The 57,671-nt window shown below is 70.6% G+C and carries 40 protein-coding genes (1 of these 40 running past the window's edge); 12 read left to right on the top strand and 28 right to left on the bottom strand.

Annotated features, from left to right (window positions below; translation table 11 throughout):
• The 6 genes from M2283_RS40080 to M2283_RS40055 all read right to left on the bottom strand — a co-directional run.
• Positions 1-716, bottom strand: the 5' portion of a protein-coding gene (locus M2283_RS40080; RefSeq protein ID WP_280881474.1) for an aldo/keto reductase. 292 nt of this gene lie to the left of the window's left edge; 716 of the gene's 1,008 nt are visible here — the first part of the coding sequence; it begins with the start codon at positions 714-716; its stop codon lies off the left edge, out of view.
• Positions 713-1,468, bottom strand: a complete 756-nt coding sequence (locus M2283_RS40075; RefSeq protein WP_280881473.1) for an SDR family NAD(P)-dependent oxidoreductase — start codon at positions 1,466-1,468, stop codon at positions 713-715. The genes M2283_RS40080 and M2283_RS40075 overlap by 4 nt, the downstream gene beginning before the upstream one ends.
• Positions 1,465-2,814 (bottom strand): L-fuconate dehydratase, encoded by a 1,350-nt coding sequence (locus M2283_RS40070; RefSeq protein ID WP_280881472.1) that lies wholly within the window; start codon positions 2,812-2,814, stop codon positions 1,465-1,467. Before M2283_RS40070 ends, M2283_RS40075 begins: the two co-directional genes overlap by 4 nt.
• Before the next feature lie 104 nt (positions 2,815-2,918).
• Positions 2,919-3,944 carry an ABC transporter permease gene (locus tag M2283_RS40065; RefSeq protein WP_280881470.1) on the bottom strand — a complete coding sequence of 342 codons (1,026 nt, stop codon included), beginning with the start codon at positions 3,942-3,944 and terminating at the stop codon, positions 2,919-2,921.
• Complete coding sequence (locus tag M2283_RS40060) at positions 3,937-5,448, bottom strand: sugar ABC transporter ATP-binding protein (RefSeq protein ID WP_280881469.1); 1,512 nt, start codon at positions 5,446-5,448, stop codon at positions 3,937-3,939. Before M2283_RS40060 ends, M2283_RS40065 begins: the two co-directional genes overlap by 8 nt.
• Positions 5,445-6,518, bottom strand: coding sequence for a sugar ABC transporter substrate-binding protein (locus tag M2283_RS40055; protein ID WP_280881468.1), 1,074 nt, complete (start codon positions 6,516-6,518; stop codon positions 5,445-5,447). The genes M2283_RS40060 and M2283_RS40055 overlap by 4 nt, the downstream gene beginning before the upstream one ends.
• A 164-nt stretch (positions 6,519-6,682) precedes the next feature.
• Here M2283_RS40055 and M2283_RS40050 point away from each other — a divergent pair, with 164 nt between their 5' ends.
• Positions 6,683-7,390, top strand: coding sequence for a FadR/GntR family transcriptional regulator (locus tag M2283_RS40050; RefSeq protein WP_280881467.1), 708 nt, complete (start codon positions 6,683-6,685; stop codon positions 7,388-7,390).
• Positions 7,391-7,446: 56 nt separating this feature from the next.
• Here the strand turns inward: M2283_RS40050 and M2283_RS40045 are convergent, their stop codons facing one another.
• The 6 genes from M2283_RS40045 to M2283_RS40020 are packed head-to-tail and all read right to left on the bottom strand — an operon-like array spanning position 7,447 to position 16,986.
• The gene (locus M2283_RS40045; protein ID WP_280881466.1) at positions 7,447-10,467 is read right to left on the bottom strand and encodes an alpha-mannosidase; all 3,021 of its coding nucleotides are present in this window, start codon (positions 10,465-10,467) and stop codon (positions 7,447-7,449) included.
• Positions 10,468-10,515: 48 nt separating this feature from the next.
• Positions 10,516-12,528 carry an endo-beta-N-acetylglucosaminidase gene (locus M2283_RS40040; RefSeq protein ID WP_280881465.1) on the bottom strand — a complete coding sequence of 671 codons (2,013 nt, stop codon included), beginning with the start codon at positions 12,526-12,528 and terminating at the stop codon, positions 10,516-10,518.
• Entirely contained in the window at positions 12,525-13,811 is a 1,287-nt protein-coding gene (locus M2283_RS40035; RefSeq protein ID WP_280881464.1) for a glycoside hydrolase 5 family protein, read from the bottom strand. Before M2283_RS40035 ends, M2283_RS40040 begins: the two co-directional genes overlap by 4 nt.
• A 27-nt stretch (positions 13,812-13,838) precedes the next feature.
• Positions 13,839-14,744 (bottom strand): carbohydrate ABC transporter permease, encoded by a 906-nt coding sequence (locus M2283_RS40030; RefSeq protein ID WP_280881462.1) that lies wholly within the window; start codon positions 14,742-14,744, stop codon positions 13,839-13,841.
• A complete protein-coding gene (locus M2283_RS40025) occupies positions 14,741-15,688 on the bottom strand; it encodes a carbohydrate ABC transporter permease (protein WP_280881461.1) in 948 nt (315 codons plus the stop codon). The genes M2283_RS40030 and M2283_RS40025 overlap by 4 nt, the downstream gene beginning before the upstream one ends.
• 5 nt (positions 15,689-15,693) lie before the next feature.
• The gene (locus M2283_RS40020; protein ID WP_280881460.1) at positions 15,694-16,986 is read right to left on the bottom strand and encodes an ABC transporter substrate-binding protein; all 1,293 of its coding nucleotides are present in this window, start codon (positions 16,984-16,986) and stop codon (positions 15,694-15,696) included.
• A 239-nt stretch (positions 16,987-17,225) separates the two neighbouring features.
• Between M2283_RS40020 and M2283_RS40015 the strand changes: the two genes are divergently transcribed.
• Complete coding sequence (locus M2283_RS40015; RefSeq protein WP_280881575.1) at positions 17,226-18,281, top strand: LacI family DNA-binding transcriptional regulator; 1,056 nt, start codon at positions 17,226-17,228, stop codon at positions 18,279-18,281.
• A gap of 18 nt (positions 18,282-18,299) precedes the next feature.
• On the opposite strand, the gene M2283_RS40010 is transcribed toward M2283_RS40015, so the two are convergent.
• On the bottom strand, positions 18,300-21,395 hold the full coding sequence (locus M2283_RS40010) for an AfsR/SARP family transcriptional regulator (protein ID WP_280881459.1): 3,096 nt from the start codon (positions 21,393-21,395) through the stop codon (positions 18,300-18,302).
• Between the two features lie 535 nt (positions 21,396-21,930).
• Here M2283_RS40010 and M2283_RS40005 point away from each other — a divergent pair.
• Positions 21,931-23,076 carry a class I SAM-dependent methyltransferase gene (locus M2283_RS40005; RefSeq protein WP_280881458.1) on the top strand — a complete coding sequence of 382 codons (1,146 nt, stop codon included), beginning with the start codon at positions 21,931-21,933 and terminating at the stop codon, positions 23,074-23,076.
• Positions 23,077-23,097: 21 nt separating this feature from the next.
• On the opposite strand, the gene M2283_RS40000 is transcribed toward M2283_RS40005, so the two are convergent.
• Positions 23,098-24,174, bottom strand: a complete 1,077-nt coding sequence (locus M2283_RS40000; protein ID WP_280881457.1) for an aldo/keto reductase — start codon at positions 24,172-24,174, stop codon at positions 23,098-23,100.
• Between the two features lie 237 nt (positions 24,175-24,411).
• Between M2283_RS40000 and M2283_RS39995 the strand changes: the two genes are divergently transcribed.
• Positions 24,412-25,215 (top strand): SAM-dependent methyltransferase, encoded by an 804-nt coding sequence (locus M2283_RS39995; RefSeq protein WP_280881456.1) that lies wholly within the window; start codon positions 24,412-24,414, stop codon positions 25,213-25,215.
• Between the two features lie 96 nt (positions 25,216-25,311).
• Here the strand turns inward: M2283_RS39995 and M2283_RS39990 are convergent, their stop codons facing one another.
• On the bottom strand, positions 25,312-25,860 hold the full coding sequence (locus tag M2283_RS39990; RefSeq protein WP_280881455.1) for an ATP-binding protein: 549 nt from the start codon (positions 25,858-25,860) through the stop codon (positions 25,312-25,314).
• A gap of 221 nt (positions 25,861-26,081) precedes the next feature.
• On the opposite strand from M2283_RS39990, the gene M2283_RS39985 reads away from it, so the two are divergent.
• Both M2283_RS39985 and M2283_RS39980 read left to right on the top strand, forming a co-directional pair.
• Positions 26,082-26,324, top strand: coding sequence for a DUF397 domain-containing protein (locus M2283_RS39985; protein WP_280881454.1), 243 nt, complete (start codon positions 26,082-26,084; stop codon positions 26,322-26,324).
• Positions 26,325-26,524: 200 nt separating this feature from the next.
• Positions 26,525-27,430, top strand: coding sequence for a helix-turn-helix domain-containing protein (locus M2283_RS39980; RefSeq protein WP_280881453.1), 906 nt, complete (start codon positions 26,525-26,527; stop codon positions 27,428-27,430).
• Positions 27,431-27,448: 18 nt separating this feature from the next.
• Here M2283_RS39980 and M2283_RS39975 read toward each other — a convergent pair whose 3' ends face one another.
• Genes M2283_RS39975 through M2283_RS39965 form a run of 3 tightly spaced genes read right to left on the bottom strand, consistent with a single transcriptional unit; the run spans position 27,449 to position 33,207 of the window.
• Complete coding sequence (locus tag M2283_RS39975) at positions 27,449-28,984, bottom strand: alpha-L-fucosidase (protein WP_280881452.1); 1,536 nt, start codon at positions 28,982-28,984, stop codon at positions 27,449-27,451.
• Positions 28,985-29,003: 19 nt separating this feature from the next.
• Complete coding sequence (locus M2283_RS39970; RefSeq protein WP_280881451.1) at positions 29,004-30,860, bottom strand: beta-N-acetylhexosaminidase; 1,857 nt, start codon at positions 30,858-30,860, stop codon at positions 29,004-29,006.
• Complete coding sequence (locus M2283_RS39965) at positions 30,853-33,207, bottom strand: alpha-L-fucosidase (protein ID WP_280881450.1); 2,355 nt, start codon at positions 33,205-33,207, stop codon at positions 30,853-30,855. Before M2283_RS39965 ends, M2283_RS39970 begins: the two co-directional genes overlap by 8 nt.
• A 295-nt stretch (positions 33,208-33,502) precedes the next feature.
• Here M2283_RS39965 and M2283_RS39960 point away from each other — a divergent pair, with 295 nt between their 5' ends.
• Both M2283_RS39960 and M2283_RS39955 read left to right on the top strand, forming a co-directional pair.
• The gene (locus M2283_RS39960) at positions 33,503-34,846 is read left to right on the top strand and encodes an amidase (RefSeq protein WP_280881449.1); all 1,344 of its coding nucleotides are present in this window, start codon (positions 33,503-33,505) and stop codon (positions 34,844-34,846) included.
• Between the two features lie 93 nt (positions 34,847-34,939).
• Positions 34,940-35,578 carry a LysE family translocator gene (locus M2283_RS39955; protein ID WP_280881448.1) on the top strand — a complete coding sequence of 213 codons (639 nt, stop codon included), beginning with the start codon at positions 34,940-34,942 and terminating at the stop codon, positions 35,576-35,578.
• Between the two features lie 37 nt (positions 35,579-35,615).
• Here the strand turns inward: M2283_RS39955 and M2283_RS39950 are convergent, their stop codons facing one another.
• Positions 35,616-36,098 (bottom strand): GNAT family N-acetyltransferase, encoded by a 483-nt coding sequence (locus M2283_RS39950; RefSeq protein WP_280881447.1) that lies wholly within the window; start codon positions 36,096-36,098, stop codon positions 35,616-35,618.
• A gap of 87 nt (positions 36,099-36,185) precedes the next feature.
• A complete protein-coding gene (locus M2283_RS39945) occupies positions 36,186-36,359 on the bottom strand; it encodes a hypothetical protein (RefSeq protein WP_280881446.1) in 174 nt (57 codons plus the stop codon).
• Positions 36,360-36,822: 463 nt separating this feature from the next.
• On the opposite strand from M2283_RS39945, the gene M2283_RS39940 reads away from it, so the two are divergent.
• Together M2283_RS39940 and M2283_RS39935 are read left to right on the top strand one after the other, a co-directional pair.
• Positions 36,823-37,272 (top strand): hypothetical protein, encoded by a 450-nt coding sequence (locus M2283_RS39940; RefSeq protein ID WP_280881445.1) that lies wholly within the window; start codon positions 36,823-36,825, stop codon positions 37,270-37,272.
• Positions 37,273-37,297: 25 nt separating this feature from the next.
• Positions 37,298-38,089, top strand: coding sequence for an SDR family oxidoreductase (locus M2283_RS39935; RefSeq protein ID WP_280881444.1), 792 nt, complete (start codon positions 37,298-37,300; stop codon positions 38,087-38,089).
• 198 nt (positions 38,090-38,287) lie between these two features.
• Here the strand turns inward: M2283_RS39935 and M2283_RS39930 are convergent, their stop codons facing one another.
• The 7 genes from M2283_RS39930 to glgA all read right to left on the bottom strand — a co-directional run bounded on the left by M2283_RS39930 (position 38,288) and on the right by glgA (position 52,963).
• Positions 38,288-39,781, bottom strand: a complete 1,494-nt coding sequence (locus tag M2283_RS39930) for an SDR family NAD(P)-dependent oxidoreductase (protein ID WP_280881443.1) — start codon at positions 39,779-39,781, stop codon at positions 38,288-38,290.
• A 103-nt stretch (positions 39,782-39,884) separates the two neighbouring features.
• The gene (locus M2283_RS39925) at positions 39,885-41,240 is read right to left on the bottom strand and encodes a wax ester/triacylglycerol synthase family O-acyltransferase (protein WP_280881442.1); all 1,356 of its coding nucleotides are present in this window, start codon (positions 41,238-41,240) and stop codon (positions 39,885-39,887) included.
• A 144-nt stretch (positions 41,241-41,384) separates the two neighbouring features.
• Entirely contained in the window at positions 41,385-43,700 is a 2,316-nt protein-coding gene (locus tag M2283_RS39920; protein ID WP_280881441.1) for a GH92 family glycosyl hydrolase, read from the bottom strand.
• 29 nt (positions 43,701-43,729) lie between these two features.
• Complete coding sequence (locus M2283_RS39915; protein WP_280881440.1) at positions 43,730-46,339, bottom strand: PA14 domain-containing protein; 2,610 nt, start codon at positions 46,337-46,339, stop codon at positions 43,730-43,732.
• A gap of 100 nt (positions 46,340-46,439) precedes the next feature.
• Positions 46,440-50,483: a tetratricopeptide repeat protein gene (locus M2283_RS39910; protein WP_280881439.1), complete on the bottom strand. Its 4,044-nt coding sequence runs from the start codon at positions 50,481-50,483 to the stop codon at positions 46,440-46,442.
• A gap of 26 nt (positions 50,484-50,509) precedes the next feature.
• Complete coding sequence (gene glgC / locus M2283_RS39905) at positions 50,510-51,730, bottom strand: glucose-1-phosphate adenylyltransferase (protein WP_280881438.1); 1,221 nt, start codon at positions 51,728-51,730, stop codon at positions 50,510-50,512.
• 81 nt (positions 51,731-51,811) lie between these two features.
• Positions 51,812-52,963 carry a glycogen synthase gene (glgA, locus tag M2283_RS39900; protein ID WP_280881437.1) on the bottom strand — a complete coding sequence of 384 codons (1,152 nt, stop codon included), beginning with the start codon at positions 52,961-52,963 and terminating at the stop codon, positions 51,812-51,814.
• A 508-nt stretch (positions 52,964-53,471) separates the two neighbouring features.
• Between glgA and M2283_RS39895 the strand changes: the two genes are divergently transcribed.
• Positions 53,472-54,647, top strand: coding sequence for a DMT family transporter (locus M2283_RS39895; RefSeq protein ID WP_280881436.1), 1,176 nt, complete (start codon positions 53,472-53,474; stop codon positions 54,645-54,647).
• Here M2283_RS39895 and M2283_RS39890 read toward each other — a convergent pair.
• Positions 54,637-55,833 (bottom strand): transglycosylase family protein, encoded by a 1,197-nt coding sequence (locus M2283_RS39890; RefSeq protein ID WP_280881435.1) that lies wholly within the window; start codon positions 55,831-55,833, stop codon positions 54,637-54,639. The two genes, M2283_RS39895 and M2283_RS39890, sit on opposite strands and share 11 nt — an antisense overlap.
• Positions 55,834-56,119: 286 nt before the next feature.
• Here M2283_RS39890 and gndA point away from each other — a divergent pair, with 286 nt between their 5' ends.
• The gene (gene gndA, locus M2283_RS39885) at positions 56,120-57,559 is read left to right on the top strand and encodes an NADP-dependent phosphogluconate dehydrogenase (RefSeq protein WP_280881434.1); all 1,440 of its coding nucleotides are present in this window, start codon (positions 56,120-56,122) and stop codon (positions 57,557-57,559) included.
• The last annotated feature ends 112 nt before the right edge of the window (positions 57,560-57,671 follow it).

Below are 57,671 nucleotides of genomic sequence, written 5' to 3'. Positions count from 1 at the left end.
TCGTACGTCGCTCCGGGCTTCGGGTCCGCCAGCAGGCCGGAGTTGAAGGCGCCGCCGATGACGACGGACGTGCCGCGTTCCTGGGCCGCCGGGAGGAGTTCGGCGAGGGCCGAGTGGTCCAGGAGGGTGTAGCGGCCCGCGCTCAGGACGACGTCGACGTCCGTGTCGCGGACGAAGCGGGTGAGCATCGGGGTCTGGTTCATGCCGACGCCGATGGCCCGGACCACGCCCTCAGAACGGAGCTTCTCCAGGGCCGGATAGCCCTCGCGGAAGGCCTCTTCGGCGTGGTCGTCGGGGTCGTGGAGGTAGACGACGTCCACGTGGTCGAGGCCGAGCCGTTCGAGACTGGCCTCCAGGGTGCGGCGTACGCCGTCGGCGCTGAAGTCCCAGACGCGCTGGTGGGTGGCGGGGACGGCGAAGCCGTTGGCGAGGTCGTCGCCGGTCGCTTCCGGCGTCGGCTCCAGTCGGCGGCCGACCTTGGTGGAGATCGTGTACTCGGTCCGCGGGTGCTCGCGCAGGGCCGCGCCCAGGCGGCGTTCGGACAGGCCGATGCCGTAGTGCGGGGCCGTGTCGAAGTAGCGGATGCCCTGCTGCCAGGCGGTGGCCACGGCGTCGTGGGCCTGTTCCTCTCCGAGTTCGCTGTAGAGGTTGCCGAGCGGGGCGGCGCCCATGGCGAGAGGGCTGACCGGGACGCCGCTGCGGCCGAGGGTGCTCACTGGCCCGCCGGGCGCAGCCGCAGGCCCTGCATGCCGCCGTCCACCGCGAGCGAGGTGCCGGTGGTGGCGCCGGAGAGGGGACTGGCGAAGTAGGCGATGGCGCCCGCGACTTCGGCCGCCGAGACGAGCCGGCCGCTGGGCTGGCGGGCTTCCAGCGCGGCGCGTTCGGCGGCCGGGTCGGTGGCCGAGTCCAGCAGTCGGCCGACCCAAGGGGTGTCCGCCGTACCGGGGTTGACGCAGTTGACGCGGATGCCCTCGCGGAGGTGGTCGGCGGCCATGGCGAGCGTGAGGGAGTACACGGCGCCCTTGGTCGCGCTGTACAGGGCGCGCATGGGCAGGCCCGCCGTGGCCGCGATCGAGCAGGTGTTGACGATGGCCGCGTGCTGCGACTCCCGCAGGTGCGGCAGCGCGGCGCGGGCCACGCGGACCATGCCGACGACGTTCACGTCGAGAACGCGGTGCCACTCGGCGTCGTCGTTGTCCTCGACGGTGCCCTGCGCGCCGACACCGGCGTTGTTGATCACCACGTCGAGGCCGCCGAGTTCGGCGGCCGCGGCCGCCACCGCTTCCCGGACCGAGGTGTCGTCGGTGACGTCGGCCCGGAAGCCCAGCAGTGGCTTCTCCACCGTGGAGGGGTCGAGGTCGAGGACGGCGACCTGGGCGCCACGTGCGGCCAATAGGTCGGCCGTCGCCCTGCCGATACCGGAGGCGCCTCCTGTGACCAGGGCCTTCAGTCCCTCGAAGTCGGTCATGCCGCCCGTCCCTTCTTCTCGTCCAGGTCGGCGGCCCAGAAGATGCCGCCGGGAAAGGTGTACCGCGCGATGGACTCCGGCCGCATGGCGGCGGAGAAGCCCGGCGCGGTGGGTGCCGTGTAGTGACCTTCGCGGATCACCACCGGGTCGAGGAAGTGTTCGTGCAGATGATCGACGTACTCGATGACCCGGTCCTGGACGGTGCCGGACACCGACACATAGTCGAACATCGAGAGGTGCTGGACGAGTTCGCACAGGCCGACGCCGCCCGCGTGCGGGCAGACCGGGACGCCGAACTTGGCCGCGAGCAGCAGGATCGCGAGGTTCTCGTTGACGCCGCCGACGCGGGCCGCGTCGATCTGGACGATGTCGAGGGCGCCGGCCTGGAGGAGCTGTTTGAAGACGATCCGGTTCTGGACGTGTTCGCCGGTGGCGACCTTGACGGGGGCGACGGCGGCGCGGATGGCCGCGTGGCCGAGGACGTCGTCGGGGCTGGTGGGCTCCTCGACCCAGTACGGGTCGAACTCGGCGAGGGCCTTGGTCCAGCGGATCGCCTCGGCCACGTCCCAGCGCTGGTTGGCGTCGATCGCCATGCGGATGTCGGGGCCGACGACCGCGCGGGCGACCCGGCAGCGGCGTATGTCGTCCTCCAGGTCGGCGCCGACCTTCAGCTTGATCTGGCGGAAGCCGTCGGCGACCGCCTCGGCGGCGAGCCGGGTGAGCTTCTCGTCCTCGTAGCCGAGCCAGCCCGGTGAGGTGGTGTAGGCGGGGAAGCCGCGGGCGAGCAGGTCGGCGGTGCGTTCGGCCGCGCCGGCCCGGCCCCGGCGCAGGATCTCCAGGGCCTCCTCGGGGGTGAGCGCGTCGGTGAGGTAGCGGAAGTCGATCTGGCCGACCAGCCATTCGGGTTCGGCGTCGGCGAGCAGGCGCCACAGTGGCTTGTCGGCGCGCTTGGCCGCGAGGTCCCACACGGCGTTGACGACCGCGCCGATCGCCATGTGCATCACGCCCTTCTCGGGCCCCAGCCACCGCAGTTGGCTGTCTCCGATCAGGTCCCGGTACAGCGCCCCCGGGTCGTCGCACACCTCGTCCACGGACCGGCCGACCACATGGTGGCGCAGTGCGTGGATCGCGGCGACCTGGACCTCGTTGCCCCGCCCGATGGTGAAGGTGAAACCGTGCCCCTCCGGCCCCTGTACGCCGTCCGCCGCGTCCGTGCGCAGCACGACGTACGCGGCCGAGTAGTCGGGGTCCGGATTCATCGCGTCGGAGCCGTCGAGCTCGCGCGAGGTCGGGAACCGGATGTCGTAGGTGTCGACCGCGGTGATGCGGACGGGCGTCGGGGACACGTAGGGCCTTTCGGTCGGTGGCGGGGGGCGAGGCGCGGACAGGGCCTGTCTTTCGGATTCCGCTCGGCTCCTTTCGGATTCCGCTCGGCGTCGCGGCCCTGGTCCTAGTCCTGGGCGCGCCCCGTCGTCAGGCGGGCGATCATGAGGGCGACCAGGATGATTCCGCCGTAGATGGCGTCGATCCAGAAGGACGGCACCTGGGCCAGGGTGAGCATGTTCTTCACCACACCCAGCAGGAGTACGCCGGTGAGGGCGCCGAACATCGTGCCCCGGCCGCCGTCCAAGCTGATGCCGCCGATGACGGCCGCCGCGAACACGGTGAAGATCATGTTCTGGCCCTGGTTGGCGCCGATCGCGCCGACGTAGCCGGTGTACATGAGGCCGCCGAGGGAGGCGAGGACACCGGCGACGACGTACACGCCGAGCCGTACCCGGTCGACGCGGATGCCGGCGGCGCGGGCCGCCTCCAGGTTGCCGCCGATCGCGTACAACGAGCGGCCCAGGCGGTGGTACTTGAGGAAGAACCCGGCGATGGCGAAGGCGATGGCTGCGACCCAGACCGACAGGGGGATGCGCAGGAAGGTGCTGGTGGCCAGCGAGAAGAACGAGTCCGGCATGCCGAAGAGCGTCTTGCCCTTGGTGGCGCCGACCAGCAGTCCGCGCAGGATGATCAGCATGGCGAGGGTGACGATGAACGCGTTGAGCTTCACCTTCACCACGAGGATGCCGTTGAAGGCGCCGATCACCGCGCCCACCAGGGGGATCGCCAACAGGGCGAGTCCGGCGGGTAGTTCGGTGCCCCAGCCGGCCTGTGCGGCGGGCAGCACCAGGAGCGCCGCGACCGCCGGCGCGATGCCGACGACCGACTCCAGGGACAGGTCGAACTTGCCGGTGATGAGCACCAGCGACTCGGCGAGCACCACCATCGCGAGCGCCGCGGACGAGGCCAGGATGGAGATCAGGTTGGCCTCGGTGAAGAAGGAGTCGTTGAGCAGCGCGCCGAGCAGCAGGAGCAGCAACAGTGCGGGGACGAGGGCGAGTTCACGGGCCCGGCGCAGCAGCACCGCCCTCGCCGACCGGGTGTCGGGTATGCTCACCGGCTTCACCGGCGGAGCCTTGGTGTCAGCCATGGTCCACTCCTTCGATGGAGGCGATCAGCTCGTGGTCGCGCCAGCCCGCCGAGTACTCGGCGACGACGCGGCCGTGGAAGAGGACGAGGACGCGGTCGCAGCGCCGCAGGTCGTCGAGTTCGTCGGAGACGACGAGCACGGCGGTGCCGTCCTCGCGGGCGCTGTCCACGCGGGCGAGCAGCGACTCCTTGGACTTCACGTCCACGCCCGCCGTGGGGTTGATGAGGACCAGCAGCCGTGGCTCCGAGGCGAGGGCGCGGGCCATGACGACCTTCTGCGCGTTGCCGCCCGACAGGTCGGAGACGGGTTGTTCGGGGCCCTCGGCGTGGATGTCGAGGCGGTCGATCAGCTCGGTGGCGAAGGCGCGTTTGCGATCGGTGCCGACGAGGCCGAACCGGCCGAGCCGTTCGAGGACGGTCATGGTGGCGTTGTCGCCGATGGTCATGCCGACCACCAGGCCCTGCTCGTGCCGGTCGCGGGGCACACAGCCGACGCCGGCCCGCAGCGCGGACTGCACATCGCCGAACGGGAGGGGCTTGCCGTCGAGTCGAGCGGTGCCCCCCGTCGGCGAGTACAGCCCGGCGAGCGACTCGGCGAGTTCGATCTTGCCGCTGCCGCTGGATCCGGCGAGCCCGACGACCTCGCCGCGGCGGACGGTCAGGTCGACGTCCTGGTAGGCGTCCGCGGTGAGCCCGCGGGCGTCGAGAAGGATCGGCGCGCTGTCGTCGACGATCTTCTCCTGTACGGCCTGTTCGGCGATCGTCTCCAGGCTCTCCCCCGCCATCGCCTCCACCAGGGCCGCCCTCGGCAGGTCCGCGACGGGGGCCGTGGTGATCCAGCGGGCGTCGCGCAGCACCGTGACGGTCTGGCAGACCTCGTACACCTCTTGCAGGTGGTGCGAGATGAACAGGAAGGTGACGCCCGAGTCCTGGAGTCCGCGCATGCGGCCGAAGAGCCGCTCGATCTCGCGGTTGTCGAGCTGGGCGGTGGGTTCGTCGAGGACGATGAAGCGGGCGCCGAAGCTCAACGCCCGGGCGATCTCCACCATTTGGCGATCCTCGACCTTGAGGTCGGCGGTGCGCGCCTCCGGGTCGACGTGCACGTCCCAGGTGTCGAGGAGTTCGGTGGCCTCGGTGCGCAGCCGGCGCCAGCTGATGAAACCGCGGCTCAGCGGCTGGCGGTTGATGAAGAGGTTCTCCGCCACGGTCAACTCGGGTACGACCGTGGGGTGTTGGTAGACGCAGGCCACCTTGCGGCGCCAGGCGTCGCGGTCGGCGAGCGCGGGCGCGGGCTCGCCGTCGAAGCGGACCGTACCCTCGTCGGCCGCCTGGAGTCCGGTGAGGACCTGGACCAGGGTCGACTTGCCGGCGCCGTTGCGGCCGACGAGGGCGTGGGACTCGCCGGCCAGCACGGTGAGCCGGCCATCCGCGAGGGCGGTGGTGGGGCCGTAGCGCTTGACGACGCCGACGGCCTCCACCAGAGGCGTGATCACGGCCGTGCTCATTTGACCGTGTTCCCCCACAGCTTGGGGTCGTCCACGTTGTCCTTCGTCACCAGCGGCGCCGGCAGCTGGTCCTCCAGGATGCCGCTGGGCAGCTTGACGATGGTCGAGTCGTGGTCGGTGGGCCCGGGCTTGAAGGTCTTCCCGTCCATCGCGGCCTTGATGTAGTACATGCCGTACTTGGCGTAGGCGTCGGCGGGCTGCGAGACCGTCGCGTCTATCTGGCCCTTGCGGATGGCGTCGAACTCCTGCGGGATGCCGTCGTTGGAGACGATGGCGATGTGGCCCGCCGTACCGGCCGTCTTCAACAGCCCCTTGGACTTGAGGGTCTGCAGGGTGGGCGCCAGGTAGACGCCGCCGGCCTGCATGTAGATGCCCTTGATGTCGGGGTTGGCGTTGAGGAGGGTGTCCAGCTTGGAGGCCGCGGTGTCGGACTCCCACTTGGCCGGGATCTCCAGGACCTTGAGCTTGGGGTACTTCTTCTTCGCGCAGTCCCGGAAGGCCTCGGAGCGGTCCCGGCCGTTGACCGAGGCCAGGTCGCCCATGATCTGCACGACCTTGCCGCTGGTGATGTGCTGGCCCAGGTACTCGCAGGCCTTCTCGCCGTACGCCACGTTGTTGGCGCGCACGACCATCGCGACCTTGCCCTTGTCGGGCGCCACGTCGACCGCGACCACGGGCACGCCCTTGCGGTCGGCCTGGTCGAGTCCGGCCTCGATCGCGGCGCTGTCCAGCGGGGCCACGACCAGGCCCTTCACGCCTTGGTTGAGCTGGTTGTTGATGTCGGTGATCTGCTGGGCCGGGTCACTGTTGGAGTTGACCGTCTTCAGCGCGTCGACACCCTCGGACTTGGCCATCTTCGGCACGTAGTCGTTGTACGACTGCCAGAACGGCGAGGTCAGCAGGGGCAGGATCACCCCGACCTTGCCGTCGCCACCGCCTCCCGCGCTGCCGGAGCCGCCGGTGTCCTTGGTGCTGCCGCACGCGGCGAGCACGAGCGACACGCTCGCCGCCGCGGCCACCGCACCGACCAATCGAAACCTGCTGCGCTTCCCCACTGTCCTGCCGGGCATCTGGCGGCTCCTCGTTGAGCTTGTTCAAGCAGATGACGGCATACTTATCAGACCACTCCCTCGAAAGAACACCCTCCAGCGGCAGATTTTCCTTGATTCAGGCCATAGTGGTCCTACCACCTTGCCGGTTAGACTTCGGCGCACCCGGTGACTGGAGGAACGGCGTGGACGAGACGGCTCCGCAGAAGGGCACCGTGACCCAGCGCGCCATCGAGCAGATCAAGGGCATGATCGGCGAGGGCCGCCTGGAGCCCGGCCAGCGACTGCCCACCGAGCGCGACCTCGCGGTCCAACTCGGCATCTCCCGCAGCTCGATGCGCGAGGCGATCCGCGCGCTGACGGTGCTGGGCGTGCTGGAGGCCCGGCACGGCTCGGGGATCTACGTCACCCAGTTGGAGGCCGGCGATCTCCTGGAGACCTTCGGCGTGGTCGCCGATCTGTCCCGGGGCCCGCAGCTGGTGGAGCTCCTTGAGGTGCGGCGTGTCCTGGAGTCGACGGCGACCGCGCTGGCGGCGGCCCGGATCACGCCGGACCAGCTCGCCGAGGTCGAGAAGCACCTCACCGCGATGAACGCCACCGACGATCCCGAGGTGATCCTCGCCCACGACCTCGCCTTCCACCGCGAGATCGCGACGGCGGCCGGCAACGACACCATGGCCGCCATCCTGGAGGGCCTGTCCTCACGGACCTTCCGGGCCCGGGTCTGGCGCGGCTACCAGGAGGAGGGCGCCTTCGAGCGCACCCGACGGGAGCACGCGGCGATCCACCGGGCACTGGTGGCGCACGACCCGGAGGCGGCACGGGCGGCGGCTGCCGCGCATGTCGGCGAGGTGGAGCAGTGGCTGCGGACGCAGCTAAGTGACCAGGCGTAGGACGGGGAGCGGGCGGGCCCTTCGGTGCCCGCCCGCTCCCCGTCAGACCTGATGCGTCAGGCCCGGCTGAACCTCAGCGTCACCAGCTCGAACGGCCGCAGCCGCAGAGCGACCTGATTGCCCGTCACCTCGGGCGCGGGCGCCTCCGCCTCGGCGAGCGGTCGCTCCAGCAGGTCCGTCGCCGTCACTCCGGCGACCTCGAACCCGGCCGTGAGCGTCGCTCGCGCCCGCCCGCCGTGCGCCTCGTGGAAGCGCACGACCACGTCACCGCTCCCGTCGTCGGCCAGCTTGACCGCCGTCACCACGACCGCGTCCCGGTCGACGGTGACCAGCGGCGCGACCTCGCCGGCGCCCTCAAGCCGCCGCTCCGGCACATTGATCCGCCAGCCCTCGCGCACCGCGTCCCCGATGCCCGCGCCCGGCACCAGCGCGTGCCGGAAGCGGTGGACGCCCTGGTCGGTCTCGGGGTCCGGGAAGCGCGGGGCACGGAGCAGGGAGACCCGGACAGTGGTGGTCGTACCGCGGTCGCCGTCCGTCCGCACGGTCCGGGTCACATCGTGTCCGTACGTCGAGTCGTTGACGACGGCCACGCCCCAGCCCGGCTCCTCCAGGTGGACGAAACGGTGGTTGCAGGCCTCGAACTTGGCCGCTTCCCAGCTGGTGTTGGTGTGGGTGGGCCGGTGGAAGTGCCCGAACTGGGTTTCCGACGCGTACCGTCCGGCGTGCACGTCCAGCGGGAAAGCCAGCTTGAGGAACTTCTCCGTCTCGTGCCAGTCCACCTCCGTGTCCACCAGCAGCCGCCGCTCCCCCGGCGCCAGGGACAGCACCTGGGTGACGCGGGAGGCTCCGAAGGTACGGGTGATCCGCACCCCGTTCCCCTCCGGCACGACCTCGTCCGCGTCGGTGAGGTCCGTGACGGTGTTGCGGTAGAACTCGTCCACGTCCCAGGCGTCCCACATGTTCGGGAAGTCCGCGTGGAGTTGGAGGAGGTTGGCCGCCCGGCCCGGCGCGACGGACTCGCGGTCCGCCTCGATGTCGTAGGCCGATACGACCAGGCCCTGGGCGTCGATTGCGATCCGCAGCAGGCCGTTGTCCAGGACGTGTCCGCCGCCCTCGCGCGCGGTGACCGTCGTCTCGCCGTCGGCGGCCGTCTCGCCCGCGCCGCCGGCCGGGATGCCGGCGCGGGTGTGCGGGGCCGCGTTGAAGACGAGGGACGTCGTGCCCTCGCCGGCCAGGGCGCGCTGGGCGGCGTCGATGATGCCGGTCAGCTCCTCGGCGAGCCGCGCGTACGTCCGCCTGGCCTCGCGGTGGACCCACGCGATCGAGGAACCCGGCAGGATGTCGTGGAACTGGTGCAGCAGGACCGTCTTCCAGATGCGGTCCAACTCCTCGTACGGATAAGGGAATCCGGTCCGTACGGCCGCCGTCGCCGCCCACAGTTCGGCCTCGCGCAGGAGGTGTTCGCTGCGGCGGTTGCCCTGCTTGGTCTGTGCCTGGCTGGTGAGGGTGGCGCGGTGGAGTTCGAGGTAGAGCTCGCCGACCCAGACCGGCGGCTCGGGGTACTCGGCCTCGGCCTTCTCGAAGAACTCCCGCGGGGTCTCCCAGACGACGGTCGCCGAACCCTCCAGGTCCCGCAGCCGGGCCGCCTTCGCGACCATCTCGCGGGTGCTACCACCGCCGCCGTCACCCCAGCCGGTGGGGGCTAGGGAGTGCCGGGCGACGCCCTTGTCCTTGAAGTTGGTCGCCGCGTGGGCGATCTCGCTGCCCTTCATCGAGCAGTTGTAGGTGTCGACGGGCGGGAAGTGCGTGAAGATCCGGGTGCCGTCGATGCCCTCCCAACGGAAGGTGTGGTGCGGGAACTTGTTCGTCTGCGACCACGAGATCTTCTGCGTCAGCAGCCACTTGGAGCCCGCCGCCTTGATGATCTGCGGCAGGCCCGCGGCGAAGCCGAAGGTGTCGGGGAGCCAGGCCTCGTCGTTCTCGACGCCGAACTCGTCGATGAAGAACCGCTTGCCGTGCACGAACTGACGGGCCATCGCCTCCGAGCCCGGCATGTTGGTGTCCGACTCGACCCACATACCGCCGGCCGGCACGAACCGCCCGTCCGCCACGGCCTTCTTCACCTTCGCCCACACCTCGGGCCGGTGCTCCTTCACCCACGCCCACTGCTGCGCCTGCGACATGGCGAAGACGAACTCGGGCTCGTCCTCAAGCAGGGCGGTCATGTTCGAGGTCGTACGGGCCACCTTGCGGACCGTCTCGCGCAGCGGCCACAGCCACGCGGAGTCGATGTGCGCGTGGCCGACGGCGCTGATGCGGTGGGCGGAGGGGACGGCGGGGGCGGCGAGGACGCCGGTGAGGCATGAACGGGCCCGCTCCGCCGACCCGTTGACGTCCTGGAGGTCGATGGCGTCGAGGGCCCGCTCCAGTGCGCGCAGGATGTCCCAGCGGCGGGCCGAGTCCACCGGCAGCTCGGCCATCAGCTCGCCGAGCACCTCCAGGTCGAGCACGAGCTGCCACACGGTCTCGTCGAAGACCGCGAGGTCCATGCGGGTGAGCGTGTACTGCGGTTCGCTGCCGGCCGTGTCCTTGTCGCCCAACTGCGTGGGCAGGAAGGGGTGGTAGTCGAGGATGACGGGGTTGGAGGCGGCCTCGACGTGCAGGCGGACCTCCTCGCCGCCTTCGACGGGCGCGCCGACGCGCACCCACTGGTTGCGGGGGTTGAGGCCCTTCACCGGGGTGCCGTCGGGCCGGTAGACCAGGCCCTCACACTGGAAGCCGGGCATGTTCTCGTCGAAGCCGAGGTCCAGGATCGCCTCGACGGTCTTGCCGGCCCACGCCTGCGGGACCGTCCCGGAGACGCGGAACCAACTGGTCCCCCAAGGAGCACCCCACCGGGCACCCACCTCGATCGGCTCGGGCTCGGCCGCGAGCCCTTCGTCGACCGGCACGGGCTCGCCGGGCGCGTTCCACACCGCCACTTCCAGCGGTACGGACTCCGGATGGACGGCGGGGCGGACGCGCTCGTCGAGGACGCGCTTGAGGCGGGCTTCGACCAGGCTGCGGTCGTCATGCATGCGGGGTGCTCCAAGACTGGGTGGACGGTTACCGGTTGTGGGTGACGGCTACCAGGTGTGAGTCACCGTGACGGGAGCCGACGAGGTGTACAGCTCCCCCACGGCACGCAACTCGAACCGTGCTGCCTGCTCACCCTGCTCGGCCTTGAGCCCGGTGACGAAGTACGCCCGCTGGCCGGTGCCGCCGAGGAAGCGAGGGGTGCCGTCGGGCAGGAGACGGTGGAGTTCGTAGTGGCGTACGGCGCCCGGGGCGGCGCTCCAGCCGAAGCGCAGGTCGCCACCGGTGGCCGCGGTGATGCCGAAGTCGGACGGGGTGGCGGGGGTGTCGGGGGTGTCGGGTGCGTCATGGACGGCGAGACCACCGAGCCGCCACCGCGCGGTCTCGCCGGAGCCGGTGAGCCGAACGCCTATCGCATGGACCGTCCCGGAGAGCCCTGTGAGCGGAACGGTTACGGTCTGCCACCCGTTGCCCGAGTTCACAGGCAGATACGTGTACGGCGGTGTCGCCCCCGGTGAACTCGCCTCCTCGGTCGCCACCGCCAGCTCGACGTTCACATCCCCCGCGTCGACCTTGTACGTCAGCTCGACAACCGTGTTCACACTGATCGGCAGCTGTGTCGCGTACACCTCCAAGACCGTCGGCGCGTCCAGCACACCGGCGACGAGGACACTGCTCCCGCCGCGCCACGCATCCGCGAAGTCGAAGGTCGCTGCGGGCCGTTGACCGGACGTGTGCACCGCCCAGCGCCTCGACGGAAGCAGGTCCTGCACCCCGAGGTGGTTCCACGCCGCGTCCGACGTGACCGCCCCGCCGTCGTACCACCGCAGCCCGTGCCCGGTGTTGAACACGCTCGCGAACGGCAGCGAGCCGACCGTCGACCGGTCCGCCACCGACACGGCCGGCGCCCGCCAGGGGTCGGTGGTGTCCGGCCGCGAGGGATCGAGGGACCGCCCGGTCCAGAACCGGTCGTCGGCGGCATGGAAGTCGCCCGGAGTCCGGCTCGCGGGGAGGTGGTTGCGGGTCCACTCGGGCCGGTAGAGGCCGATCGACGTGACGTGCGCCTTGGTGCTCGGCACGATCGCGTCCCAACTCACCGACGAGTTGGAGCCGTTGGACTCGACGTCCACACCCGCCCACAGCTCGTACCGGCTGCGTCCCAGATCCACGGCCTTCTGCCCCGACGAGGCGAGGGTGCTCGTGCTCCACCGGAAGTCGACGAACATGTCGTCCGCGGCCTGGAAGAACGCCTGGTTCTGCGTGTTGAGGGCGCCCTGCCAGCTCACCGTGCCGTTGACGGTCATCGAGTCGTACCAGGTCACCCGCTGCCCCCGGGCCACGGCGAGTGCCTTCAACTCCTTGACGAAGCCCAGCATGTCGGCGCCGAGGGCGGTGTTGCCGCCACTGGTCTCGGCGTTCACGAACCACCCGTCGAAGCCGTACGCGGCGGCGACGGCCACGAGTTGGGCGGCGAGCGGATAATGCCCGGCGGAGTCCTTCTGCACCAGGTCGCGGGTCCACTGGAGTTGGCCGCCGTACGCGGTGGGCGGCAGGAAGATGTTGCCGAGCACGGGCACCCCGTGCCGGTGGGCCGCGTCCACGATCGGCGCGTTCGGCGCCAGGATCAGCCCCTCCCCCGAAGAACCGCCCCAGAACACCAGCTCGTCCATGTACGCCCAGTGCGTGAGCGCGTAGTAGTCGGCGGTCGCCGCACCCTGGGAGGGGTTACTGGCCGTCGGTCCGAAGGAGACCAGCGACTGGACGCGGGCCTGCCCGGAGCGGGCGGTGGCGTTCGCCTGGGTGGGGGTGAAGCGGGTCGCGAGCGGCACGGAAGCGGCGTTGAAGGCGAGGTCCGCGTCACCGGCGGCCGTCCAGCTCTTCAGGCTGCGCCAGGTGATGCCGCTGCCGGGGGTGCCCGACGGGAACGAGTCGGGGTACCAGTACGAGGCGTACGGCGGGGTCGCGGCGGCGTCGGCCTTCGGGATCGCCGCGAAGGCGGGCGCCGACGGCAGCAGGGCGGCCGCCGCGCCGGCCATCAGGACGGTGCGTCTGGTGGGGTTCACGAGCTGGTGTCTCCTGGTGGGGTGGGGAGTACCTGTTCGGGACTGACGACTTCGGTGATGCCACGCGCGGCGAGATGATCCTTGTCGTCCGCGCGCGTGTCCAGGACGGTCGTGGGCCGGACGCCGTCGGCGGTCAGCCGGAAGAAGGCGTCGTAGACCGGTCCGCCGGGCGCGCAGAGCGAGCGGACGGCCGGGTCGGCGGGGACCGTGAGCGCGGTGGTGCGGGGTGCGGGGGTGTGCGGTCCGGAGGTGGCTGCCGAGGCATGGCTGCGGGCGCGGGCCGCCGCCTCCGCCAGCACCCGCGCCGTGTCCTTCGGCTTCCGGTCATTGGTCAACAGCCCCAGCCCGTATTCGAGTTCGGGGAAGTCGGCGAGGTCGCGGGACACATCGTGGGAGCACCACCAGGTGATCCCCCACAGGTCGGGGCAGTCAAGCGCGTTCGCGATGGTCGCCTCGGTGAAGGCGGCGGCGTGCTCGGCCGGGATCAGGGGTGCGGGGGCGCCGACCTCCTGGAGCCAGACGGGGCGGTGGGGTGCGTCGGCCCAGGCCTTGCTCAGTTCGACGAGGTACGCGGCGTGGTGTTCGGTCGGCACGGAGGTACGGCCATGGCGCTGGGCGGTGCCGTTGAAGACCCAGGAGTGCACGGCCGTCACGGCGCCGTGCCGGGCGGCCTGGCCCTGGGTGAACGGCATGTCGTCCTGGTACCAGGTCGCGTCGTACTCGGCGTGCAGGTGCAGCTTGCCGGGGGCGCCCTGCTCGCAGGCGCCGAGCATGCGCGCGAGCCACGCGTCGATCTCGTCGGACGTCGCCCGGTCGGGGTCGGGATGCGGTCCCGCCGAGAACTGGTTGACCTCGTTGCCGAGGGTCATGCCGATGAAGTTCGGCCGGTCGGCGAGGGCGGCGGCGAGGGTGCGCAGGTAGGCGGCCTGGCCGTCGAGGACGTCCGGGTCGGTGAAGAGGTTGCGCCGGTGCCAGGTCCGGGTCCAGGCCGGCAGGTAGTCGAAGCTGCTCAAGTGGCCTTGCAGACCGTCCACGTTGACGTCGAGGCCACGTTCGGCGGCGGCGTCGACGAGCTGGACGAGCTGCTCGATGGCGCGGGGGCGGATCAGGGTGCGGTTCGGCTGGAAGTACGGCCACAGCGGGAAGACGCGGATGTGGTCGAGGCCCAGTGCGGCGATGGAGTCGAGGTCGGCCCGTACGGAATCGAGGTCGAAGTCGAGCCAGTGGTGGAACCACCCTTCGCTGGGGGTGTAGTTGACGCCGAAGCGCACGGCAGAAGGCATGCAAAAGTCCTTGTGCTCAGGGGAGGTTCAGCCCTTGACCGCGCCCTCGCCGACCCCGCGGAAGAAGTACCGCTGGAGACAGGCGAAGAGGGCGATCAGCGGTGCCACGGCGATGACCGTGCCCGCCGCGACGAGCCGTTCGTCGTTGGCGAAGGTGCCGTGCAGATAGTTGAGTCCGATGGTGAGCGTGAACTTGTCGGGATCGCTCAGCACGATCAGCGGCCACAGGAAGTCGTCCCAGGCGCCCATGAAGGCGAAGATCGCGACGACCGCGAGGGTGCCCTTCACCGACGGCACCGCGATCCGCAGGAACCGCTGCCAGGCGTTGGCACCGTCGACGAAGGCCGCCTCCTCGATCTCGTAGGGGAGGTTGAGGAAGGCGTTGCGCATCAGCAGCACGTTCATCGAGGCGATGCAGGCGGGCAGGACGACGCCGATCAGGGTGTTGTTGAGGTCGAGCTCCCGCATGGTCGTGAACTGGGCGATGATGATGCTCTCGACCGGCACGAGCATGGCGAGGATGAAGACGAGGGTGGCGACACGCCTGCCCCGGTACCGCAGTCGGGCCAGGGCGTAGCCGGCCAGGGCCGAACCGACGCAGTTGGTCACGACGTTGGCGGTGGCGACCTTCAGCGAGTTGAAGGCGTAGTCCCAGACCGGGATCGTGTTGGCGACCCGTTCGTAGTTGTGCAGGGTGGGGTGGCCGGGCAGGAAGCTCGGCGGGGAGCTGTAGATGTCCTCGGTGGGGCCCTTGAGCGAGGTGGACAGCTGCCACAGGAACGGTCCGACGGTCAGGGCGAGCACGACGAGCAACAGCACGTAGCGCAGGGCGAGTTCCCATACCCGGATGCGGCGGCCGTGCTCGTCGGTGACCCGGGGTTCGCGGGCGGCGGCCGGCTTCCGGTCGGGCCGTGTCTTCTCCAGCACGCTCACGACTCGTCCTTCCGGTCGGCCCTCAGGACGAGCAGCATCAGGACGACGGTGACGACGAAGACGACCACCGAGATGGCGGAGGCGTAGCCGACCCGGCCGGTCAGGCCGGTGCCGGTGCGCTGGACGAGCATGACGAGGGTGGTGTCCTCGCCGGCCGGTCCGCCGCTGGGGCCCGCCATCAGGTAGACCTCGGAGAAAACCTTGAAGGCGGCGACCGAGGAGAGCGCGCCGACCAGGACCATGGTGGAGCGGACGGCGGGCACGGTGACGGTGACGAAGCGGCGGATCGCTCCCGCGCCGTCGACCGCGGCGGCCTCGTGCAGTTCGCGCGGCACGTTCGCCAGCGCGGCCAGATAAATGATCATGTAGTAGCCGAGGCCCTTCCAGACCGTGACCGCCATCGCGCTCACCAGGAGCAGCCACTGGTCGCTGAGGAAGCCGACCCGGCCGACCCCGATGATCTCCAACAGCGAGTTGATCAGGCCGCGTTCGTCCAGCAGCCACACCCAGATCAGGCCGACCACGACGATCGAGGCGACGACCGGGGTGTAGAAGGCGGACCGGAAGAAGGTGATGCCGGGGATGTTCTTCTGCACAAGGAGCGCGAGCAGCAGGGGCAGGATCACCAGCGCCGGGACGACTCCGAGGACGTAGAGCGTGCTGTTGCGCAGGCCGATCCAGAACATGTCGTCGTCGAGCAGCTCGCGGAAGTTGGCGAGGCCCACGAACTTGCCCGGGATCAGGGTGCGGCGGTCGGTGAAGGAGTTGATCACCGTGGAGACGAACGGGTACAGGACGAACACGCCGGTGATCAGCAGCCCGGGGGCGGCGAACAGCCAGGGGCTGCTGGGCAGTTGACGCCGCACGCGCCGTACCGGCCGGTCCTCCGGCGCCCGGGAGCCGCGCCTCGCCCGGGAGCCGGTGGGAACAGTGGAACTCGCCATGTCGGTCAGCCCTGCTGCTGGAGGAGCGTGTCGCAGGCCTTGACAGCGTTGTCGAGCGCGTCCTGCGGGCTCTCCTTGCCCTGCAGCGCCTTGGCCACCTCGTTGCGCAGAGCGGTCTTCATCTGGTCGCTGAACAGCACGGGCGTGTAATTGACCGCGGTCTTCAGCGACTTGGCGGCGGCGATCCGGACGCGGGTCTCGTCGGTGCCGTCCTCCTTGGTGAAGTACGGGTCGTCCAGCGAGCCGGCGGTGCTCGGGAAGATGGCGACCTTCTTGGCGAAGGACATCTGGTGCTCGGCGTCGGTGACGTAGTGCGCGAAGGCGATCGCGGCGGGCTTCTTCTTGGTCTGCGCGTTGACCATCAGGCCCATCACGTACATGTTGACGTGGCCGGTGCTGGTGATCTGGTCCGTGATGCCGATGTTCTTGTACAGGTTCGGCGCCTGCTTCTTGAAGTTGCCGAGGTCCAGGGCGCTGCCGGGGTTCATGGCGACGGCCCCGGTGAGGAACTTCTTGCCGGACGACTCGGGGGTCGCGGTCAGCGCCTGCGGATCCAGCGCCTTGGCGTCGTACAACTCCTTGTACTTGGTGAGGAGTTCGACACCCTTCGCGTCGTTGAAGGCGAAGCCGGTGCCTTCCTTGTTCATCAGCTCGACGCCGTAGCGGCCGAAGTCCTCGACGGTGGGCACGTTGGCGAGGGTGGCGACCTTGCCGTCGCTCTTCTTCGCCAGCTCCAGGGCGTCGGTGAAGAGTTCGTCGTACGTCTTCGGCGGCTGCTCGGGGTCGAGCCCAGCCTCCTTGAAGAGGGACTTGTTGTAGAAGAGCGGCCCGGTGTTGAGGTACCACGGGAAGGCGTACGTGCCGGACATGCCCGGTATCTGGTGGCTGGCCCAAGCCCCCGCCAGATACTCCTTCTTGTACTTCGCGGCGCTCTTGTCGAGGTCGAGCGCGAAGCCGGCCTTGGCGAGCGGGGCGACGAGGTCCGGGGAGACGTTGACGACGTCGGGCAGGGTGCCGCCGGCCGCGTCGGCGCTGATCTTGTCGGGGTAGCCCTCGGCGGGCTGGTCGACCCACTTCACATGGGTGCCCGGGTACTGCTTCTCGAAGTCGGCGATCACGCCCTCGAAGTACGACTTGAAGTTCGCGCGCAGGTTCCAGGTCTGGAAGGTGATGTTGCCTTCCACCTTGCCGGAGGCGTCGGAGGAACCACCGTCGTCGCTCCCCGAACCGCAGGCGCTCAGCGGCAGGACGAGGGCGGCTACGGCGGTGGCGGCGAGGGCTCTGCGGGATATGGGCACGGTGACACTGCTCCCTGGGCGGCGTCGGCGGCTGGGACGCCATGGACCATGCCCGGGGCTCTTGGGGAAAGTCAATGGATTCAGCACAGCTAAAGAAATAGATTCCGCATTAGTGCAGGTCAGACGGTCACGGTCGAAAGCTTGCCACTTCCGACTAATGCGCTTTAGGGTGATCGCACTCAAGCGCATTAGCTGCACCGCGTTGCACCCTGTCGCATCGTGGAGAAATGGGGATCACCATGCCGGCGAAGCGGTCCCCGGCGCGCCGTCCGACCATGAAGGACATCGCGCGGCGCGCCGGCGTCTCCGAGAGCGCGGTGTCCTTCGCGCTCAACGACCGTCCCGGTGTCTCCGAGGTCACCCGCGACCGGGTGCGCCGGGTCGCCGAGCAGTTGGGCTGGCGGCCCAGCACGGCGGCGCGCGCGCTGTCCGGCGAGGGCGCTGCCACGGTCGGCTTCGTGCTGGCCCGCCCCGCGCACACGCTCGGCGTCGACTCCTTCTTCCTCCAGCTCGTCTCGGGCATCCAGGAAGTGCTGGCGGAGCGTCATCTCGGCCTGCTCTTCCAGGTGGTCGAGGACGTCGACGACGAGTGCGCTGTCTACCGGCGCTGGTGGGCCGAACATCGCGTGGACGGCGTACTCGTCGTCGACCCCCGCACCGACGACCCGCGCCCCGACCTGCTCGACGAACTCGGCCTGCCCGCCGTGGTGATCGGCGGCGCACCCGACGAACGCCACCCCGGTCTGTCGACGGTGTGGGCGGACGACGCGGCGGCGATGGCCGCGGTCGTGGACGGTCTCTACGCGCTCGGCCACCACCGGATCGTGCACATCGCGGGCCTCGCGGGCCTGGCCCACACCGAACGCCGGGTCCGCACCCTGCGCGCGGAAGCCGCCCGACGCGGCCTGACCGGCATCCAGTCGGTGACCACCGACTACTCCGACGCGGAGAGCGCCGCCGTCACCCGCCGCGTCCTGGAGGACCCCGCTCCCCCGACCGCTCTGATCTACGACAACGACGTGATGGCCGTCGCCGGAGTGGCCGCCGCCACCGAACTCGGCTTCGCCGTACCGGCCGACGTCTCGGTGGTCGCCTGGGAGGACTCGGCCCTGTGCCGCATGGTCAAGCCCTGGTTGTCCGCCCTGTCCCGCGACAGCGTGGAGTTCGGACGGACGGCGGCACGGGAGCTGACGGCGCTGCTGGACGGAGGGCCGGCGCGGGCGGTGCGGGTGCCGGTGCCTCGGTTGATCGTGCGGGACAGCACGGGGGCGGCACGTGGCGCCAAGAGCCTGTGAGACCGGCCCCGGTCCCTCTCAGGGTGTCCCCGCGGGGCGGGCGTCCTCGTCCAGGCCCGCCAGCCGGTCGCGTACCTCGGCGGCCCGGGGGGAGTTCAGCGCCGTGTAGAGATCGAGGGCGCGTTGCCAGTGCTCGCGGGAGCGTCCGTGATCGCCCGTCTCCTGATGGACCTGGGCCGTCCCGATGTGGGCGCGTGCTTGTTCCTCCTGGTCCTTGATCTCGGTCGCCACGGTCAGCGCCTCGGTGTGCGCCGCGAGCGCCTCGGTGAACTGGTCCAGGCCGAACAGGGCTTCGCCCAGCCCGTTGAGGGCGCCCACCTCGCCGTACCGTTCGCCGATCCTCCGGAACAGGACGAGAGCCGTGCGCTGGTGGTCGGCGGCGGTCTGGTACCGGGCGAGCTTGGCGCAGGTGTCGCCGAGGTTGGAGAGCGCGTGCGCCTCCCCGGAGCGGTGCCCGAGACTGCGAAACGCGGTCAGGATCTGCTGGAAGGTGTCGGCCGCGGCGGCGTGGTCGCCGAGCCGGTTCTGGACGATGCCGAGGTTGCCGAGGGCGGAAGCCTCTCCGAAGACGTGCCCGGCCTCCCGGAACAGCGCCAGGGCCTGGCGGTGGTTGTCCGCGGCCGTCTCGTACTCGTGCAGGAGTTCGTGGATGATGCCCAGGTTGTTCAACGCGTCCGCCTGACCGCCCCCATCGCCGGCCTGCCGGAACAGCGTGACGGCCTGGCCGTGGCAGTCCAGTGCCTGACGGTACTGACCCCGCAGTTCGTGGAGCACTCCCAGGTTGGTCAGATTGCGTGCCTCGCCGATGCGGTTGCCGATCCGCCGGTAGAGGGCGAGCGCCTCCTCGTGGTGGGTCACCGCCGCCTCGTACCGCGCGAGCCGGCGCTGGATGACGCCGAGGCAGGTCAGCACGTCGGCCTCGCCCTCATGGTCGTTCGCCTGCCGGGCCGAGCGGCTCGCGTGGGCGTAGACGGCCAGAGCGTCGGCGAAGTGTCCGCCGCTCTCGAAGTAACGGTGCAGGACGGTGGCCGTGCGGGTGGCGTGCTCGGCCCAGCCGCGCGCGGCTGCCTCGGCGCAGACGGCCACCAGGACCGGCTGCTCGGTGTCCAGCCAGCTCCGCGCCTGCGCCGCGTCCGCCAGGTGCGGCAGGGCGGTGCTCCGCGCGGTGACGCGGGGCCCCAGGTGGCGCTCCGCCGGGTACAGGAGGTCCATCGCGGCCGCCGCACCGGCGAGGTAGTGGTCGAAGAGGCGGCCCAGTGCCAGGTCCCGGTCGTTCTCGGTGTCCTGGGTCTCGGCCTGCCAGGCGGCGTAGACGCGCAGCAGGTCGTGCATGCCGTAGCGGCCGGGGCGCGTCGGCTGGATCAGGTGGGCGCGGGTGAGCACCGCGACCATGCGCCGGGCGTCGTGGAAGGACACGCCGGCGAGGGCGGCGGCCGCGCGGGCGTCGAAGTCGGGGCCGGGGTGCAGGCCCAGCAGCCGGAAGGTGGCCGCGGCGTCGGCGGGGAGCCGTTGGTAGGACCAGGAGAACACGGCCCGTACGGCGGCCCGGGGGTCCCCGCCGACGTCCAGCAGGTCCAGCCGCTTGCGGTGGTCGGTGAGCTCCTCGCTCAGCTCGGCCAACGGCACGTCCGGCTCGGAGAGCGCCAGTTCGGCCGCCACTCGAAGGGCCAGAGGCAGCCGGCCGCACTGCTCCGACAGCGCCGCCGCGGCCTCGGGCTCGGCGTCGATCCGGTCGCCGATGAGGGTGCGCAGCAGGCTGACGGCGTCGGCGGGCGGCAGCAGGTCGAGGACGAGCCGGTGCGCGCCGTGCATGGCCACCAGGCCGGCCAGTGAGTCCCGGCTGGTCACCAGCACCTTGCAGGTGGGCGTACCCGGCAGCAGCGGGCGCACCTGTTCGGCCGACGACGCGTTGTCCAGGACGATCAGCAGGCGCCGTCCGGACAGCTCGGTCCGGTAGCGCGCGGCACGCTCCTCCGGCTCCTGCGGGATGTCCCGGCCGGGCACCCCGAGTGCGGCGAGGAAACCCGAAAGGGCGTCCGCCGGGGACACCGGCTCCTTCACGTCGAAGCCACGCAGGTTCACATAGAGCTGCCCGTCGGGGAACTCGTCCCGCACGCGGTGGGCCCAACGGACCGCCAGGGCGGTCTTGCCCACTCCCGCGGTGCCGGAGACAGCGGAGATCACGACCGCGGTGGCGGGCTGCCGCCCCTCTCCGGCGGTGACCAGACACTCGGACAGCTCCGTCAGTTGCTCGGCCCGACCGGTGAACGCCGGTACGTCGGCGGGAAGTTGAGCCGGGACGGGCCGGGCGGGGGCTGCCGCCGCGGCGGGCGGGGCGGGCTCGCGGAGCGGTGGTTCGCCCGTGCTGTGCAGCACCGCGTCATGGACGGCACGCAGTTCCGCGCCGGGCTCGGAGCCGAGTTCCTCCATCAGCCGCCGCCGGGCCAGGGTGTAGCACTCCAGCGCCTCGGCGTTCCTGCCGGACGCGGCCAGGGCCCGGACGAGCTCGGCGGCCAGGGGTTCGACCAGGGGATACTCGGCGACAAGGCCACGCATCCGAGCGACCACGTCGAGCGGGTTCCCGGTCCTCGTCTCGGTCCGGGCCCAGGCGATGGCCGTGTCGACGCGTTCCTGGCCCAGGGTCGTGCGCATCCGCTCCGCCCACGCTCCGGCCAGACCGGCCAGAGGGACTCCGCGCCACAAGTCCAGTGCCTCCCGCAGCAGTTCGCTGCGGTCGTTGTCGTCTCGGTGCGTGTCGCGGGCCCGCGCCACGAGCCGGCGGAAGCGCAGCAGGTCGACGCGTTCCCCCGGCGCGTCCAGGACATATCCTCCGGTCACCCGGAGCAGGCGGAGCGGCGGCCGGTCCTCGCACCCCTCGGCCCGGGCCGCCTCCTCGAGTAATCGCCGGATCCGACTGACGTGGGCGTAGAGCGCGGAGCGTGCCCCGCTGGGTGGCGTGTCGTCCCAGATCCGGTCCACCAGCGACTCCATGGTCACCGGACGACCGGCATCGGCACCGAGCGCCGCCAGTACCGCGCACTGCCTGGGCTGACCCAGGTCCAGCCGCCGGCCCGCGGCCCATAACTCCAGCGGCCCCAGCAGTCGCAGATCCATACGTGTATCCCCCGGCAAAGGTCAACCAGCCACGCCCGGCCACCGACGCGTCGCAAGGATTCCACAAGAACGCCACAACAGTGCGGTGCGAGCGTGGAGTTGTCCCGGGCGGTCACCGGGCGAAAGCACGGTACGACAACGTGTACCGCTCATTCCGCCACCTCAACGGGGCATCCGACCTGGCGACGTCGGGCTCGAGCGTCCTGCGCCACAGGGGAGCGCAGGACGAGCCACTGCTCGGCGTCCCAGGCCCGGAACCGCTCCACTTCGCTGAACCCCGGCTCTGCCGCGAGGCACATCGAGCGGTCGTCTGCGGTCCGCGCGGCGGCGTAGTCTGCTGCCCACTCCTCCGAAAGGCCTGACCCTGATGCTCGGCATGGTTGTCTGGGATGTCCGCCCTCGCGCTTCGACGCGAGGGCGGTAGCGAACAACTGCCTCAACGCACACGTCTGTTCACCGGACAGACGTGGGTTGTGCCTGCTCCTCGTCGAAGTGCTCTTCGTGCCCCTGCACGTTCGATCACGAGGAGTACGTGGTGTCCACGATCAACTGGACCCAAGGCCACACCCACCGGTCCGCGCACTGGCATTCCGAGAACGGCGCCCCTCTTCCAAAGCGAACCGTCCTCGCCGACGACCGGACAAAGGCCGACGACGCCTACCGACAGGCCTGCGAGGGAACGGCCCTGCTCTGGCAGGGCGACTTCCACAACGCCCGGCAGCTGCTGCAGGCGATGGGCCGTCGCATCGACCGCAAGCCGTCCAGGCCCAGCACCTCCCCGAGCGACTCCTTCCACCAGCACCGTCGCAGCAGCAGTCACCGCGCCCGTGTCCTCGGGAAGCTCCTGGTGGTGCTGGACGGCGACTACAACCTGGCCCTGCGCCGGGCTCCCGACCTCCGCCAGGCGTGCCAGGAGGCTTACGGCCCCGCGACGGAGCCCATGGCGGTCTCACTCCGGGAACTGCTGGGAGTCATCGGCGCTCATCAGTGGCGTCTCAAGGGGGTCGACGTCCCGGCGCTCTCCGCACGCGTCCACCCCCACTACGGAGTGTTCGCACCCGTCAGAGGTGAGTACGTCGACCTGGTCGCCCGCGCGCCGCTGCCAGCCGTAGCCCGACAACTCCCTGCCTCCAGCACAGCTTTCGATCTCGGCACCGGAACCGGCGTCCTCGCCGCGGTCCTTGCCCGCCGCGGGATCAACCGCGTCGTGGCCACCGACATCAGCCCACGCGCCCTGGCCTGCGCCAGGGAGAACGTCCACCGGCTCGGGCTGACCGACCGCATCGAGGTGTCGGGCCCCGGCCTGTTCCCCGAAGGCCCTGAAAGGCGCGCCGACCTCGTCGTCTGCAACCCGCCCTGGCTCCCCGCCCGTCCGACCGGGCCCATCGAGCAGGGCGTCCACGACCCGGACAGCACCATGCTCCACGGTTTCCTCGCGGGGCTGTCCGCTCATCTCCGACCGGGCGGCGAGGGTTGGCTCATCCTGTCCGACCTGGCCGAACACCTCGGCCTCCGGACCCGCCGACACCTGCTCGACGCTGTCGGGGCGGCAGGCCTGCGCGTCGTGGGCAGGATCGACACCAAGCCCCGGCACCCACGCGCCAAGGACGCCGACGACCCACTCCACACGGCACGGAGCGCCGAAACCACATCCCTCTGGCGTCTGGTCGCCATGGAGTGACCGGCACCCCGGTCGCCCGGCTCAGTGGCGGACGCCGCCCTGCACCAGGAAGTGCACCCCGCTCTCCTCCCCGTCCACCGTCGCACCGGCGTACTTGAGCATCCGCCCCATGCTCCGGTTCAACTCGAAGGGGAAGTTCAGCGTCGGAGCGGACACGTCGTCCAGGACGGCGGTCTGCTCCGGCGTGAGGTGTACGTCGAGGCCCGCGAGGTTGGCCTCCAGGTGCTGGAGCGTGCGGGGGCCGATGAGGGTCGAGGTGATGCCGGGGCGGTTCCGGACCCAGGAGAGGGCTACGGCGGCGGGGCTCGCGCCGATCTCCTCGGCGATGCCGGCCAGCGCCTCGATGACCGTGAACTGGGCGTCGGTGGGGGCCCCGAGGACCGACGCGCGCCGGGAGTCCGAGGGGGCCTGGTCACGGCGGTACTTGCCCGAGAGGTAGCCGCTCTTGAGGGGGCTCCAGGGCAGCACGCCCATGCCGGCGTCCTCGGCGAGCGGGATCAGCTCGCCCTCGATGGTCCGCTCCAGCAGGGAGTACTCCATCTGGAGCGCGGTGACGGGGGTCCAGCCGCGCAGCAGCGCCATGGTGTGGGCCTTGGCCGTGAACCAGGCCGGGGTGTCGGAGAAGCCGACGTAGCGGATCTTTCCGGCGGTGACCAGGTCGTCCAGGGTGCGCAGGGTCTCCTCGAGCGGCGTGGACCAGTCGTGGTTGTGCAGCCAGTACAGGTCGATGTAGTCGGTGCGCAGCCGGCGCAGCGACGCCTCCAGCTGGCCGATGATCGCCTTGCGGCTCGCGCCGCCGCCGTTGGGGTCGCCGGGGTGGAGGTTGCCGTAGAACTTGGTGGCCAGGACCAGGCGATCGCGCAGGCCGGGGTGGGCGGCGAGGTAGTCGCCGAGGATCTCCTCCGACTGGCCGCCGGTGTAGAAGTTCGCGGTGTCGACGAAGTTGCCGCCGTGGTCGAGGTAGGTCTGGAGGATCTTCTCGGACTCCTCGACACCGGTGCCGAAGCCGCCGGCGTCGCCGAAGTTCATCGCGCCAAGGCAGAAGGGGCTCACGTTGAGGCCGGACCGGCCGAGGCCGACGTACGAGTCGAGCGCCATGGAATGCTCCTCAGAGTCTTGCGCCGTGGTGCGGCGGGAAGGGACTCTTCGAGCAAACCAGCCTGAGCAGCACAGTTGTTAGTGCGATCCCCTCGACCTCTTGCACGATCCTCTAGAACTGTCGAGACGGCCACAAGGACACCCGCAGGAGAGCCGGCACCCGTTCCACCCCTCCTGACCGCCGTTGTGAACGTCAATCGCCGGACACCACCGCGTACTTCATGTGACGCTTTGCCCATGACCTCCGAAGACCCGTTGGCCGACCGGCTCCAGCTCGACCGTCCGCACTCCGCCCGTGTGTGGAACTTCCTGCTGGGCGGCAAGGACAACTACGCCGCCGACCGCGAGGCCGGCGAGATGATCCTGCAGATGTTCCCGGACATAGCGCTGCTCGCCCGGCTCCAGCGCCGCTTCCTCGTCCGGGCCGTGCGCTACCTCGCCGCCGAGGCGGGCGTACGGCAGTTCCTGGACATCGGCACCGGTCTGCCCACCGTGGACAACACCCACGAGGTCGCGCAGCGGATCGCCCCCGAGAGCCGGATCGTCTACGTCGACAACGACCCGTTGGTCCTGGTGCACGCCCAGGCGCTGCTCACCAGCACCCCGGAAGGCGCCTGCGCCTACCTGGACGCCGATGTGCGCGATCCGGAGACGATCCTCGAAGAGGCCGCGAAGACCCTGGACTTCAGCAAGCCGATCGCGCTGACTATGCTGGGCATCCTCGGCCAGATCCCGGACTCCGACGAGCCCGCCGCCCTCGTGGCGCGCTTCCTCGATGCCCTCCCGCCGGGCAGCTATCTCGCCCTGAGCGACGGCACGGACACCAACGAGGCGCTCAACCAGGCGATTTCGGTCTACAACGCGAACTCCGCCAGCTCCTACCATCTGCGCGGTCAGGAGCGGATCGCCGCGTACTTCGACGGCCTGGAGGCCATGGAGCCCGGCATCGTCCCGACCTCGCAGTGGCACCCGGAACCGGTCGATGTGGGCCGCGATCCCTCCGACGTGGACGCGATCTGCGGCATCGGCCGCAAGGTCTGAGACTTCCAACGGGCCCCTGTGGACCAGCCGTTCGACGCGGGCGGTCCACTGGGGCCCGCTGCGTGGGCGTCGACGGAGAGACCGGATCCCCCCACGTCAGAGCCGGAACAGCGCCCAGACCGTCTTCCCGCCGGCGGCCCGCAGGTTCCAGCCCCATGAGTCGCTGAGCGCCGAGACGACCTGCAACCCGCGCCCGGACTCGGCGAGTTCGTCGGGATGCCCTTCGACTGGGATCCGCTCGCTCTCGTCGGTGACCCCGCACACCGCGTACGACCACCGGTCCCACAGGGCGAGCCACAGTGACGGCTCCAGGGGCGTCCGGGCGTCGCGCGGCTGTCCGTAGCGCAGGGCGTTGCTCAGCAGTTCAGACACGGTGACCGCCATGTCCTCGATGCGCTCGTCCGCGATCCGGCCGTCGAGTGCCGCCCAGGTGAACGCCCTGGCGACACGGGCGGATTGGGTCACCGGCGGCACGACGAGGACGGAACAGAGAGCCGGTCCGCGGGGATCTCCGGCCGCGGGGGCGAGCGTGAGACTCTCGCCGGGCTCCGGTCGGCCCAGGTCGTCCACTGCGCGACACAGCCACTCCCAAGTCGCCTCGACCCGCAAGGAGTTGACCGGTCGTGCGACTTGCTCTGCGGACATCGCGACCCCTGGTACCCCTGCGGAGAGAACAACTACGCGCGCTACGCCTTGCGGAGTATGGTGCTCCGCCTTCCCGGTCGAACGCAAGTGCATCGGCAATTACCGCTGCAATTGCAGACGATCTTGCGAGGGGTCTGCCCGAGGGCTATCGTCACGCTCACCACCCATGGATGCAATTGAAGATGCAATTGCAGACGATCTTTGTGGGAGTGACGCGTCAGATGCAGCACTTGACGAACGGCATGCCGGCGACCCAACTGGGCGGCGCCCTCTGGCGCAAGAGCCGGCACAGCAACCCCGAGGGCAACTGTGTGGAACTCGCCGCCCTTCCGGACGGCAGCGTCGCCGTACGCAACTCGCGCCACCCGGAAGGTCCGGCGCTCGTCTACACCAGCGCCGAGATCACCGCCTTCGTCCGCGGTGTGAAGGACGGCGACTTCGACGGCCTACTCCCCGGTCGTTGAGGTCGGGCACACCCGCGGATGGCCGGAAGGCGCCGGACTCCGGCCGCCTTCCGGCCCCATCACTCCCTGCGGTGGATCGACGTCTCGGTGCTACGCTCCTTGGTTGAGGCCCCAGAATCTCTGGTTCCGGAGACGTTCCGAGGTCTGGAACGCGGGAACATTCAGGGTTACGGAGCCGGTGCGGCGGCCGAGGGGTGGACATGACTGCAGCTCAACCGGAACTGGCTCCCTCGGGTTCCGAGGTGCTCAACCTCCAGCGCGGCGGCCCGACCGTGCAGCGCATCATGCTGGGCACCCGACTGCGCCGACTGCGCGAGTCCCTCGGCATCACCCGCGACACGGCCGCCGCGTCGATACGCGCCTCCGACGCCAAGCTGTGCCGCATGGAGCTCGGCCGCGTCGGCTTCAAGGCCCGTGACATCGCCGACCTGTTGACGCTCTACGGCGTCCAGGAGGCGGACGTACGCCAGGAGTACCTGGACTCGGTGCGGCGGGCCAACGAGCCCGGCTGGTGGCGGGCCTACGGCGACGCCTTCCCGAGCTGGTTCGAGCAGCACCTGGGGCTGGAGGAGGCCGCCTCCCTCATCCGTACCTATGAAGTCCAGTTCGTCCCCGGCCTGTTGCAGACGCGCGCCTACGCCGAGGCCGTCGTCCGGCTCGGCCACCCCATCGCCGCCCCGGAGTCGGTGCAGCGGCGCGTCGAACTGCGCATGACCCGCCAGGCGTTGCTCACCGCGCCCGACGCGCCCCGCCTGTGGGTCGTGGTCGACGAGGCGGCACTGCGGCGTCCGCTCGGCGGCCGGGACGTGATGCGCGACCAACTGGCGCACCTCATCGAGACGGCCGCCCTGCCGAACGTCACGCTTCAGGTGCTGCCCTTCCACGTCGGCGGGCACGCGGCGGCCGGCGGCCCGGTCACCATCCTGCGCTTCCCGGTCCCCGACCTGCCGGACGTCGTCTATCTCGAACAGCTCTCCAGCGCGCTCTACGTCGACAAGCCCGAGGAGGTCGACCACTACCTCTCCGTCATGGACCGCCTCAGCCTGGTGGCCACGCCGGCCGCCGACTCGGTCGCCTTCCTGGAGCAGGTCCTCAGGGACAGCTGATCCCCGGGCCCACCTCTCTCACTGCCGTGACCGGTACAGACCGAACTCCGCGATCCGCACCGCACTCCGGGACTGTGTGACCCGCACGCGCCACCGACGGGCCCGCACGGGCGTCGGCAGCAGCAGGATGCGGCTCGCGCCGATCGTTCCGGCCCGGGCCGCCTCGGCCCAGGCCCCGTCGCGGTACGCCTCGACGACGAAGCTCTCGACCTGTTGGCCCCTGCCGATGTCCTCGGCCAGCTTGATGCGGTCGACCTCCCGTTCCCTGCCGAGGTCGACGGTGACCCGGCCGGGCGCGGTGACCGTCCGGGCCCCGCGGGCCAGGTCCGCCGGCAGTTCCCGGTCCACCCGTTCGCGGAACTCCCGCAGCCGCACCACGTCGGGCGCGGGCAGCCGGCCGTCCGTGTCCGGCGGGATGTTGAGCAGGAGGACCGAGTTGCGGCCGACTGAGCGGAAGTAGATGTCCGTCAACTCGTCGACGGACTTGGGCTGTTGATCGGGATGGTAGAACCAGCCGTCCCGGATGGACACATCGCACTCGGCGGGCCACCACTGGAGGTAGTCCGTCTTCGGCTGGGCCTGCACGAGCGCGTCCCTGCTGCCCTCGTCGGGGGTGTCGTACGACAACGCCCAGTCGGTGCGCCCGTACTGGTTCTCCTTGACCGGGATGACGCTCCACTCGTCCTCGCGCGCCAGCCCGCCTTCGTTGCCGACCCAGCGCAGGTCGGGGCCGGTCACGGCGATCGCCGCGTCCGGGGCGAGCGTGCGCACCAGGGCGTACCAGCTGTCCCAGTCGTAGCTCTCCACCTTCTCCGGCGGGATGTGGCCCTGGGCGCCGTCGAACCACACCTCGTCGACCTGGCCGTACTCGGTGAGCACCTCGTAGAGCGTGTTGAGCATATGGGCGCCGTAGTCGGTCGCTTGGAGGGTGTAGAAGCGTGCCGGGGTGCGGTCGTCCCCGTCGACCAGGGTCGGGACGGTCCGCTCGGTGCGGGCGCTGCCGTTGGCGTAGACGCCGTGCAGGTACTGGTTCTCGTCGGCGGGCGAGATGTAGACGCCGACCTTGAGGCCGTGCCGCCGCATGGAGTCGGCGAACGAGCGCAGGACGTCGCCGTGGCCGTCCTGCCAACTGCTCGACGCCACGGTGTGGTCGGTGTAGCGGGAGGGATAGAGGACGAAGCCGTCGTGGTGCTTGACGGTGAGGATGGCGAGCTTGAAGCCGCCGTCGCGCAGGGCCCTGGCCCACTGGTCGGTGTCGAGGCCGGTCGGCTGGAAGACGTCGGGGTCCTCGTCTCCGGTGCCCCATTCCAGGCCGGTGAAGGTGTTCACTCCGAAGTGCAGGAACGCGGTGCGCTCCAGGCCCTGCCAGGCGATCTGCCGTGCGGTGGGCCGGACTTGGGAGGCCTTGCGGACCAGTTCGGCCTCGGTGTCGTCCGGTGAGACGGGGATGCGGGAGCGGGAGTCGTCCCCGGCCGCGTGGGCGGCGGGGAGGGGGATGCCGGTCACGGCGAGCGCGCCGGCGGCGGTGACGAAGAGGCGTCTGGAGACGGCCATGCGGATCGTGCTCCTTCGATCAGTGGGCGGTCAGCCGCCAGACGGCGGGCGGGTGTTGGTCGACCGGGTACTGCACGAGCCGGCCGTCCACGGGGCTCACGGCCATCCGCGTGATGGCGTTGACGAGCCGGTAGCCGCCCGCCACGCGCTCCACCTCCCAGCGCTGCAAGGTGTTCTGGTCGTCGCAGGTCTCCCGGGTCGCCTCGGCCCCGGGCTGCAGCGGCACGTTGAGCGTGAGCTTGCCGCCGCGGACTTCGAGACAGCCGTCGGCCGTCCGCAGGGTCGCGTAACCGTCGGCGGTGCGCCGCACCTCGGCATCGAAGGAAGCACCGGACGCCCTGAAGGTGTAAGTCCCGTCGGCCACCGGCACCTTGGTGAGGTCCCGCCAGCCCGGTGCGTGTCCCACCGCGGTGCCGCGTGCGGCGAACTCGGCATAGGTGGCGTCCGGGTGCGGGTCGCCCCAGGTGGCCTGGGCGATGTGGTCGAGGGCGGGCCAGAGTTCGACGGCGACCTCGTTCTCGGTCTCGCCGCGGCCGTTGTCCGGCCAGAGGCTGATCTTCGCGCCGGTGATGCCCTTGCCGGACGTGAGCTTCTCGCCCTCGAAGCTGCGCGGGTCCCAACTCTGGTCGTACAGCGACTCGGTGTCACTGTGGAAGCCGCCGCGGACGAGATAGAGGGAGTAGGCGGCGTTCTCCACCTGATAGCCCTGCGCGATGAGCCCACTCGGCTTGACCGCCACGTTCAGCCAGTGCTCGACGGTCGTCCCGGCCGCGACCGGCACGGTGTTGGCCCCGGTCAGGCCGTCGTTCCAGATGCGCAGCCGTACGCCCTTGCTCGCCGCGTAGTCGTGGACGCGGTTGACGAAGTCGACGTAGGCGTCCTGCGGGGTGGCGTTCGCACCGTACTTGTCCTGGGCGTACCGCAGCATCTGCGGGTACTTGGCGAAGTCGGAGCCGAGCATGTACTCGTCGGCGCCCATGTGCCAGGACGTCGAGGTGAAGACCTGGGCGTACTCGTCCATCAGGCTGGTGTAGTAGTCGAAGGCGGCCTGCTGGGTGACGTCGAGCCGGGCGGGCTGCTTGTTGCCGTCGGAGTCGGTCAGTTGGAGGTCGGGGCGGTTCTCGATCCACGGGTCCATGTGGCCCGGGGAGTTGATCTCCGGGATGATCTCGACGTGGTACTTGTCGCCGAGGGCGACCAGGCCGCGGATCTCGTCCTTGGTGTAGTAACCCCAGGTGTTGGCCTCGGGGTGGGCGTCGCTCTTCACCTTCAGTTCGAGGAGCAGCTGGTTGAGCTTGTGGTACGCCATCTCGCGGACGAGGTTCTCCAGCCAGGGCAGCGAGATGTGGACGTAGCAGGCGCAGACGCCGACGCCGCGCTCCTTGTAGCGAGGTACGTCGACGGTCCGTCCGGCGGGGATCCGGTCGCCCTGCGCCAGCAGTTGGAGGAGCGTGCGGGTGCCGTAGAAGGCGCCGGTCTCGGTGGCGCCGGTCACCGACAGACGTTTCCCTGCCTGGAGTTCGTAGCCCTCCTTGCCCAGCTCGGTACTTGACGGCCGGACGTCGATCGAGATGTCACCCGGGCGGGCCGCCCCGCCCACGACGGGCACCCTGCCGTGGCCCGAGGCCCGCAGGTCGTCGGCGAGGGTGTCGGCGACCCGGCGCTCGGCGGCGCCGGAGGCGACCAGCCGGGCGCCGCGTCCGAAGACGTAGCTCCCGGACTCCGGCGCCCAGTTGGTGAGCGCGGGCACAGTGACAGGCGCCGCCGCCGACTGCGACTGCGACTGCGCGAGGGCCGGTACAGGTGCCACGAGCAGCGCGAACGCTGCCGCGATGACACCTGCGAGCCGGAATCGTCTCTTCTTGTGCTCAGTCATGCCACTCCACTTTGAAGACCCACGCGTGCCGGCCCGCTTTTCGGGCCGCCGCGGGGACGTCGATCACCAGAGCGCCGTTGCTCACGGTCCAGTTCAGGGGTCGGTCGTGGCCGAGCATCGTCACCTTGTCGCGGGCCCGGATCGGCACCGGGGCCTCGACGGTGAGCCTGCTGCCCGGCTCGGCCAGGCTGTGGATGTAGAAGGCCTTGTCCGGGCGGACGGTGAAGCGCAGGTCGTCGCCGAGCTGCGCCATCCTCGACCAGTAGGTCGTCCCGTGGATCGCCTCGCCGTTGACGCGCAGCCAGCGGCCGGTCTCCCGCAGCCGGGTCTGCATGATCTCCGGGATGGTGCCGTCGGCGCGCGGGCCGATGTCGAGCAGGAAGTTGCCGTTCTTGGAGACGATGTCGACGAGGGCGTGCACGACCTCCTCCGTCGTCATGTAGGCGGAGTCGGGGGTCTCCTGGTTGTAGCCGTAGCTGCGGGGGTCCAGGCCGCGGCTGGACTCCCACTTGGCGACGACGGTGTTCTCGTACGTCGTGTACTCGGGCGTCGTGAAGTCGTGGAAGGCGATGCCCGAACGGTCGTTGACCGTCACCTCGGTCGGACGCGCCCGGTTCTTGGCGTGGTTGAAGTACTCGGCGAGGACGTGGAGGCTGTCGTTCTCGCCGCCGATGTCGCACCAGATGAGCTCCGGGTCGTAGCCGTTGATCAACTCCAGCATCTGCGGGGCCTGGTAGTCCCGCACGAAGTCCTTGCCGGCGGTGTAGCCGGTGTACGGCAGCGGCTCCAGCGTGTACGGGTTGCGCGGGGCGTGGCCCATCCACGGGCTGTCGGGGTTGAACCACTCGGGCATCGAGAAGTAGAGGCCGCGGTGGAGTTCGGGCGTGTACCGCTTGGACGCCTCGAAGAGCTCCTTGACCAGGTCACGGCGCGGGCCCATCTTCACCGCGTTGCGGTCGGAGACCTTGGTGTCCCACAGGGCGAAGCCCTCGTGGTGCTTGGAGGTCAGCACGTGGTACTCGGCGCCCGCGTCCCGGAACAGCTCGACCCAGGCACGCGGGTCGAACTTCGCGGCGGTGAAGCGCGGAATGAAGTCGTCGTAGGCGAAGTCCGCGCCGTAGGTGTCCCGGTGGTGGGCGTAGGTGGGGTTGGTCGGGTCCTGCATCTGGTCCCAGTACCACTCGGCGTACTGCACACCGACCGGCGCCCAGGCGGGCACCGAGTAGACGCCCCAGTGAATGAAGATGCCGAACTTGGCCTTGTTGAACCAGTACGGGGCCTGGTGGCCGGAGAGGGAGGTCTCGGTGGGCTGGTAGTCGGCGACGCCGAGGGTCAACGGGCCCTTCCTGGAGGTGACTTGGGCACCTCGGCCGCGTACGGCCACCGTGCCGTCCCGCTCGGTGCCGGGTGCCGTACCGGTGCGGTTGCGGATGCCGACCCGCACGCGCGTCTGTTCGCCCGGGTCCAGGCGCCGTACCCGGGCGGGTTCGACGGTGCGGGCACCCGGCACGTCCACCCGCACGGACACCTCGTCGCCGGCCAGGATCGCGACGGTGCCCGCGTTGACGACGGTGGCCTCGACGCTCTGGGCGCCGCTGGACTCCAGCAGGGAGTTCGTGGAGTGGGCGTCGCGCAGGGTCAACGCCCGTCCCTGGGCGACCGGTTGGAGGGAGAGGGCGAAGACGTGCAGGGAGGTCTTGTTCTCCTCGGCCGGATTGGTGACCGGCAGGGTGATCGCGACCGCCTCGCGCCGCGGGTCGGTCCACACCTCCGAGATGCCGATCCCGACGGCGTGCTCGTCCTTGCTGCCGTCCGGCGTGTAGCGGTACGGCGCGGAGAGCGGACCGCCCGCGGAGTACCAGTCGGAGCCGCCGAGGCCGCCGGTGGTGGTCGAGCCGTCGGCGTAATGCACGGTGGCCCGTCCCGAGGCGTTGCCGTAGCTGCCGGCGGTGAGGAAGGAGGCCGAGAGATAGCGGCCCTTGGGGAGTTCGACGCGCTGGCCGAGCGCGACGACGTTGTTCTTCGCGCCCGCCGCCGCGGCCGGGAAGAGGAAGGGGATGCCGTCGACCTCGACCCGCCCCGCGGGGAGTTCCTCGCCCGGGAACGTGTAGCCCGAGCCGTCGAAGTCGCCGCCGCGTGCGGAGGCGGTGTCGATGCCGTCGTTGTCGTAGAGGGAGTCGAGCGGGACGGGCACCGCGTCGGGGACGGGGACCCAGTCCCGTCCGCCGGACCGGTCGTCGACCTGCTCGGCCGCGTCCGCCCCGGACGCGGTGGTGAGCGGGAGGGCGGCCGAGGCGGCGAGGACGGCCGCGGTGCCGAGGACCTGACGTCTTGGATACGGACTCATGAGCGGCTCCAATTCATCGGATGTCTGATGATTGGGCGAGCTCAGGGGCCTGTCAATGAGGTGCGAACGTAAGGGAGTTGTGTCAGTGATCGGATGACCTGCAGGTCAGCGAACGGCGCACCACCGCCGCCGCGCAAAAAGTCCAAGAAGAGCCGCTCGAATGTCCAAGAGTCGGCGTTCTCCACCGTCCAGGAGTCGATGCTCTCGACGCGCGGCCCGCCCCGGGGCAGAGTGCTCCCCGTACCCACCAGCCATACTCGTGAGTAACGAACCCACCGCATCCCGAGGAGCCTCCGTGACCAGCTGGGTCGGCCGGACCGCCACCGAGATCGCCGCCGCCGTACGCGAGAAGCGGGTCACGCCCCGGGAGGTGGTGGCCGAGCACCTCGACCGGATCGAGCGGCTCGACGCACGCGTGGGGGCGTTCCGGGTGGTGCGGGCGCAGGCGGCGCTCGCCGAGGCCGACGAGGTCGCCTCCCGTGCCGACCTGACCCAACTGCCGCTGGCGGGCGTGCCGTTGGCCGTCAAGGACAACCTCGCCGTGCGTGGCGAGTCCAACCGCGTCGGCTCGGCGGCGACGCCGGACACCCCCGCCGCCGAGGACCATGTGACGGTGGCCCGGCTGCGGGCGGCCGGTGCGGTGGTCGTCGGGCTGACGAACGTGCCGGAGCTGTGCGTCTTCGGCACGACGGAGGGCGTGCACGGCACCTCCCGCAATCCGTGGGACCTCACGCGCACGGCGGGCGGCTCCTCCGGCGGCAGCGCGGCCGCGGTCGCCGCGGGCCTGGTGCCGATCGCCCTCGGCAACGACGGCATGGGCTCCTTGCGCATTCCGGCCGCCAACTGCGGCCTGGTGACCATCAAGCCGGGGCACGGAGTGGTGCCCGCCGGTATCGGGGAGGGCGACTGGTTCGGCATGTCGGAGAACGGTCCGCTCGCGACGACCGTCGAGGACGCGCGGCTGATGCTCGGGATCCTCGCCGACACCGGGACGGTACGTCCGGACGCTCCCGCCATGCGCAAGGTCGCCGTCTCGCTGCGCAGTCCGTTGTTCGGCGTCACGATCAGCAAGCCGTACCGGGACGCGGCCCGGGGTGCGGCCGGGGTGCTGATGAAGGCCGGTCACCAGATCCGGCGCGCGGACCCGCCCTACCCGGCGTCGCTCAGCACGACCTCGCTGGCGCACTGGACGGCGGGCGCGTCCGTCGACGCGAAGGACCTCGACCCGCGCCTGCTGACCCGGCGCACCCGGGTGCACGCGGCGATCGGCCGACGCTTCGTGAACAGCGTCCGCACCAGCGACAGCCGGGACCGACTGCGCCGCCGCCTGGAGCCGTTCTTCGCCGAGTACGACGTCCTGCTCACCCCCGCCCTCGCCCGCCGCTCCCCCAAGTCCGAGCCGTGGGACGAGCGGGGCTGGCTGCGCAACATACTCATCAACACCAACTACTCGCCGCTGACGCCTCCTTGGAACCTGACCGGCTGGCCGGCCATGTCCGTCCCGTTCGGCACCCTGTCCTCCGGCGCCCCCTGCGCCGTACAGCTGGTGGGCCGCCCCGGCTCGGAGTCGGAACTGCTCGCGCTGGCGGAGCAGATCGAGAAGCTGCATCCGTGGCAGCGGACGGCACCCCTCGACTGAGGAGGGCCCGGCCCGCGGGGTGACTGCGCCGAGCGCGCGGCGGCGGGAAAAACTGCTGGAGGCCGCGCGACGCCCCGTGCTTGCATGGGCCGCATGATGTCCACCGACCGTCTGCTCGCCTTCGCCGCGCTGTCGTTCCTGCTGATAGTGATCCCCGGCCCCAGTGTCGTGTTCGTGATCGGGCGGGCGCTCGCGCAGGGGCGCCGGGCCGCGCTGACCACCGTCGTGGGGAACACGATCGGCGCCTATCTGCTGGTGGTCGCCGTCGCGTTCGGGGTCGGGTCCGTGGTGGAGCGATCGGTCCTGGTCTTCACGCTGCTGAAGCTGGCCGGTGCCGGTTATCTGGTGTATCTCGGCGTCAAAGCGTGGCGTGAACGGGGTTCGCTGCGGGCCGCGTTCACCGATGGCGGGGTGCGGCACGGCGGTCTGCGTACGTTCTGGGAGGGCTTCGCGGTCGGGGTCACGAACCCGAAGACCATCGTGTTCTTCGCGGCCGTGCTCCCGCAGTTCGTCGACCGCCCCCAAGGCCATGTCCCGCTGCAGATGCTGCTGCTCGGGCTGGTCTTCAACGCCATCGCCCTCGTCTCCGACAGCGTCTGGGGCCTGGCCGCGGCCACCGCGCGCGACTGGTTCGCGCGCTCGCCGCGCCGCCTGTCGATGGTGGGCGGCATCGGCGGCCTCTCCATGATCGGCCTCGGCGTGACGGTGGCCGTCACCGGCCGCAAGGACTGAACCGCCGGGCGCCCGAAGGGGACCGTCGGAGACGGCCCTACAGCGCCCGGTACATCACGTGCAGCCCCACCAGCCCGTCCCGCGGATGCTCGAACGCGTCCGGGACCGTGCCGAGAATCGTGAAGCCCAGGGACGTCCACAGCCGCACGGCCGGGTTGGTCTCGACGACGGCGTTGAAGACCATGCCCCGATAGCCGTCGGCCTTCGCGGTGACCAGGATGTGCTCGGCGAGGGCCCGGCCGTAGCCACGCCCCGCGTGGTCGGGGTCGACCATGAAGCCCGCGTTGGCGATGCCCGCGGCCGGGCCACCGTAGTTGGGGGTGACGTAGGCCGAGGCGACGACGGTGCCGGACTCGTCCTCGACGACGTGGACGCGCTTGGCCGGGTTCATCCACAGGGCCCGGGCCGCCTCCTCGGAGGTGCCCGGGTCCCAGGCGTAGGTCTCGCCGGCGACGACGACGCGGTGCCAGAAAGGCCAGATCCGCGGCCAGTCCTCGGCCACGGCTTCTCTGATCTGCATGTGCGTGAGTCTGGCACGCCCATGCGTTCGGCGATCGCGAGGGTCCTGTGCCCTCTTCCGCCCGACCGACGTCGAGCGTGGGGTACGTCAGTCGACGCTGGGCAGGATGTGGGGCTCGGCGAGGTCGTCCTCGTAGCCCGCCAGGCGGATCGGGGCCGACCGGGCCCACACGTCGAGGCTGCCGAGCTCGCCGGACCGACGGCCCGCTCGCTCCGTACGTTCCTTGAGACCCTGTTCGCCGTCTGTCTTCTCTGGTGTCACCGCGCACTCCTTATGTGTCGGGTCACCCTCGGGACGTGCCGGCCGCTTCACGGTCCGGCTCCTGACGCCCGCTCGGGTGTGAGTCGAAAGCAGTTCGGACGCGGTGGCGCCGGTACCTCGTGAGAGCAGGCCGGTGTGAACCGGCTTGTCCCGGGACGGACGTGGGTGTGGGTGGAACCCGGTAGTGCTGTCCGTCCGGATCAGATTAACCAAATGAGCGGGCCTGCGCTCGATAGGGACTGAAAACAAGGTGTAACTATCCCAAGTCCACGTGTCGCCACCGCAGATGCTATGCACTGATTCGTCCCACAGCGACCCGATTTCCGGTTCACCCGGACGGCCCATACCGGCGAAAGCATCTGCGAAGAGTGGGCGGCGCAGTTCAGATCCCGTTGGCCGATTCGCAAGCCGCCCATGATCTGCTGGCGCGCGGCAACGGCTTGTCCTGCGGGAGGACTGACGCATGGAGCTGCGCAGTGTGGAAGAGCTGATGGATCTGCTGCACGCCTGCCGGGGCTCGTGGGACGCCCCGGGCCTGTGCGGCGGTCGTGTCGATCTGCACCAACACGCGTTGCAGACCGCCGCCCTGCTGCGTCGGCGCCGCCCCGCCGACAAGGAGCTCCAGCTGGCGGGTCTCGTCCACGCCATCGGCCCGCTGCTGCGGCCCGGCGACCCGAGCGCCCACGCGGACTGCGCGGCCGACGCGGTGCGGTCCCTGCTCGGCGAGCGGGTCGCCCGGCTCGTCCGCACCCACCATCGCGCCGACCCCGGCGCCGACGACGATCTGCTCCGACTCCGGCAGGCCGACGAGGAGGGTCGCAACCCCGGGTTCGACGCGGGCGTCCTGGAGGACTGGCGGACCGTGCTGGAACTCGTCGCCTCCCGCAACTCCCGTCTCGGGGCTGTCGACTGACGGACCGTCATGAGACGGTACGGCGATGACGTCGTCGTACGGGCTGAAGGGCAGGGCCGCCGTCGTCACCGGCGGCACGCGGGGCATCGGGCGCGCGGTCGCCGGGCAGCTTGCCGCGGCCGGGGCGCTGGTGTGCGTGACGGCGCGGGACCCCGACGAGGTGCGGGACACGGCCGCCGAGCTGGGCGGCATCGGCGTGGCCGGCAGCGTCGCCGACCCGGCCCACCTGAGGGAGGTCACGGAGCGGGCCCTGGCCGAGTTCGGCCGGCTCGACATCGTGGTCAACAACGCGGCGACGAACCAGCCGTACGGGCCCCTCATGGACGTGGACCCGGACGCGTGGCGGAAGGCGTTCACCGTCAACGTCGAAGCCCCGCTGCGGCTCGTGCAGTGTGCCTGGCGGGCGTGGATGCGGGAGCACGGCGGCTCGGTCGTCAACATCTGTACGGAGGGTGCCGGGCATGTGGGGCCCCATGTCGGGGCTTATGGGACCAGCAAGACGGCCCTGTTGCGTTTGACCCAGCAGCTCGCGGGCGAGCTGGCCCCGAGAGTACGGGTCAACTCCGTCTCCCCCGGGCTGGTCCGCACCGAGATGGCACGCTTCGTGTGGGAGCCGGGCGAGTCCGAGGTCGCCGCGGGCCTCCCGCTCGGGCGGATCGGTGAGCCGGAGGACGTCGCGCGGGCCGTGGTGTGGCTGGTCTCGGACGCGGCGGAGTGGATCACCGGTGCGGATCTGCTGGTGGACGGCGGGACCCGGGTCCGGGCCGCGTGCCCGGGCGGGTACGCCGTCCACGACCGGCTGCGGTCGGCGAGGTGAGCCGGGAGTGCCCGAGATCAAGGTGGTTACGCGGTGCCCTCCGACAGGGCGACAGGCCCAGGGGTGGGCCTGTTTGGGGTCGAACCATGAAGTACGCGTGACCATCGCACCGGGCACACCGGCTTACCTCCGCCACGGTACGGCGGCGGCGTCATAACCCGCGAGCGAATAAGCGGGCCTCTCCCGCTGAGCGGACCTCTACCACTTCCCGGGCGCGTAGTCCTTCAGGAAGACGCCGTAGACGTCCTCGCCGTGCTCGCCGCGCACGACCGGGTCGTACACGCGGGCCGCGCCGTCGATCAGGTCGAGCGGGGCGTGGAAGCCCTCCTCGGCGAGGCGCAGCTTGTCGTAGTGGGGACGCTCGTCGGTGATCCAGCCGGTGTCGACCGAGGTCATCAGGATGCCGTCGCTCTGGAACATCTCCTGGCCGCTGGTCCGGGTCACCATGTTCATCGCGGCCTTGGCGGCGTTGGTGTTCGGGTGGCCCGCGCCCTTGTAGCCGCGGCCGAAGACACCTTCCATCGCCGAGACGTTGACGATGTACGCGCGTCCGCTCGTCGCCTGCCGGGCGGCGCCGGCCATGGCCGGGCGGAGCTTGCTGATCAGGATGAACGGCGCCGTGTAGTTGCACAGCTGGGTCTCAAGCAGCTCCACCGGGGAGATCTGCTCGATGGTCTGCACCCAGGTGTTGGTGTCGACGACGTCGGGGACCAGGCCGCCCGCGTCGATGGCGGTGCCGTCGAGGTGCCGGGCGACGCTGGCGTTGCCCGCGACCAGGGCGAGGTCGGCGACCTGCTGCGCGTCGAGGCCGCTGATGCCGACGGGCAGGGCCGCCAGACCGTCCACCGCGCCGGAGTTGAAGGCGCCGATGACGTGGTGGGCGGGGAGTTCACCGGCGGGCAGCGGCGCGCTCTCGCCGTCGACCAGCGCGGCGTAGGCGGAGGGCAGCCGGCGTACGGTCTGCGTCGCGTTGTTGATGAGGATGTCGAGCCGGCCCGCCTCGGCGACCTGGTCGGCGAGGGCCACGACCTGCGCGGGGTCGCGCAGGTCGACGCCGACGACCTCCAGGCGGTGCAGCCAGTCCGCCGAGTCGTCCATGGCCTTGAAGCGGCGGATGGCGTCCTTCGGGAAGCGCGTGGTGATCGTGGTGTGCGCGCCGTCGCGCAGCAGCCGCAGCGCGATGTACATACCGATCTTGGCGCGGCCGCCGGTGAGCAGGGCACGCTTGCCGGTGAGGTCGACGCGGGCGTCGCGCTTGGTGCGGTTCAGGCGGGCGCAGTCGGGACAGAGCTGGTGGTAGAAGTAGTCGACTTCCACATACCGGGTCTTGCAGGTGTAGCAGGAGCGGGGCCGCCGGAGCACCCCCGCGAGCTGACCCTCGCCGGTGCCCGAGGACGGCAGAAGGCCCTCGGTCTCGTCGTCGATGCGCTGGGCGGAGCCGGTGGCGGTGGCCTCGGTGACCGCCTTGTCGTGCGCGGTCTTCGCTGCCCGGCGCTCCTGGCGGCGGCGCTGCTTGACCGTGCGGTAGACCCCGGCGGTGGCCCGGCGCACCGCGATCGCGTCCGGGTGGTCGACCTCCAGCTTGTCGAGTTCCTCCAGCACGCTCAGGCAGACGGCGAGCCGCTCCGGGTCGATACCGGGCCCGTACACGACCTCTTCCTCGGTCGTCGGGCCTTCCTCTGTCACCGTCATCGCGCTGCCGCTTCCCTGCTGTCCCGCGTGGCGCTCCGATCGCACCCACTGTCGAACGGCGAATTTTACGGAGCGCCGGCCCGGTCCTCCAAACCCGGCGGGATCAGGAGCCGCAGGCAGTGATCAGCGTCTCCACCTCCGCGGTCAGCGCGGCGGCGAACCGGTCAAGATCCGGGACGGCCTCGGCGTCGGCGACGAGCCCGTAGTGGACGTGTCCGCGGTACGTCGAGACGGCCACCGCCAGCGCCTGGCCGCGGGCCAGCGGGGCGAGCGGATAGACCTCGGTGACCGGGTTGCCGCCGAGCTTCAGGCCGATGCTCGGCAGGGGCACGCTGGTGACCAGGATGTCGAACCAGAGCCGGGCGGCCTGGCTGACCAGCGGCCCGCCGAGCCGGTGCGCGAGCAGCGGCACATGGTCGGCGAGCAGGGCGACGGCGCCCGCGCCGCGGTTGGGACCGGCGTCCTTGTTGCGGTTCATGGCGCTGCGGACCGTGCCGAGGCGCCGGAGCGGATCGGGGTCGTCGACCGGGAGCCGTATCAGGTAGCCGGAGAGGCGGTTGCCCTGCGGCTGGGCGGTGCGCGGGCGGCGTTTGGAGACGGGGATCAGGGCCCGCGGTGCCACGCCCTCGCTGCCGTCGCCGCGTTCGTCGAGCCAGCGGCGCAGGGCGCCCGCCACGACCGCGATCAGTACGTCGTTGACGGTGCCGCCCTCGGACTTGCGGATGCGGTGCACGTCGTCGATGTCGACGACCACTCCGGCGGTGCGCCGGGTGCCGGTGGGCGCGGCGGTGAGCGCGGCCGAGGACTGCGTACCGAGGGTGGAGACGGCGACGGAGGCGCCGATGTCGAGGGCCCGGCCCACGTCGGACAGGGCGCCCCGGACCAGCTCGGGCAGCCTGCGTACGTCCGGCAGCGGGCCGCGCTTGGGCTCCTCACGGCGCGGCCGGCGCGTGGGCAGGTCCATCGGGTCCAGGACGGCGGCGGCGAGCGTCAGTGCGCGCAGCCCGTCGGCGAGGGCGTGGTGGAACTTGAACAGCACGGCGAAGGACACCCCGTCCTCCCCCGGCAGCACATGCGCCTCCCAGGGCGGCCGGTCGCGCTCCAGCGGGCGCTCCATGAGCCGGCCCGCGACCTCGTGGAAGTCGGCGGTGGGGGCGTGCAGCCGGACGTGCTGCTGTGGGTCGAAGTCGGGGTCGGCCTCACGGGTGGCGCCGCCGAAGGAGAACGGCCGGAAGCCGCGGGTGAACGCGTGGACGGAGAGCGACTGCCATACGTCGCGGATGCGCATCCGCAGACCGGGGACCCCGGCGGCCCGGGCCGCGAGCAGGTCGGCCGCGTGGGCGCCCGCGGTGGGCGAGTGGGCGGAGAAGACGCCGAGTGCGCCGAGGTGCATGGGGTGTTCGGGGGACTCGATGTTCCAGAACGCCAGGTCGAGGGGAGCGAGCAGGTCAGAATTCAATGGCTTGCCTCGCGTCGACGAAGGGTGAGCCAGCAGTCAACTCCCCTCTGGCGATTACGGTCAAGTACGATCAAGCTACGCACAGTTAACAGCAGATTACGTCCCGCCCCTTTGGGAGGGGCGGGACGCATGAGACGCCTGTGATCACTTCAGCGCAGGTGGCGCCGCCTTCGGTGATGTTCCCCACTCAGACGGCTGCGGGCCGACCGTGAACGACAGCGAGCGCAGGGAGCGCAGGTCGCCGGTCGTCAGATAGGTCCGGTCGTACGCCGCCCCGTCCGCCCGGGCCGACTGGACGTACCGGTCGGTGGCCGAGGTGCCGGACGCGGTGATCGTCAGGGCACCGCGCGGGTAGTAGTGGCGGTCCAGGGTCAGGTCGACCCGCTCGAAGACCGGCGTGGACAGGCCCCAGGTGTCGTAGCCGGGCTGGACCGGGAAGATCCCGATCGACGACAGCACGTTCCACGCGGACATCGTGCCGAGGTCGTCGTTGCCGGTCATGCCGGTCGGGCCGTCCGTGAACAGGGTCAGCGCGGCATGGACGACGTCGGTCGTCTTCCAGGGCTGGCCGGTGGACAGGTAGGTGTACGGGGCGATCAGGTCGGGCTCGTTCTGCGGGTTGTACTTGTCCGCGTTGTAGTAGTCGTACGGCCCGTTGACCCACACCTCGCGCGCGGTCTTCGCCGGGTCGGCCAGCAGCTGGTCGTAGGCGAAGAAGGAGTCGAGCCGGTCGTTGGCCGCCTGCTGCCCGCCGATCAGGTCGACCATGCCCGGCAGGTCCTGCGGCACCAGCCACTGGTACTGCCAGGACGTGCCCTCGTGGAAGCCCTCGCTCTTCGCCGGGTCGGCCGGTCCGACGAAGGCGCCGGAGGCGTCGCGGGCACGGAAGAAGCCGGTCGAGGGGTCGAAGATGTTCCGGTAGCTCTGGGCCCGGGCGGCGTACCGCGCGGCGTCGGCACCGTGCCCCAGGTCGCGTGCCATCTGCGCCAGCATCGCGTCCGACAGGGCGTACTCCAGGGTGGCCGAGGCCCCGTGGTCGTAGTCCGAGTCACCGGGCTTCACGTGCGGGCGGTCCTTGATGTACGGGGCGAAGCCGTCCGCGATGTACTCCGCGTTGGCCTCGCGACCCACGGCCGGCGAGTCGGTGGGCGGCACCCCGTCGGCGTTCTGCTTGAGCGCCCGATAGGCCCGCTCCTCGTAGCCCTTCAACAATCCTTGCTGGTAGGCGTTGGTGAGGAACGGTGTGACCGGGTCGCCGGTCATGATGTTCGTCTCGACCGTGCCGTAGCCCCACTTGGGCAGCCAGCCGCTCTCCTCGTCGATCTTGATCACGGAGATCGCCATGTCGCGCGCCTCGCGGGGCGCGAGCAGGGAGAGGAGCTGGGACTGGGTGCGGTAGGTGTCCCACAGGGACCAGTTCTGGTAGTACGTGAAGCCCTTCGCGCGGTGGATCTTCTGGTCCCAGCCGGTGTAGCGGCCGTCCACGTCACTGCCGATGTTGGGCGCGAGGAACGACCGGTACAGGCACGAGTAGAAGGTCCGCCGCAGAGTGTCGGAGCCGCCCTTCGCGCGTACGTCGTCCAGCCGGTCCTCCCACGCCCGCTGGGCGCCGTGGCGCACGGTGTCGAAGGAACGCCCGCCCTCCGCACGGAGGTTGACGGCCGCGCCGTGCGCGTCGACGTAGGACAGCGCGGTGGTCGCCTCGACCGTACGGTCCTTGCCCGTGTCGAAGCGGACGTACGCGCCGCCGCTGCCCGTCTTCGAACCGGCGGTCACCGTGGAGCCGTCCCAGGTGCCGTACGTGGTGAAGGGACGGTCGAAGTGCGTGATCGTGTAGACGGTGTACGGCTTGGTGTCCTGGCAGAAGCCGCGGCCGGTGATGGCGGTGCGCACGGTCCGGTTGTCGAGCACCTCCACCTTCGAGGTGACCCCGCTGTGCAGCGACTGGGCCGCGTTCAGCAGGACGTTGGCCTTGTCGGTGGCCGGGAAGGTGTAGCGCTGCACGCCGGTGCGCGCGGTCGCCGTCAGTTCGGCCTCGATGCCGGTCTTCAGGCCGACCTGGTAGTAGCCGGGGCTCGCCTGCTCGTCGTCGTGGCTGAACTCGGCCGCGTACTGGGCGTAGTCCGTCTGCGTGACGTCACCCGTGGTCGGCAGCACGGGCAGATCGCCGCCGAGGCCGCAGCCGACGCCCGAGAGGTGGACGAGCGAGAAGCCGCGGATGTGGTTCTGGGAGTAGTCGTAGCCGGTGTTGTGGCCGGTGTCCGGCGAGAACTGCACCATGCCGAAGGGCACGGCCGCCCCGGGGTAGGTGTTGCCGTCGTTCTCGGTACCGATGAACGGGTTGACCAGGTCGGTGAGCCGACTGTCGGGCGAGGCCTGGGCGGTGGCGGGGACGGCGAACAGCGCGGACGCTGCCACCGCCCCCGCCATGCTCAGGCGCAGGCGCCGGGTCCATCTCATGCGGGAAGTCCTCCGGATGCGTGGGGGGGTCAGGGCGTCGGGCACCCTGCGGGAGTCGCTTGCGAAGCGTCGCGGATCAGGGCCTGCTGGGCGGCCTTCACCCGCTGTGTGTCGGGCTTGAGCACCCTTCGGTCGTACGTCAGCAGGCCGTTCAGCTCGCCCTCGACGTCCGAGATCTGGGTGTAGACCGCGCCGTTGCTCCCCTTGCAGGCCAGGGCGTGCACCTCGGCGAGCTTGGTGAGGTAGTCGTCGGTGTAGGCCGCCGGGTCGACGTCGACGTACGACTGCTGGACCGACCAGGCGTGGCCCGGCACCGCGAGCCCGAGACCGCCGTACTCCCCGCTCACCAGGGCGCGTTGACCGTCGGGGTTGGGTGGCAGGGCGGGACTTGGATAGCCGTGTTCGTCGATGATGTCGCCGGTGCCGCCGTCCACGCCGAGGTTGATGCCGGACATGCTGTTGACCAGCCGGGTCGGGTCCCAGGCCTTCGCCTGGTCGGCGATGCGGGCCTCGTCGTACTGGCCCCAGCCCTCGTTGAAGGTGACCCACATGACGACCGACGGGCTGCTGATGTGCTCGTCGATCATCTGCTTCATCTCGCGCTCGTACTCGGCGCGGGCGGCGGCGGACGGGTTCACCCCCGCGGTCATCGCGGGCATGTCCTGCCACACCATCAGGCCCAGCCGGTCGGCCCAGTAGAACCAGCGGTCGGGCTCGACCTTGATGTGCTTGCGCACGGAGTTGAACCCGAGCTGCTTGTGCACCTTCAGGTCGTACGCCAGCGCCTCGTCGGTCGGCGCGGTGTAGAGGCCGTCGGGCCAGAAGCCCTGGTCGAGCGTGGCCATCATGAAGATCGGCTTGCCGTTGAGGACCGTGCGCGGGACACCGTTGACCTTCTCCACGGCGATCGAGCGCATCCCGAAGTAGCTGCCGACGCGGTCCTTGCCGACGGTGACCTTCAGGTCGTAGAGGAACGGGTCGTCGGGCGACCAGAGATGGGGGTTCTTGATGCTCAGGGTCAGCGGACCGCCGGTGCGGCCGTGCGCCGTCGCGACCTTGCGCTTCCCGTCGTACGCCGTCGCCGTGATCGGTACGCCGTCCCGCACTCCCTGTGCCTCGACCGCGACGGTGCCGTGCGCGACGTCGGGGGTCAGCTTGAGGGAGTCGACGTGGTCGGTGGCGACCGGCTCCATCCACACCGTCTGCCAGATGCCCGAGGTCGGCGTGTACCAGATGCCGCTCGGGTCCAGGCGCTGCTTGCCGATCGGCGGGTTCTCGCCGCCGGCCGCGTCGGTGGGGTCGTACACCCCGACGATCAGCTCCTGGGTGCGGCCGGGCTTCAGCGCGTCGGTGACGTCGGCGCTGAACTTGTCGTAGCCGCCCTGGTGTTCGGTGACCTTGACGCCGTTGACGTAGACCTCGCTGCGCCAGTCGACGGCCCCGAAGTTGAGCCGCAGCCTCTGAGCGGAGCCGATCTTCCAGTCCGCGGGGACGGTGAAGGTGCGGCGGTACCACATGCGGTCCTCGTGCCGTTCGAGCCCGGAGAGCTGGGACTCGACGGGGTAGGGGACGAGGATGCGCTCGGCGAGGTTCTTGCCGACCGGCGGCTGCTCGCCCGCCGTGGCGGCAGCGAACTGCCAACGCCCGTTGAGATTGCGCCAGTCGGCACGCGTCAGCTGCGGACGCGGGTACTCGGGGAGGGCGTTGTCCGGGCCCACCTGGTCCGCCCACTTGGTGCGCAGCTCGTACGTGGAGTGATTGGGGCCGCTGCTCCAGAACCCATTGATAACGTTGCCATCGGCTCGGCTCAGGCCGCCGTTTCCGTCGTAGCGGACGTCGGCGATGCCGGGTGCGGTGCCGGCCTTGTTGCCCACGACGGGTTCGTCGAGCGCGATGAGCAGGGACTTGGGGTCGGCCGGGTCCAACGTGGCAGTGCCCAAAGGCCACTTGGCGCCGCCGATCACCGCCTCGACGTGGTCGGTGAGGGTGGCCGGGGGCGCGGCGAGGGGCTGCGCGAAGTCGAGCTTCAGGGTGCGGCCGGTGCCGGTGACGGTGGTCGCGATGGCGCCGTCGTAGTCGAATCCGTCGGGCAGACGGAACGCCGACTGCGGGACGGCCTCCTTGCTGCCACCGGGCTGGGTCCAGCGCAGGTGGAGGTTGGAGCCGCCGTAGTGCTCGAAGTACTCGACCTTGATGTCGTAGGACTGCCCCGCGGTCAACTCGACCGGGGCGGCGGTCTGTTCGCGGTCCCAGTCGTCGACCCAGTGGTCGATGACGAGCTGTCCGCCGACCCACAGGCGGAAGCCGTTGTCGCCGATGATCGAGAAGGTGTGGGCGCCGGTCTTCTCCGGGACGATCTTTCCGGTCCAGCGGACGCTGACGTCGTCGGACTGTCCGGTGGTGAAGGCGAGGCGGGGTTCGAGGTTGGCGAAGTCGAGGTTCGGGTCGAAGCCGGTGGCTTTGAGCTGGTCGAAGTCGAAGGCGCCGGGGGCGGACTGGGTGTAGTACTCGCCCTTCAGACCGTGGACTTCGGGGGGCTCGGCGGCGGCGGTCGCGGCCGGGACGGCGACCAGTCCGGCGATGCCGAGAGCTATGGCGAGGAGTAACGCGAGTCGGTTTCTGAGCCGGGTGATGCGCATGCAACCTCCATGACAACGTTGGCATGGCAAACAGTTGGCATGACAACACGGAATCGGCGTGCCGTCCAGGGACATGACAACAGGGGCCGGTCGGGTCGGTTCAGAGGCGGGCTCGGTGATCGTGCAGACGTTGGCGCAGTCGTCGGACGTCTGGGACGTGGTCTCCGGGGATGGCTTCCAACTCGCTCAGCCAGACGGCGAGGTCGTCGGCCCCCTCCTGATCGACGATCGCCTCCAGGAGTCGGCGGGCCGGTGTCTCGATGTCGCCGCCACGGTCCACCAGAAGAGGGCGTAGGAGGGCGGCGAAGCGGGTGATGTCCTCGTCGCCGTCCTGGTCGGCGAGGTCGAGGAACCCACGCCAGTCCTTGCGGTGGGCGTCCAGTCCGTGTTCGCGGCTGTCGAGCACCACCAGCTGCAACCGGGCCTGAATGTCCACGTCGTCCTTGGCCAGGAGGTGCCGGAGGTCGGCACGCGCCTCGTCCAGGTGACCGGCCGTCTGGTGGGTGAGGGCTCGCTGCTCCCGGGCCCAGTCGTAGGAGGGGTCGTTCTCCAGGACTCGGGTGAAGTCGGCGACGGCGTGGTCCGGTCGGCCGGCCAGCCGATGCGTTTCAGCGCGGTATACGAGAGCCATGTCCTGGGCGGGATCGAGTTCGACAGCCCGGTTCAGGTCCGTGAGCGCCTCCTCGTACCGTCCTGCTCGCCGATGGGAGTGTCCGCGTTCGGCGAAGTCCCATGAGTCCAGGGGATCGAGCTCGATGGCGCGGGTGAAGTCGGCGACGGACTCGTCGATGCGTCCGGCCAGTTGGTGGACGTAGCCACGCTCGCCGATGGCCCAGTCACTCTCCGGTTCGAGCTCCACCGCGCGGTTCAAATCGACCAGCGCCTCCCCCAGACGACCCGCCTCCCGGTGCACCAGACCACGCTCGACCAGGTTCCAGCCGTCTTCCGGATCCAGCTCCACCGCCCGGTTCAGATCCGCCAACGCCTCCTCCAGACGACCCGCCTGCCGGTGCAACGAACCACGTACCGCGAGGCTCCAGTCGTCCGTCGGAGCGATCTCCACCGCCCGGTCCAGGTCCGCCAGCGCCTCCTCCAGACGACCCGCCTCCCGATGCACCGCACCGCGCTGGGCGAAGGCCCACCCGTACTCCGGATCCAGCTCCACCGCCCGGTCCAGATCCGCCAACGCCTCCTCCGGACGCCCCGCCTCCGCATGTACCACACCACGCTCGACGATGATCCATTCGTCCTCCGGATCCAGCTCCACCGCCCGGTCCAGATCGACCAGCGCCTCCTCCAGACGACCCGCCTCCGAATGCGCCACGCCACGCTCGGCGACGGTCCACTCGTCCTCCGGGTCCAGCTCCAACGCCCGGTTCAGGTCGACCAGTGCCTCCTCCGTGAGACCCGCCCGCCGGCGCACCGCACCGCGCTGGGCGAAGGCCCACGCGTACTCCGGATCCAGCTCCAACGCCCGGTCCAGATCGGCCAGCGCCTCGTCCAGACGACCCGCCTGTCGATGCACCAGACCACGCTCGACCAGGTTCCAGTCGTCCTCCGGATCCAGCTCCACCGCCCGGTTCAGATCCGCCAACGCCTCCTCCAGACGACCCGCCTGCCGGTGCAACGAACCGCGTACGGCGAAGCTCCAGTCATCCGTCGGAGCGATCTCCACCGCCCGGTCCAGGTCCGCCAGCGCCTCCTCCAGACGACCCGCCTGCCGGTGCAACGAACTGCGCCCGGCAAGGGCCGACAGGGACCACGACTCCAGCTCCACCGCCCGGTTCAGATCGGCCAGCGCCTCCTCCGGGCGACCCTCGTCGCTGTACAGGTCGCCACGCGTGACAAGCGCCCAGGTGTCTTTGGGATTCAGTTCCAGGGCCCGGGCCAGATCCGCGAGCGCCTGCGCTGCACGGCCCGCCTGCCGGTGCATCACACCGCGCCGGCCGAAGGCCCACCCGTACTCCGGATCCAGCTCCACCGCACGGCTCAGATCCGCGACCGCCTCGTCCAGACGCCCCGCCCGCCCATGGAGCACCCCTCGTACGGCCAGCGCCACTTCGTATCCCGGATCCAGCTCCAGGGCCCTGTTCAGATCGGCCAGCGCCGGTCCCAGGTTGCCCTCGACGAGATGCGCCGTGCCCCGGTGACACCGGATCCAGTCGCTGTCGGGACCGAGTGCCAGGGCGCGGTCGAAGGCGGGGATCGCGTCCTCGGGGCACTCTCGCCACAGCTCGACGGCTCCGAGCAGGGCGTACGACCGCACCAGCCCGGGGTCCAGATCGAGCGAATCGACCAGATCCCCCACCGCTTCCCCGGAGTAGTCGAGCCAGTGGTGGGCCTCGCCCCGTTCCTGGTAGGCCACGGCCGTGGCCGGGTGGATGTCGATCGCACGGCCGAGTTCGACGATCGCCTCGTCCAGACGGTCCGCGTGGTGCAGGTACCGGCCCCGGTACAGATGGGCGCTCGCGCGGGCCTCGGCGCTCAGGTCGGGAGCCGTCAGCAGGGCGGCCAGGCCGTTGAAGACGCCCTGTTCGCCGGCCGTCGCCTCGGTCAGACGCCGGCCCCAGTCCGCGACGGCGGGTGCGTCGCTGTCGACGCCGGCTCTGCCGAGCGTGTCTGCCCAGCGGCGCAGCGTGGGAAGGTCCTGGCCGGCCGCGTGGATCGCCTCTTCGAGGGCGGCGGGGAGGTGCTCGTCCGGGTGCGCGCACAGGCGGTGGTAGGTCTCGTCGAGGCGGTGGCCGCGCCAAGTGTCGTCCGCCCAGCGGCTGTCGGCCGCCAGGCTCGCCTCGTGGGCCGTGCGCAGACCCGTGAAGGCGTCCGCGAGGCGGGTGTGGTCGTCGATCCAGTTCTGCGGCGAACTCGCCCGCTGGTGACGGAGCATGCTCGTACGTACGACGTCGTGGTACCGGCAATGCCCGTCCCGGTCGGTGACGAACGGCCGGGCACGCAGCCACGGGAACAGGTCGGCCTCGGCCGCCGGGACGGCCGCACGGAAGATCTCCTCGTCGAACCGGAGCGGCAGCGAGCAACCCAGGACGGCGTCTCGCTGCCCGATGTCGTCGATCCAGTGGAGGAAGCGGTCGACGGCGATGTCGACGGGCGCCCCGGCCGATTCGTGCGCGGCGACGTGCGAGGGGCGGGTGCCCGCGAGGACGTCCAGGAGGAGGGGCAGGCCCAGGGCGGTGTCCAGGATGGACGTGACCGCCGCCTCGTCGGTCGCTCCACGTGCCGCGAGCAGGTCTCTGGCCTCGCGCTCTGTGAAGACCTCCAGCGGTACCTCGGCCGCATGGGCGCGGAGGGGCGCCCATCCGCTCTCGTCCAGCGGGTCACGGCCGGCCAGTACAACGACGATGTTGGCCGGCAGCGGGCCGAACCCGTCCAGCAGGAGGTCGCGCGCCCACCCGTCCAGGAACGGGCCGGACTGCTCCCAGGTGTCGAAGAACAGCACCAGGAACGGCTGCCGCCCGGCAAGCCGGACCAGCTCCTTCACGAAGGTGGAGCTGAGCCGGGCGACCGCGTCGGGGCTGCCCTCGTCGCTCCCACGCGCGCGCAGCCGTTGGTCACGTGCCGTGGCACCCGTCCAGCCGTTGACCTGGCCGATCACGCCAGGGCTCACTGCGCCGGCTACCACTGCGTCACCCGGAATCGGTGCCGAACCGTCCTTCAGTGCCTGGGGCGCGGCCTCACTGTCAGGAGACGGACTCTCCCCGTCGGCGGCAACCGCAGGCCCGTCGGCCCCGCGCTGGTTCTCGTGCCGCGCCAAGCTCGCGTCGGCGTCCTTCAAACCGCCCGCCTGGAGGCCGAGTTCGGCCTCGACGGCCTTCATCGTCTCCACGACACCGCGTACATCGGCCCCGTCGACCACCGCGGTCAGCGCTCCGTGCGCGCGTGCCGTCGCCTCCCAGCGGCGTACCAGCGTCGACTTTCCCACCCCGCCGACGCCGTGCACGTGGAAGAGCCGGTGGAAGCCGTCGCGACCGGGATCACGCGCGAGGTTGTCCGCGAAGGCGGCGCGCTCCGCGTGCCGCCCGACGAACACCTGTTGTCCCTCGGCCCCGATGCGGCCCTCGGGCCCGGTCAACTCTCCTCGCGACGGCCGCTGTACGTCCCCCTGCGGCCGTCGCGCGTTCCCCTGCGTCATCGTCCCCCTCCCCCGTAGGCAGGAGGCTACGACACCTGCTGCCCCTTGCCCAAGGCGATAACTCCGCCCTTGGAGACGGTGTAGAGCTCCGCGTCCCGCTCGGGGTTGACGCCGATCGTCGCGCCCGGCGGCACCTCTACGTTCTTGTCGAGCACCGCTCCGCGCACGACCGCGCCCCGGCCGATGTGGACGTTGTCGTGCAGGATCGAGCCCTGGACCACCGCGCCCGGGTCGACCACGACGCCGGGTGACAGGACCGACCGTGTGACCTGGCCGCGGATCAGGCAGCCCGCGCTGATGATGGACTCGCCCGCGATGCCTCCGGCGTTGAAGCGGGCCGGCGAGAGCTGGTAGGAGTGCGTGTAGATGGGCCAGCTGCGGTTGTAGAGGTTGAAGGCCGGGCGCTCGGCGATGAGGTCCATGTGGGATTCGTAGTACGCGTCCATGGTGCCCACGTCCCGCCAGTACCCCTGGTCGCGGGTGGTCTCGCCGGGCACGTGGTTGGCGCTGAAGTCGTAGAGCTGGGCCTCGCCGCGGTCGGTGAGCTGGGGCAGGATCGAGCCGCCCATGTCGTGCACGGAGTGGCCGTCCTCGGCGTCCCGCTGCAGCGCCTCGATCAGCACCTTGGTGGTGAAGACGTAGTTGCCCATCGAGGCGAAGACGCACTCGGGGTCGTCCGCCAGACCGGGTGGGTCCGCGGGCTTCTCCAGGAAGCGCTCCACGGTCAGGCCGTCCGAGCCGGGGCTGATGACGCCGAAGGACGAGGACTCGGTGCGCGGCACGCGGATCCCGGCTACCGTCACGCCCGCGCCGCTCTCGATGTGCTGGGCGAGCATCTGGCGCGGGTCCATGCGGTACACGTGATCGGCGCCGAACACGGCGACGTACTCGGGCCGTTCGTCGTAGATCAGGTTCAGCGACTGCAGGATCGCGTCGGCGCTGCCCAGGTACCAGCGCGGGCCGAGGCGCTGCTGGGCCGGGACCGGGGTGACGTAGTTGCCGAGCAGGCTGGACATCCGCCAGGTCTGGGTGATGTGCCGGTCCAGCGAGTGCGACTTGTACTGCGTCAGGACGCAGATGCGCAGGATGTCCGCGTTGACGAGGTTGGAGAGGACGAAGTCGACTAGGCGGTAGGTGCCGCCGAAGGTGACCGCGGGTTTAGCGCGGTCCGCGGTCAGGGGCATCAGGCGTTTGCCCTCTCCGCCCGCCAGCACGATTCCGAGCACCGAAGGACCACCCCGACGCATGGCCGCTCCCCTCACCGTGGTTGACCCATGCCTGCCCTTGAGCTGGGCGGAGTAAGCCTGTTCGAAGCCTGCTCCGTACTACTACCCCTGTTTGAGGATCTCCTCGTAAAGCCGGACCGTACGGCGGGCGACCGTGTCCCAGCCGAACTCGCCCACCGCGCGCTCCCGACCGGCCTCGCCCATCCGCCGGGCCGCCTCCGGGTCGCCGATGACCGCGTCCAGTGCCCGCGCGAGGTTCGGCTCGAAGTCCTCGTCCACGGTGACCAGCAGCCCGGTCTTGCCGTCGTCCACGACCTCGGGGATGCCGCCGACCCGGGAGGCCACCACGGGCGTGCCGCAGGCCATCGCCTCCAGGTTGACGATCCCGAGCGGTTCGTACACCGAGGGGCAGACGAACACGGCGGCGTGCGTGAGGAGTTGGATCACCTCGGGGCGCGGCAGCATCTGCGGGATCCAGTGCACGCCCTCGCGGACGCTGCTCAGCTCCTGGTAGAGGTCGCGGAACTCGCGGTCGATCTCGGGGGTGTCGGGCGCGCCCGCGCACAGCACGACCTGCGCGGCCGGGTCGATGTCCCGCACGGCCCGCAGCAGATGGGGAACGCCCTTCTGGCGGGTGATGCGGCCGACGAACAGGATGAACGGGCGGTCCCGGTCCAGACCGATGCGGTCCAGGACGTCGGTGCCGTGGTCGGGCCGGTAGAGGGTGGTGTCGATGCCGTTGTGCACGATGTGGACCTTGGCCGGGTCCAGCGCCGGGTAGCAGGTGAGGATGTCCTCGCGCATGGCCCCGGACACGGCGATCACGGCGTCGGCCGTCTCGATCGCGGTGCGCTCGGCCCAGCTGGACAGGGCGTACCCGCCGCCGAGCTGCTCGGCCTTCCAGGGGCGCAGCGGCTCCAGGGAGTGCGCGGTCATCACGTGCGGTATGCCGTACAGCAGCTTGCCGAAGTGGCCGGCGAGGTTGGCGTACCAGGTGTGGGAGTGCGCGAGCTCGCGGCCTTCGAGTCCCGCGGCCATGGCGAGGTCCACGGAGAAGGTGCGCAGCGCGTCGTTGGCGGTGTCCAGGGCGGCCCAGGAGCGGTGGCGTACGACGCCCACGCCGCGGCCCTCGCCCCAGCAGTGCACCTCCAGGTCGACCAGGGAGCTCAACTCCCGGGCGAGGAACTCGACATGGACACCCGCGCCGCCGTACACATCCGGCGGGTACTCCCGGGTCAGCAGTCCCACTCGCACCCACAACCCCCTGGTCTCCGCAGCCGGTTCCCACATGGTCACCCAGATGTGCCGCGCACGGAAGAGCGCAGAGGTCGTAGGAAACAACAACTCGGGGGCCACGGGAAGCACGTGTCCGTTCGAACACGAAAAGTTACGCAATTTCCCTAAACCTACGTTTTAGGAATTTCGTAGGTCTTTGCGAAGGTCGGAGGGGTCCGCGGTGGGGCGGTCCGACCATACGTAGTACGAAGTGGTCGTCGCCTGGGGTGCGGGCCGTCGTCTCGGGGGCGAGGTCCACGAAGGCCAGTAGTACCAAGGCTTCTAAGGGGTACGGCCCCGAGGAGTCCACCCCGTGTCACCCACCCTGGGGAGGACAACGCCCGATTCGTACTCCATCGGCAGTAGGACCCAATGCCTGCTCAGGGACGACGACGGGAACAGTTCGAGAGGGCATCGTGTTCGGTATGAAGGACGACCGTTCGCCGCGCCGGGCCCAGCGCCCCCGCCTCACGCAGAGGAGCAGCACATGAATGCCCTCGCGTTGTCCGTGCTGCTGTCGCTCGTCTCCGCCGTGGCCTACGCCGGCGGGGCGATCGTGCAGGAGCACGTCGCGGTGTCCTCCCCGGACGGGCAGTACGCACCGCTGCGCCGGCCGACCTGGTGGGCGGCGGTCGCGCTGAACGGCCTGGGCGGCATCCTGCACGTGGCGGCGCTGGCCTACGGCCCGCTCAGCCTGGTGCAGCCGCTCGGCGCCCTCACCATCGTCTTCGCGCTGCCGATGGCGGCGCTCTTCGTGGGCCGCAAGGCCGGTGCGACCGCCTGGCGCGGCGCGATCATGGCGACCGTCGGCCTGGCCGGTCTGCTCTCCCTGGTCGGCGCGTCCGACTCGCAGTCCCTCGACACCGCCCAGCGCGTGGGCGTGGCCGTGGTCACCGGCGGTGTGGTCGTGGCCCTGATGATCGCGGGCCGCGCCGCCCACCGGCACCCGGCGGTGCGCAGCATGCTGCTCGCGACCGGCTCCGGCATAGCGTTCGGCATGTCCTCGGTGTTCACCAAGACGGTGGCGGTCGACTGGACCGGCGGCGTGACCATGGCCGACCTGCCCTCCCTGGCCGTGATCGGCGTCTTCGCCACGGCCGGCATGCTGCTCTCCCAGGCCTCCTACCGCGGCGCCGGCCTCGCGGCCCCGCTGGCCACGCTGACCGTGGTCAACCCGGTGATAGCGGCCGCGGTGGGCATCACGATGTTCGGCGAGACCTTCCGCTACGGCACCACCGGCACGGCGCTCGCGCTGAGCTGCGGTGTGGTGGCGGCCGGCGGTCTGATCCTGCTGACGACCGAGCGCCTCTCCCGCACCACCGCGGAGGCGGCCCCGGCTCTGCCCGAGCCCGCTGCCGCACCGGCCGAGGAGCGCCTGGTCGCGCTGCCCGAGCAGCCGGTGGCCGCGCGCCGCGAGGACGTACGTGAGCGCGAGGAACTCCGCAAGGAGGTTCTCGTACCCGCGCAGGCGCAGGGAGCAGCCGCGGCCCCCGACAAGTCCTACGACGCGGACGCCGACGCGTCCCCGGGGAACACGGCCGGGGCGGAAGCCGCGGACGAGGACGTCGAAGCGACGCCTTACGGCTTCGCCGGTCCCTTCTTCGGCGGCACCTACCTGCCGTTGCCACTCGTGGACCGGCACCGGGTACGCGTCAAATCTTGACGCCACCGGCCCTGAGATAGGCGAGAGGGTCGATGTCCGTACCGAAACCGGGCCCCGTCCGCACTTCGAAGTGCAGATGCGGGCCCGTGGTGTTTCCGGTGGACCCCGAGCGACCGAGCCGCTGCCCCTCACCGACCGACTGCCCGGCCCGTACGGAGATGGCCGACAGATGGGCGTACTGGGTGTAGCGGCCGTCGGCGTGCCGGAGCACCACCTGGTAGCCGAAGGAGCCGCCCCAGCCGGCGGTGACGACCTTGCCCGCCCCGACCGCCTTCACGGAGGTGCCGGTGGCGACGGGGAAGTCGACGCCGGTGTGGTAGCCCTTCGACCAGGAGGAGCCGGTCGCGTGGTACTGGGTGCCGGTGGCCGCGTTCACCGGGGCGACGAGGGAGTGCCGGGTGGTGGCCTTCTCCTCGGTCTCGGTGGACGGCTTCTTCTTCGTCTCCGTGGCCGTGCTCGCCGACGGGTGCGTCTTCGGCGTCGTGTGGGTCGTCGGCGTCGCCTTGGCCCGCAGGTCGAGCCGCTGGCCCGGCATGATCAGGTCGGGGTCGGAGCCGACGGTCTTCCGGTTCGCGGCGTACAGCCGCTGCCAGCCGCCCGAGACGTGCTCGGTCTCGGCGATCTCGGAGAGGGAGTCGCCGCGGACCACCGTGTACATCTCCGCCGTGCCCGCCCTGGACTGGGGCGTGGTCTGCGGCTGCACGTCCTGCACGGAGGTCTTGGGAGTCTTCTTCGTGCTCTTCTTGGTGGTCTTCTCGGCGGCCTGCCCACCGGAGCCGCCCGCCGGGTGGATGTCCGGGGTGTCGCCGCCGCGGGTCAGTCCGGCCCGCACCGAGCACACCGGCCAGGCGCCGGGTCCCTGTCCGTCCAGGACCTTCTCGGCGACGGCGATCTGCTGGTCCTTGGTGGCCAGGTCGGCGCGCGGGGCGTACTTCGCGCCGCCGTACGCCTCCCAGGTCGACCGGGTGAACTGCAACCCGCCATAGAAGCCGTTGCCGGTGTTGATACTCCAGTCGCCGCTCGACTCGCAGGCGGCCACTTTGTTCCAGGTGGACACGTCGGCGGCGTGGGCCGTGCCCGCGCCGATGAGCGGCAGCGCCATTCCGGCGCTTCCCGCCGTCACGGTGAGCGAGGCGCGGTTGATCCTGTTGGGCTGATACCGGCGGTGCCGGCCGCGTACGGCCATGTCCCAAGCCCCCATCGACAGGCGTCAGGCAGGAAGGCCAAAACTAAGCGCCCCGAACAGGCCATGACAAGACAGCAAATCAGCCTCCCTGTCCCTCAAGTGACCAGGAACCATCCCCCGTTGTGTTTCGGCTGAGGCGGGTGGGGTTGGCTGTACGTATCTGCGTACGGCATGTCACGCACTCCGGACGTGCGCCCCACGTACCGGCACGTCAGGATGGTCGGTGGGGCGATACTGACGGGCACGACCGGCACCACCGATATCGGATCCTCTAGGAGCCAACCGAATGAGCACTTCAGCCCAGATCGGCGTCACGGGTCTCGCGGTCATGGGCCGCAATCTCGCCCGTAACTTCGCCCGCAACGGCTATACGGTCGCGCTGCACAACCGGACGGCGGCGCGCACGCACGCCCTGGTCGAGGAGTTCGGGAACGAGGGCGACTTCATCGCGGCCGACACCGCCAAGGAGTTCGTCGCGGCGCTGGAGCGGCCGCGGCGGCTGGTCATCATGGTGAAGGCCGGCGATCCGACGGACGCGGTGATCCAGGAGTTCGCCCCGCTCCTGGAGCCCGGCGACATGATCATCGACGGCGGCAACGCGCACTTCGCGGACACCCGGCGCCGCGAGCGCGACCTGCGCGAGCAGGGCATCCACTTCGTCGGCATGGGCGTCTCCGGCGGCGAGGAGGGCGCGCTGCACGGACCGAGCATCATGCCGGGCGGCCCCAAGGAGTCCTACGACTCGCTCGGCCCGATGCTGGAGAAGATCTCCGCGAAGGCCGCGGACGACGCACCCTGTGTCACGCACGTGGGCCCCGACGGCGCCGGGCACTTCGTGAAGATGGTCCACAACGGCATCGAGTATGCCGACATGCAGTTGATCGGCGAGGCGTACCAGCTGCTGCGCGATGTCGCCGGGTACTCCCCCGCGCAGATCGCCGAGATCTTCCGCACCTGGAACACGGGCCGGCTCGACTCGTACCTGATCGAGATCACCGCCGAGGTGCTGTCCCACGTGGACGCGGCGACGGGCAAGCCGTTCGTGGACGTGGTCGTCGACCAGGCCGAGCAGAAGGGCACAGGGCGCTGGACGGTCCAGATCGCCCTCGACCTCGGCGTCCCGGTCTCCGGCATCGCGGAGGCGGTCTTCGCCCGCTCGCTCTCCGGGCACGCGGCGCTGCGCGAGGCCTCGCGCGGGCTGGCCGGTCCGACGGCGTCCCCGCTGGGCGAGGCTGAGGCGGCGGCCTTCGCCGACCAGGTCGAGCAGGCGCTGTACGCGTCGAAGATCGTGTCGTACACGCAGGGCTTCCACGAGATCGCCGCGGGCAGCGACGAGTACGACTGGAACATCGACCTCGGCGCGGTCTCCTCGATCTGGCGCGGCGGCTGCATCATCCGCGCGGCCTTCCTGGACCGCATCCGCGAGGCCTACGACACCCGGCCCGACCTGCCGAGCCTGCTCTCCGACGAGACCTTCGCGCGCGAGATCGCGGCGGCCCAGGACGACTGGCGCGAGGTGCTGATCGCCGCGACCCGCCAGGGCGTGGCGACCCCGGGCTTCGGCGCGGCCCTCGCCTACTACGACGGCCTGCGCGCGGAGCGCCTGCCCGCCGCGCTCACGCAGGGCCAGCGGGACTTCTTCGGCGCGCACACCTACCGGCGCACGGACCGGGATGGCTCGTTCCACACGCTGTGGGGCGGGGACCGGTCGGAGGTCACCGCGTAGCGAGTACGCGCGGCAGCGGAAGCAGAACGGAGACGGGGGGGGGGGGGCCGGGGGGGGGGGGCCGCCGCCCCCCCCGGGGGAGGGGCGGGCCCGCGCGGGCGGGCGCCGCCGC

This window comes from Streptomyces pseudovenezuelae, assembly GCF_029892565.1.
Classification (GTDB): domain Bacteria; phylum Actinomycetota; class Actinomycetes; order Streptomycetales; family Streptomycetaceae; genus Streptomyces; species Streptomyces pseudovenezuelae_A.
This window is presented reverse-complemented; position numbering and strand designations above follow the sequence as displayed.

What these genes read in the sequence shown, in the direction of transcription:
- M2283_RS40075 (WP_280881473.1), bottom strand. Translation starts at nt 1,468, where the DNA reads ATGACCGACTTCGAGGGACTGAAGGCCCTGGTCACAGGAGGCGCCTCC.
- M2283_RS39930 (WP_280881443.1), bottom strand. Translation starts at nt 39,781, where the DNA reads ATGACGGTGACAGAGGAAGGCCCGACGACCGAGGAAGAGGTCGTGTAC.
- M2283_RS39980 (WP_280881453.1), top strand. Translation starts at nt 26,525, where the DNA reads ATGACTGCAGCTCAACCGGAACTGGCTCCCTCGGGTTCCGAGGTGCTC.
- M2283_RS39910 (WP_280881439.1), bottom strand. Translation starts at nt 50,483, where the DNA reads ATGACGCAGGGGAACGCGCGACGGCCGCAGGGGGACGTACAGCGGCCG.
- M2283_RS39955 (WP_280881448.1), top strand. Translation starts at nt 34,940, where the DNA reads ATGATGTCCACCGACCGTCTGCTCGCCTTCGCCGCGCTGTCGTTCCTG.
- M2283_RS40045 (WP_280881466.1), bottom strand. Translation starts at nt 10,467, where the DNA reads ATGCATGACGACCGCAGCCTGGTCGAAGCCCGCCTCAAGCGCGTCCTC.
- gndA (WP_280881434.1), top strand. Translation starts at nt 56,120, where the DNA reads ATGAGCACTTCAGCCCAGATCGGCGTCACGGGTCTCGCGGTCATGGGC.
- M2283_RS39895 (WP_280881436.1), top strand. Translation starts at nt 53,472, where the DNA reads ATGAATGCCCTCGCGTTGTCCGTGCTGCTGTCGCTCGTCTCCGCCGTG.
- M2283_RS39990 (WP_280881455.1), bottom strand. Translation starts at nt 25,860, where the DNA reads ATGTCCGCAGAGCAAGTCGCACGACCGGTCAACTCCTTGCGGGTCGAG.
- M2283_RS40055 (WP_280881468.1), bottom strand. Translation starts at nt 6,518, where the DNA reads ATGCCCGGCAGGACAGTGGGGAAGCGCAGCAGGTTTCGATTGGTCGGT.
- M2283_RS40000 (WP_280881457.1), bottom strand. Translation starts at nt 24,174, where the DNA reads ATGGCGCTCGACTCGTACGTCGGCCTCGGCCGGTCCGGCCTCAACGTG.
- M2283_RS39915 (WP_280881440.1), bottom strand. Translation starts at nt 46,339, where the DNA reads ATGCGCATCACCCGGCTCAGAAACCGACTCGCGTTACTCCTCGCCATA.
- M2283_RS39975 (WP_280881452.1), bottom strand. Translation starts at nt 28,984, where the DNA reads ATGGCCGTCTCCAGACGCCTCTTCGTCACCGCCGCCGGCGCGCTCGCC.
- M2283_RS39890 (WP_280881435.1), bottom strand. Translation starts at nt 55,833, where the DNA reads ATGGCCGTACGCGGCCGGCACCGCCGGTATCAGCCCAACAGGATCAAC.
- M2283_RS39920 (WP_280881441.1), bottom strand. Translation starts at nt 43,700, where the DNA reads ATGAGATGGACCCGGCGCCTGCGCCTGAGCATGGCGGGGGCGGTGGCA.
- M2283_RS39935 (WP_280881444.1), top strand. Translation starts at nt 37,298, where the DNA reads ATGACGTCGTCGTACGGGCTGAAGGGCAGGGCCGCCGTCGTCACCGGC.
- M2283_RS39995 (WP_280881456.1), top strand. Translation starts at nt 24,412, where the DNA reads ATGACCTCCGAAGACCCGTTGGCCGACCGGCTCCAGCTCGACCGTCCG.
- M2283_RS40060 (WP_280881469.1), bottom strand. Translation starts at nt 5,448, where the DNA reads ATGAGCACGGCCGTGATCACGCCTCTGGTGGAGGCCGTCGGCGTCGTC.
- M2283_RS39970 (WP_280881451.1), bottom strand. Translation starts at nt 30,860, where the DNA reads ATGACTGAGCACAAGAAGAGACGATTCCGGCTCGCAGGTGTCATCGCG.
- M2283_RS40065 (WP_280881470.1), bottom strand. Translation starts at nt 3,944, where the DNA reads ATGGCTGACACCAAGGCTCCGCCGGTGAAGCCGGTGAGCATACCCGAC.
- M2283_RS39985 (WP_280881454.1), top strand. Translation starts at nt 26,082, where the DNA reads ATGCAGCACTTGACGAACGGCATGCCGGCGACCCAACTGGGCGGCGCC.
- M2283_RS40010 (WP_280881459.1), bottom strand. Translation starts at nt 21,395, where the DNA reads ATGGATCTGCGACTGCTGGGGCCGCTGGAGTTATGGGCCGCGGGCCGG.
- M2283_RS40025 (WP_280881461.1), bottom strand. Translation starts at nt 15,688, where the DNA reads ATGGCGAGTTCCACTGTTCCCACCGGCTCCCGGGCGAGGCGCGGCTCC.
- M2283_RS39940 (WP_280881445.1), top strand. Translation starts at nt 36,823, where the DNA reads ATGGAGCTGCGCAGTGTGGAAGAGCTGATGGATCTGCTGCACGCCTGC.
- M2283_RS39950 (WP_280881447.1), bottom strand. Translation starts at nt 36,098, where the DNA reads ATGCAGATCAGAGAAGCCGTGGCCGAGGACTGGCCGCGGATCTGGCCT.
- M2283_RS40015 (WP_280881575.1), top strand. Translation starts at nt 17,226, where the DNA reads ATGCCGGCGAAGCGGTCCCCGGCGCGCCGTCCGACCATGAAGGACATC.
- M2283_RS40035 (WP_280881464.1), bottom strand. Translation starts at nt 13,811, where the DNA reads ATGCCTTCTGCCGTGCGCTTCGGCGTCAACTACACCCCCAGCGAAGGG.
- M2283_RS39965 (WP_280881450.1), bottom strand. Translation starts at nt 33,207, where the DNA reads ATGAGTCCGTATCCAAGACGTCAGGTCCTCGGCACCGCGGCCGTCCTC.
- glgC (WP_280881438.1), bottom strand. Translation starts at nt 51,730, where the DNA reads ATGCGTCGGGGTGGTCCTTCGGTGCTCGGAATCGTGCTGGCGGGCGGA.